The organism is Gemmatimonadota bacterium (assembly GCA_009838845.1).
GTDB lineage: Bacteria > Latescibacterota > UBA2968 > UBA2968 > UBA2968 > VXRD01.
The window spans coordinates 1-57,671 of the sequence record VXRD01000140.1; the positions used below are offsets into that span (position 1 = coordinate 1).

General features: G+C 51.4%; 44 protein-coding genes and 1 tRNA gene (1 of these 45 running past the window's edge). 15 read left to right on the forward strand and 30 right to left on the reverse strand.

Annotated features, from left to right (window positions below; all coding sequences use genetic code 11):
• The 4 genes from F4Y39_19640 to F4Y39_19655 all read right to left on the reverse strand — a co-directional run.
• Window positions 1–2,234, reverse strand: a 2,234-nt coding sequence (locus F4Y39_19640) for a hypothetical protein (GenBank protein ID MYC15944.1), incomplete at its 3' end; no start/stop codon positions are given.
• Between the two features lie 29 nt (window positions 2,235–2,263).
• Window positions 2,264–3,400 (reverse strand): DUF433 domain-containing protein, encoded by a 1,137-nt coding sequence (locus F4Y39_19645; GenBank protein ID MYC15945.1) that lies wholly within the window; start codon window positions 3,398–3,400, stop codon window positions 2,264–2,266.
• 34 nt (window positions 3,401–3,434) lie between these two features.
• A complete protein-coding gene (gene metH / locus F4Y39_19650; protein ID MYC15946.1) occupies window positions 3,435–7,091 on the reverse strand; it encodes a methionine synthase in 3,657 nt (1,218 codons plus the stop codon).
• Window positions 7,092–7,214: 123 nt separating this feature from the next.
• On the reverse strand, window positions 7,215–7,946 hold the full coding sequence (locus F4Y39_19655) for a sulfite exporter TauE/SafE family protein (GenBank protein MYC15947.1): 732 nt from the start codon (window positions 7,944–7,946) through the stop codon (window positions 7,215–7,217).
• Between the two features lie 45 nt (window positions 7,947–7,991).
• On the opposite strand from F4Y39_19655, the gene F4Y39_19660 reads away from it, so the two are divergent.
• Window positions 7,992–9,236: an MFS transporter gene (locus F4Y39_19660; protein MYC15948.1), complete on the forward strand. Its 1,245-nt coding sequence runs from the start codon at window positions 7,992–7,994 to the stop codon at window positions 9,234–9,236.
• A gap of 78 nt (window positions 9,237–9,314) precedes the next feature.
• On the opposite strand, the gene F4Y39_19665 is transcribed toward F4Y39_19660, so the two are convergent.
• The 4 genes from F4Y39_19665 to mutL all read right to left on the reverse strand — a co-directional run bounded on the left by F4Y39_19665 (window position 9,315) and on the right by mutL (window position 13,004).
• Entirely contained in the window at window positions 9,315–10,061 is a 747-nt protein-coding gene (locus F4Y39_19665; GenBank protein ID MYC15949.1) for a hypothetical protein, read from the reverse strand.
• A gap of 109 nt (window positions 10,062–10,170) precedes the next feature.
• Window positions 10,171–10,246 (reverse strand) — tRNA-Gly (locus tag F4Y39_19670).
• Window positions 10,247–10,287: 41 nt separating this feature from the next.
• Window positions 10,288–11,208: a tRNA (adenosine(37)-N6)-dimethylallyltransferase MiaA gene (miaA, locus tag F4Y39_19675; protein MYC15950.1), complete on the reverse strand. Its 921-nt coding sequence runs from the start codon at window positions 11,206–11,208 to the stop codon at window positions 10,288–10,290.
• Between the two features lie 2 nt (window positions 11,209–11,210).
• Window positions 11,211–13,004: a DNA mismatch repair endonuclease MutL gene (gene mutL / locus F4Y39_19680; GenBank protein MYC15951.1), complete on the reverse strand. Its 1,794-nt coding sequence runs from the start codon at window positions 13,002–13,004 to the stop codon at window positions 11,211–11,213.
• A 300-nt stretch (window positions 13,005–13,304) separates the two neighbouring features.
• Between mutL and hpt the strand changes: the two genes are divergently transcribed.
• On the forward strand, window positions 13,305–13,838 hold the full coding sequence (gene hpt / locus F4Y39_19685; protein MYC15952.1) for a hypoxanthine phosphoribosyltransferase: 534 nt from the start codon (window positions 13,305–13,307) through the stop codon (window positions 13,836–13,838).
• A gap of 111 nt (window positions 13,839–13,949) precedes the next feature.
• On the opposite strand, the gene F4Y39_19690 is transcribed toward hpt, so the two are convergent.
• From F4Y39_19690 to F4Y39_19730, 9 genes are all read right to left on the reverse strand, one after another.
• Window positions 13,950–14,630 carry a uracil-DNA glycosylase gene (locus F4Y39_19690; protein ID MYC15953.1) on the reverse strand — a complete coding sequence of 227 codons (681 nt, stop codon included), beginning with the start codon at window positions 14,628–14,630 and terminating at the stop codon, window positions 13,950–13,952.
• A 92-nt stretch (window positions 14,631–14,722) separates the two neighbouring features.
• Entirely contained in the window at window positions 14,723–15,088 is a 366-nt protein-coding gene (locus F4Y39_19695; GenBank protein ID MYC15954.1) for a glutaredoxin, read from the reverse strand.
• A gap of 133 nt (window positions 15,089–15,221) precedes the next feature.
• Entirely contained in the window at window positions 15,222–16,169 is a 948-nt protein-coding gene (locus F4Y39_19700) for a hypothetical protein (protein MYC15955.1), read from the reverse strand.
• Window positions 16,170–16,280: 111 nt separating this feature from the next.
• A complete protein-coding gene (locus F4Y39_19705; GenBank protein MYC15956.1) occupies window positions 16,281–16,868 on the reverse strand; it encodes a hypothetical protein in 588 nt (195 codons plus the stop codon).
• A 47-nt stretch (window positions 16,869–16,915) separates the two neighbouring features.
• Window positions 16,916–19,210 (reverse strand): xanthine dehydrogenase family protein molybdopterin-binding subunit, encoded by a 2,295-nt coding sequence (locus tag F4Y39_19710; protein ID MYC15957.1) that lies wholly within the window; start codon window positions 19,208–19,210, stop codon window positions 16,916–16,918.
• Between the two features lie 15 nt (window positions 19,211–19,225).
• On the reverse strand, window positions 19,226–19,702 hold the full coding sequence (locus tag F4Y39_19715) for a (2Fe-2S)-binding protein (GenBank protein ID MYC15958.1): 477 nt from the start codon (window positions 19,700–19,702) through the stop codon (window positions 19,226–19,228).
• A gap of 4 nt (window positions 19,703–19,706) precedes the next feature.
• Window positions 19,707–20,582, reverse strand: coding sequence for a xanthine dehydrogenase family protein subunit M (locus tag F4Y39_19720; protein ID MYC15959.1), 876 nt, complete (start codon window positions 20,580–20,582; stop codon window positions 19,707–19,709).
• Between the two features lie 292 nt (window positions 20,583–20,874).
• A complete protein-coding gene (locus F4Y39_19725; GenBank protein MYC15960.1) occupies window positions 20,875–21,960 on the reverse strand; it encodes a class I SAM-dependent methyltransferase in 1,086 nt (361 codons plus the stop codon).
• A 39-nt stretch (window positions 21,961–21,999) separates the two neighbouring features.
• Window positions 22,000–22,440 (reverse strand): rhodanese-like domain-containing protein, encoded by a 441-nt coding sequence (locus F4Y39_19730; protein ID MYC15961.1) that lies wholly within the window; start codon window positions 22,438–22,440, stop codon window positions 22,000–22,002.
• A 184-nt stretch (window positions 22,441–22,624) separates the two neighbouring features.
• Here F4Y39_19730 and F4Y39_19735 point away from each other — a divergent pair, with 184 nt between their 5' ends.
• A complete protein-coding gene (locus F4Y39_19735; protein ID MYC15962.1) occupies window positions 22,625–23,647 on the forward strand; it encodes a Gfo/Idh/MocA family oxidoreductase in 1,023 nt (340 codons plus the stop codon).
• A gap of 69 nt (window positions 23,648–23,716) precedes the next feature.
• The gene (locus F4Y39_19740) at window positions 23,717–25,120 is read left to right on the forward strand and encodes a sulfatase (GenBank protein ID MYC15963.1); all 1,404 of its coding nucleotides are present in this window, start codon (window positions 23,717–23,719) and stop codon (window positions 25,118–25,120) included.
• Between the two features lie 14 nt (window positions 25,121–25,134).
• Here the strand turns inward: F4Y39_19740 and F4Y39_19745 are convergent, their stop codons facing one another.
• Together F4Y39_19745 and F4Y39_19750 are read right to left on the reverse strand one after the other, a co-directional pair.
• Window positions 25,135–27,093: a hypothetical protein gene (locus tag F4Y39_19745; protein ID MYC15964.1), complete on the reverse strand. Its 1,959-nt coding sequence runs from the start codon at window positions 27,091–27,093 to the stop codon at window positions 25,135–25,137.
• Window positions 27,094–27,106: 13 nt separating this feature from the next.
• Window positions 27,107–28,255 (reverse strand): phosphonoacetaldehyde reductase, encoded by a 1,149-nt coding sequence (locus F4Y39_19750; GenBank protein MYC15965.1) that lies wholly within the window; start codon window positions 28,253–28,255, stop codon window positions 27,107–27,109.
• Between the two features lie 31 nt (window positions 28,256–28,286).
• Between F4Y39_19750 and F4Y39_19755 the strand changes: the two genes are divergently transcribed.
• On the forward strand, window positions 28,287–29,117 hold the full coding sequence (locus tag F4Y39_19755) for a phosphonoacetaldehyde hydrolase (GenBank protein ID MYC15966.1): 831 nt from the start codon (window positions 28,287–28,289) through the stop codon (window positions 29,115–29,117).
• A gap of 53 nt (window positions 29,118–29,170) precedes the next feature.
• On the opposite strand, the gene F4Y39_19760 is transcribed toward F4Y39_19755, so the two are convergent.
• From F4Y39_19760 to F4Y39_19790, 7 genes are all read right to left on the reverse strand, one after another.
• A complete protein-coding gene (locus F4Y39_19760) occupies window positions 29,171–31,681 on the reverse strand; it encodes a hypothetical protein (protein ID MYC15967.1) in 2,511 nt (836 codons plus the stop codon).
• A gap of 2 nt (window positions 31,682–31,683) precedes the next feature.
• Window positions 31,684–32,064 (reverse strand): hypothetical protein, encoded by a 381-nt coding sequence (locus F4Y39_19765; GenBank protein ID MYC15968.1) that lies wholly within the window; start codon window positions 32,062–32,064, stop codon window positions 31,684–31,686.
• A 3-nt stretch (window positions 32,065–32,067) separates the two neighbouring features.
• Entirely contained in the window at window positions 32,068–32,694 is a 627-nt protein-coding gene (locus F4Y39_19770) for a cytochrome b/b6 domain-containing protein (GenBank protein MYC15969.1), read from the reverse strand.
• 151 nt (window positions 32,695–32,845) lie between these two features.
• Window positions 32,846–33,835, reverse strand: coding sequence for a xanthine dehydrogenase family protein subunit M (locus tag F4Y39_19775; protein MYC15970.1), 990 nt, complete (start codon window positions 33,833–33,835; stop codon window positions 32,846–32,848).
• Window positions 33,836–33,850: 15 nt separating this feature from the next.
• Window positions 33,851–36,247, reverse strand: a complete 2,397-nt coding sequence (locus tag F4Y39_19780; protein MYC15971.1) for a xanthine dehydrogenase family protein molybdopterin-binding subunit — start codon at window positions 36,245–36,247, stop codon at window positions 33,851–33,853.
• Window positions 36,248–36,829: a (2Fe-2S)-binding protein gene (locus tag F4Y39_19785; protein MYC15972.1), complete on the reverse strand. Its 582-nt coding sequence runs from the start codon at window positions 36,827–36,829 to the stop codon at window positions 36,248–36,250.
• A gap of 138 nt (window positions 36,830–36,967) precedes the next feature.
• Window positions 36,968–37,834, reverse strand: a complete 867-nt coding sequence (locus F4Y39_19790; protein ID MYC15973.1) for a phytanoyl-CoA dioxygenase family protein — start codon at window positions 37,832–37,834, stop codon at window positions 36,968–36,970.
• Window positions 37,835–38,027: 193 nt separating this feature from the next.
• Here F4Y39_19790 and F4Y39_19795 point away from each other — a divergent pair, with 193 nt between their 5' ends.
• Together F4Y39_19795 and F4Y39_19800 are read left to right on the forward strand one after the other, a co-directional pair.
• The gene (locus tag F4Y39_19795; GenBank protein MYC15974.1) at window positions 38,028–39,548 is read left to right on the forward strand and encodes a sodium:solute symporter family protein; all 1,521 of its coding nucleotides are present in this window, start codon (window positions 38,028–38,030) and stop codon (window positions 39,546–39,548) included.
• 28 nt (window positions 39,549–39,576) lie between these two features.
• Window positions 39,577–41,550, forward strand: coding sequence for a hypothetical protein (locus tag F4Y39_19800; protein MYC15975.1), 1,974 nt, complete (start codon window positions 39,577–39,579; stop codon window positions 41,548–41,550).
• Window positions 41,551–41,578: 28 nt separating this feature from the next.
• Here the strand turns inward: F4Y39_19800 and F4Y39_19805 are convergent, their stop codons facing one another.
• Window positions 41,579–42,955 carry a sulfatase gene (locus F4Y39_19805; GenBank protein ID MYC15976.1) on the reverse strand — a complete coding sequence of 459 codons (1,377 nt, stop codon included), beginning with the start codon at window positions 42,953–42,955 and terminating at the stop codon, window positions 41,579–41,581.
• 209 nt (window positions 42,956–43,164) lie between these two features.
• Here F4Y39_19805 and F4Y39_19810 point away from each other — a divergent pair, with 209 nt between their 5' ends.
• From F4Y39_19810 to F4Y39_19820, 3 genes are read left to right on the forward strand one after another with little or no spacing between them, the layout of a single operon-like run.
• On the forward strand, window positions 43,165–44,175 hold the full coding sequence (locus tag F4Y39_19810; protein ID MYC15977.1) for a Gfo/Idh/MocA family oxidoreductase: 1,011 nt from the start codon (window positions 43,165–43,167) through the stop codon (window positions 44,173–44,175).
• A 3-nt stretch (window positions 44,176–44,178) separates the two neighbouring features.
• The gene (locus F4Y39_19815) at window positions 44,179–44,682 is read left to right on the forward strand and encodes a GNAT family N-acetyltransferase (GenBank protein ID MYC15978.1); all 504 of its coding nucleotides are present in this window, start codon (window positions 44,179–44,181) and stop codon (window positions 44,680–44,682) included.
• A 28-nt stretch (window positions 44,683–44,710) separates the two neighbouring features.
• Complete coding sequence (locus F4Y39_19820) at window positions 44,711–45,703, forward strand: Gfo/Idh/MocA family oxidoreductase (GenBank protein ID MYC15979.1); 993 nt, start codon at window positions 44,711–44,713, stop codon at window positions 45,701–45,703.
• Between the two features lie 20 nt (window positions 45,704–45,723).
• On the opposite strand, the gene F4Y39_19825 is transcribed toward F4Y39_19820, so the two are convergent.
• On the reverse strand, window positions 45,724–47,184 hold the full coding sequence (locus F4Y39_19825) for a hypothetical protein (protein MYC15980.1): 1,461 nt from the start codon (window positions 47,182–47,184) through the stop codon (window positions 45,724–45,726).
• 98 nt (window positions 47,185–47,282) lie between these two features.
• On the opposite strand from F4Y39_19825, the gene F4Y39_19830 reads away from it, so the two are divergent.
• The 5 genes from F4Y39_19830 to F4Y39_19850 all read left to right on the forward strand — a co-directional run bounded on the left by F4Y39_19830 (window position 47,283) and on the right by F4Y39_19850 (window position 54,472).
• A complete protein-coding gene (locus tag F4Y39_19830) occupies window positions 47,283–48,014 on the forward strand; it encodes a cupin domain-containing protein (GenBank protein MYC15981.1) in 732 nt (243 codons plus the stop codon).
• Between the two features lie 163 nt (window positions 48,015–48,177).
• Window positions 48,178–49,479: a MotA/TolQ/ExbB proton channel family protein gene (locus F4Y39_19835; GenBank protein ID MYC15982.1), complete on the forward strand. Its 1,302-nt coding sequence runs from the start codon at window positions 48,178–48,180 to the stop codon at window positions 49,477–49,479.
• A 1-nt stretch (window position 49,480) separates the two neighbouring features.
• On the forward strand, window positions 49,481–50,011 hold the full coding sequence (locus F4Y39_19840; protein ID MYC15983.1) for a hypothetical protein: 531 nt from the start codon (window positions 49,481–49,483) through the stop codon (window positions 50,009–50,011).
• Between the two features lie 8 nt (window positions 50,012–50,019).
• The gene (locus F4Y39_19845) at window positions 50,020–51,387 is read left to right on the forward strand and encodes a hypothetical protein (GenBank protein ID MYC15984.1); all 1,368 of its coding nucleotides are present in this window, start codon (window positions 50,020–50,022) and stop codon (window positions 51,385–51,387) included.
• A gap of 1,147 nt (window positions 51,388–52,534) precedes the next feature.
• Window positions 52,535–54,472: a PEGA domain-containing protein gene (locus tag F4Y39_19850; protein ID MYC15985.1), complete on the forward strand. Its 1,938-nt coding sequence runs from the start codon at window positions 52,535–52,537 to the stop codon at window positions 54,470–54,472.
• Between the two features lie 88 nt (window positions 54,473–54,560).
• On the opposite strand, the gene F4Y39_19855 is transcribed toward F4Y39_19850, so the two are convergent.
• Both F4Y39_19855 and F4Y39_19860 read right to left on the reverse strand, forming a co-directional pair.
• Window positions 54,561–56,984, reverse strand: a complete 2,424-nt coding sequence (locus F4Y39_19855) for a carbohydrate binding family 9 domain-containing protein (protein MYC15986.1) — start codon at window positions 56,982–56,984, stop codon at window positions 54,561–54,563.
• A gap of 53 nt (window positions 56,985–57,037) precedes the next feature.
• Window positions 57,038–57,671 carry the end of a penicillin acylase family protein gene (locus F4Y39_19860; protein MYC15987.1) on the reverse strand. The gene runs 1,730 nt beyond the window's last position, so 634 of the gene's 2,364 nt are visible here — the last part of the coding sequence; its start codon lies beyond the right edge, outside the window; its stop codon occupies window positions 57,038–57,040.

Here is a 57,671-nt window from a genome sequence, read left to right on the forward strand (position 1 = left end):
AGTGGGGCTCCTTTCTGATTACTGATAAGGTACCCACCAAAACGGGTCAAGTCCACACCAATGTATCGGACTTTCGGCTCCCAGGATACGCCGACCCAGCGCAGCAAAGCCTTCCACTGGTCCTTCTTGGTTCCTTTCCTGATTTGGTTGGGCCATCGGTGGAAAGGAAGCACGAGCCCCCGATCCCTCACGCTGGCAAAGAACCGGTCAAACACTGGTGGCCCTCCCCAATCTTCTCCTGCGTAGCAGTCGGCGGCGGGTAGCCATCCTTTGTCAGTTGGCAGACACAACGCCTTGGCCATCTTAGCCCGTTGTTTTTCCCTTTGAGTGCCATTCGGGTTTTCGAGCAACGGTGGCACCTCCGCGAATTTGCGGCTTGGTGACCAAGATAGAACCTGAAGCAATGCTCGCCATCCGTTGGTCTTCCATTCCCCGCTGTACCATTTGGAGACAAACGGCAGCAAAACATCATAGAGGTATTCCCCTCGTTGCTGCAAAATCCATCCTGATATCAGATCTCTCCAGATTTCGAGGGTCTCACCATTGTCTCCTTTCTTTGCCTTTGTCTCATATCGTTCTATGACTTTTCGCATTCGTGGATGTAATGAGTCGGCTGGCAGCCAGTCGGGCCAATCCTCGGGACGGACAAGTATCATTGGGAGGTTGCCGTTGAGTGTTCGTGCAACTTCTTTCCCAGTCCACCAGCAAGGTACGGCTCGCAAGCCTTCAAGCAGATATTCACGGTCCTCATGGTTTCGCGAATATCCCGAAGGGATACGCTTCAGTCCACCTTTAACCAAAACCCCCCAACTCTCAAAACACTCTTTGGGCGACTCATTGCGACAATAGCTGAGTAGCCGGATATAATCCTCTTTTTTGATATACTTGGCACCAAAACGCTTGAGGATATCTGCCAAGTCTTGAAGTTCAGGCACAAGTAGGCATGCCTTCCGCACTTCGTTAGTATCGTCCCGTAGAACGTGACCAAGCCTGTCGTTCCAAAGCTGCACTTCCCCAGGTCTGACCCGATCGCCACCGATGACCGGAACGAATGGTGTCTGGCATAGCGTATCCCAAATGTCTTTCTGGAGATGTCGCAAGGGTGAATTACCATCTTCGTAGACGATTTCTCCAAACGATTCCAAGGCCGTCCGTGCAGGAACATGCTTGAGCACATCTTGAAATAACTTACAAAACTCCCGACGGATAGCGTCGTCGTGTTGGCCTTTCCTAACGTGCTTTCGGTTATGCTCAAGATCGAATGAAGCATGGATCAGAGCAAGCACTCCGCTAGCTTCCTCAGTAGGATAAAAAACATGGAAAGGGACGTCTGCGCCGTGAGGAACGGCGTCTCCTTGTTCCGTAAGAGGGAAACAAACGGCGACCGTTAGTTGTTTGTCTTGGTCGCTCGGTGCCGAGTTGCTACGAATCCATCGGCGCCACGAAGTCGAAGTAGATCTGGTCGGACCGCGGGTAGAGAGTATGACATCACTGATCGACAATCCAAGTTCCCCCTGCGTAATCTCATGAACTGTTTCCCTATCTTCAGTACAAATACGGACACAAGATAATTCTTGGGCGAGAAGCAGGAATAGGGGGTCGAGACCACACAGTCGGTCAATGATGACCCCAGCCGTTGCTTTGTCACGAAACGGAAGACGAACGACAGTTGTATAGCCCGAAGATAAAAGCTCTTTGATTCGTTTGTTTGGTTCGCATTCATGGGGAATGCGGAAAGTCAAGGTAGGCGGATTATTGTATAGTTTTTTCTTTTTTAAAAGCTTTCGAGTTTTTGTTGACGAAAATAAAAAATGAAAGGGGCCTGAATGAATCTCCGGTTCATCGGTAATCTCAAGCACAGCCTTGAAGCCCAATCCCTTCGATCCGATGAGTACGTCGCTCAACCTACCCTCCCCCATCGCGTCGTCTGCATTCTGCAAAAGCTCCCAGACGAATCGGCCTCCATAATCATGGACGGTTTCATGCTCAATGTTGGAGTCAGAAGTTACCCGATTTGGATCCTTGTAGTGATCCAATTCGTTGCAACGAATAGCCCGAATAAGCTGTTTGTCACACGCGTCGAAGTGATCTGTGACTCTATCCAATTGTTTGTCGCTGAGATGGGAGGCGCAGACGCTGATCACGCCTTTGCGGGAAAAGGGGCGTCCACCATTTGCCACCAAGAGAGCATTATCTGTGACCTCAAATAGTATTTCGTTACTACGGTCCATCATGATGAATTGGTTCTCCTGATTTGATATGATTAATTAGCACAACCCTTACTATGGGCCTTGTAGGCAATTACAGTGAGTTCTTTATTGGTAAGATCCAGCCCACTCATCGCACACAACAACCAGATTGCGTTATCTACAAATCCGACGTATTTGCCTGCGTTCACCGCAATTTTCTCTACAGAGGCCATAGTTTCGTACAGTTCCGACCTGGTAGGGGTAGTAGGCGGTTTGTTTTTGCTTCGGTCTGGCCAACGATTGAAATGCACAAGCCCAAAAGACCCCATCGCTCGTAGAATATGTCTATCGGGTTTCGCCACATCAAATCCCAGATTTTTCAATGCCTCCGCAGCCACAGGAACCCCGAATGACGGAAGTTTATACTTATTCGATAGGCCAATACACAAGGCGACCTGCTTCGGGTCATCATCACACTGGTACATAAGTGAGGTAAAATATCTCTCCGCTGCCCCATAGGTCTTGCTATATTCTGCAAGTTTCCGAGCAGTATGGGTAAGGTTGATGAGGTTTCTTTTTAGCCACGGAGAACCAGCTTTCCGTTCTTTAAACCAGGGTACGACATAACTGGCTATCTTGGTATCCGGCAACGCAGCGTATTCCTCAAGACTGAAACCACAGAATACATCCTTAAGTTCATGGCGAATCTTTTCGATCTTGGACCAATCAATACCACTGGACAGCACAGCCATCAATAACCCCTCGAAAACTTCGTCGTCATTCCAGGTCTTTCCAGCGATTCTCTCCTCAATAGCTGCTACTTGGTCGAAGTTTTCAATGTGCTCTTCCCATTTTGGAAGCGACGAATTGAGACGAGACTCAATGTGGCTCCAAATTATCGGAATCGTCTCAACGCGACACCGTGCATCCGCTAATTTCTGGTAAAATACAGGGTCTGATTTCCGAGCCGCTTTTCGCTTTGTCTCAAAATCTGTTTTCGCTTTCTCAAGATATGTCTCAACTTCTGGCTGGTGAGCAAGATAGAACGCAATAGCTCCATAGATCTGTTCAAGTGTCAGTGCGGGAAGCGATTGGGCAATGCTCTCGGGAGATTGTCCATCCAGAAAAGCATAAACGATGGTATCCAGAGAGACCCGAGTATTTACAATCCAATAGCCTTCATCGCGCCACTCAACATAAGCCTTGTTCATATTCTCGTCTTTCATCTGCGTACATCTGCGGATACTACTTATACCCCAAATTCGGTGCCAGCCAGCGCTCCATCTCCGCCATCTGCATTTCCTTGCGGCGTGCGTAGTCGGCCACTTGATCCGCGTTGATCTTGCCCACAGCAAAATAGCGCGCATCGGGATGTGCGAGATACCACCCACTGACCGAAGCCGCAGGGGTCATGGCAAAATTCTCAGTCAACCGAATATCCGTCTCTCGCTCAACCCCGAGCAAATCAAACAACGTCTGCTTCTCCGTGTGATCCGGGCAAGCGGGATAACCGGGCGCGGGACGAATACCGCGATACCTCTCCCGGATTAAATCCTCATTGCTCAACGCCTCGTCCAGACCGTAACCCCAATCTCTCCGCGTCTTTGCGTGCAAAAACTCGGCAAATGCTTCAGCCAGGCGATCCGCTATAGCCTGGAGCAAAATAGCATTGTAATCGTCCAATGCGTGCTTAAACGCCGCTGCTTTTGCGTCAACGCCCAATCCCGCAGTCACGGCAAACGCCCCGATATAATCTGTATATCCGGCTGGTGCGACAAAATCCGTCAGTGAAAAATACGGTCCTCCCGTGCGCTTTTTCTGCTGCTGGCGCAACATGTGCAACCGCGCCCGCTCGGTATCTCTGCGCTCATCTTCAAACACGACAATATCGTCGCCATCGGCATTTGCCGGAAAAAATCCGTACACAGCCTGTGCCTGGATCCATCCCTCATCGACAATCGCCTTGAGCATCGCCTGTGCGTCATCGAATAATTTGCGCGCCTCTGCGCCCTTGTTCGGATCATTCAATATCTTCGGATAACTGCCTCGCAACTCCCATGCGTGGAAGAACGGTCCCCAATCGATAAAATTGACCAATTGAGAAATCGGAAAATCGCACAAATCCTGCACACCTGTAAACTTGGGTTTGGGGAGATCAACCTGTGCCCAGTCAAACATCTGGCGACGCGATAGTGCATCCGAATACGAAATAAGCGGCCTTCGAGAAATGTCAAACTCGGCCAATGCCCGCTGCTGTGACTCGCGATTTGCCCGCACATACTCGTCCCGTTGCTCTGCGTTCAACAACGTACCCACCACACCCGTTGCGCGCGATGCATCCACAACATGTACGGTTGCATAATCGTAAACCGGCGCAATTTTCACCGCTGTATGCTTGCGGCTCGTGGTCGCTCCCCCAATTAAAAGGGGCACGTCAAATTCCTCGCGCTGCATCTCGCGCGCGACATGGACCATCTCATTGAGCGACGGTGTGATCAAACCGCTCAGCCCGATGATATCGACCTCTTCTTCCAGTGCAACTCTCAAAATGCGATCCGCGGGCACCATCACACCCAGATCGATCACCTCATAATTATTGCACCCCAAAACCACGCCCACAATATTCTTGCCAATATCGTGAACATCCCCTTTCACCGTCGCCATCAGAACCTTACCTCGCGCCCCGCCGCCCGCTTTCTCATCTTCCATCAAAGGCTCGAGATACGCCACCGCCTGCTTCATCACGCGCGCTGTTTTGACCACCTGGGGCAAAAACATTTTGCCTGCGCCAAACAAATCGCCCACCACATTCATCCCGTCCATCAATGGACCTTCGATCATCTCCAGCGGTTTGTACCTGCCAAGTGCCTCCTCTAAATCCTCTTCCAAATGCTCTGACTGCCCGTGCAAAAGCGCGTGCTTCAAGCGATCTTCAACCGAGCCCTGTCGCCATGCATCGTCTTTTTGACGGCTCTTGCCCTCTGAGCGCACAGACTCGGCGAAATCCACCAGCCTTTCCGTCGCATCTTTTCGCCGGTTGAACAACACATCTTCAATCAGCACGCGCAACTTCTCGGGGATTTCTTCATACACCATCAACTGCCCGGCATTGACAATGCCCATATCCAGACCAGCTTGAATGGCGTGATACAAAAAAGCCGCGTGAATCGCCTCTCGCACGTAATCATTGCCCCGGAATGAGAACGAAATATTGCTCACACCACCGCTCGTTTTCGCACCCGGGCACAGGTCTTTGATCTGTCTTACAGCCTCGATAAAATTGACTGCATAATCGTTGTGTTCTTCAATACCCGTTGCAACAGTCAAAATATTCGGATCAAAAATAATATCCGACGCATCCATCCCCACATCTTCGGTCAAAATGTGATATGCGCGCTGGCAAATCCGCACCTTATCTTCAATCGATGTCGCCTGCCCCTTCTCATCAAACGCCATCACCACAACCGCAGCACCGTAGCGCAACACAGTCTCCGCCTGTGACTTAAAAACCGCCTCGCCCTCTTTCAAACTGATGGAATTGACAATCGCCTTGCCCTGCACGCATTTCAACCCCGCCTCAATCACTTCAAAATCGGAACTGTCAATCACAATTGGCACGCGCGCAATATCGGGTTCGCCCGCGATCAGCTTTAAAAACGTCGCCATAGCATCTTTTGAATCAAGCAACCCCTCATCCATATTGACATCGATCATATTCGCGCCACCAGCCACCTGCTCCCGCGCAACTGCCAGTGCTGCTGCATAATCACCCGTTTTGATCAACCGCGCAAACCGCCGCGACCCCGTCACATTGGTGCGCTCGCCAATCATAATAAAATTGGAATCGGGATAAATGATCATCGGCTCCAAACCGCTAAACCGCGACACAGAAGGCCGCTCGGGAATTTTTCTCGGCGCCTTATCGGATACAGCCTCGGCAATCGCAGCAATATATTCGGGCGTGGTACCACAACATCCGCCCACAATATTGAGCCAACCCTGTGCGGCAAAATCGCCCAAAATACCCGCCATGTGGCCCGGAGAATCGTCGTATTCCCCAAACTCATTGGGCAAGCCCGCATTGGGATAACAACTCATAAATGCCGGTGCGAAATGAGATAAAGCCTCCACATAAGGCCGCATTTCCCGCGCACCGAGGGCGCAGTTAATCCCCACACTCAAGGGCTGTGCGTGTGCCACCGACAACCAGAATGCCTCTATTGTCTGTCCGGACAGCGTGCGCCCGCTTTGATCGGCCACCGTGCCAGAAATCATCACGGGCACTTTCACCCCGTGATCCAGAATATAACGCGACACGGCAAATAGCGCGGCTTTCGCTGTGAGCGTATCAAACACCGTCTCCACCAGGATTATATCCACACCGCCAGCCATCAAACCCTCAATCTGCGCGTAATACCCATTGACCACATCTTCAAATGTATGCGTGCGAAAAGCCGGATCATTCACATTGGGCGACAGCGAAAGCGTACAACTCGTTGGTCCCAGAGCACCCGCAACAAAACGCGGCTTATTCGGATTTTGCACTGTCACCTCGTCCGCTACTTTTCGCGCAACCTGTGCGGCCGCCACATTGAGATCGTAAACCCGGTCCTGAAGCCGATACTCCGCCATCGAAATCGGCGTGGCATTAAACGTATTCGTCTCGATAATATCCGCTCCGGCATCCAAAAAACGCCGGTGAATATCCGCGATCAAATGCGGCTGCGTCAGACACAAAAGATCGCTACACCCCTTCACATCAACGGGGTGATCGCCAAAGTCCTCGCCTCGAAACGCCCGCTCGTCCAGATCATAAGCCTGAATCATCGTAGCCATCGCCCCATCGAGCAGCAAAATGCGCTCTGACATCAAGTTGCGAATGGTTGTATCTGTATCACGCATATATCTTTTCTCTTATTCGGTTGAACAGGAAAAAGTCGAGGACAAAGATAAAATAAATAGCGTGCCTGACCAATCAACAGGCCGTTGAGTTTAATCAACTGACAGGCACGCACTTGCCCATCATCAAAAAAGCGCCGCGGCCAATCCGCCGGCCATTACCATTCCAATCGAAATCCAGCGAAACACCGCCACCTGGTGAACCCGTGCGCGGAGATAGGTCGCGGTCAAAAATCCCAAAATCAAACCCGGCGCACCCCAGAGGACGAATTGCAAACTCTCAAGCGTCAACACCCCTACGGCCCACAACACACAGAGACTCAACGTAGAAGTACACAAAAAACAGGTCAGAAGCGTTGCGCGCATCATCGCCTGCGGCCAGCGCTGTTTCAGCCCAAACAGAACGATAGGCGGTCCAGAAACACCGATACTGGAGGACAAAAAACCGCTGAACATACCCACCCCTCCACAGGTCAATGTATCATGTCGGAAAGGATTACCCGGTCGCAACTGCAAAACAACTGCCAATACCACCATCGCCAAACCAATAGCGCGCTTCATCACATCTGCATCTGTATCGCGTAACACAAACGCGCCCAAAGGCATACCCACAATCGCAGTACCCACAATCATCCCCAGTACCTTCCAATCCACATCTCGCCGCAGTTGAATAAATTGCCCGGTGCCCAAAGGCAAATAGGACATCAAAACCCCGGGCACAACCACCTGGGCGGGAAACCACAAAACCATCGCCGGTATAGAAAGCAGGTTAAACCCAAACCCTGTCAATCCCTGCAAGCTACCCGCAATCCAAAAAATACTGCTCGCATAGCATATTTCGCGTATCGGAAAATCCATTGTGTAATGGTTGCTTTTTGCTCTTTATTTTAGTTTTTTATTTCAATGAACGCCATTATCCGCAACCCCCTTATCCTCCCTGTCTTTTTCCCCACTTTTCTACTCAGACTGGGCAGTGGCTTGCTCGTCCCCATATTGCCACTCTACGCCAAATCGTTTGACATTTCCTACGGTCTCGTTGGTCTCGTGCTCGCTGCCGAAGGTATCGGCCACCTCGTTGGCGACCTGCCCGCTGCCATGGTACTCAACCGCATTGGTCGCAAATCCGCGATGCTATTAGGGGTTCTCACAGTTGCACTTTGCGGCGCAGGCCTCTTTTTTGCGCCCTCTATCTTTGTGGTCTTCCTGCTGCGCTTTGTGGGCGGGATAGGCGGCGCACTTTGGGACATCTCGCGGTATGCTTATTTGGCCGATGCCACAGCCGTCCATCAGAGGGGACGCGCCCTCTCTGTATTTGGTGGCATCAGCCGCATCGGCACCTTTTTAGGACCTGTCATTGGCGGCTATATTGCCTCTGTCGCCTCTGTAAGATATCCATTCCTCGTTTATGGCGGTATCTCACTCCTATCCGCAGTAGTCGCGGCAATCGCCGTCGAGGCCTCTCGCAAACGCGTATCGCCACCGCAACACGGCCTTGTGCGCCACTTCGCCAACATCTTTCGTACCAACAGCAAAAATCTGATCACCGCGGGTACAGGCCAGCTCTTTGCCCAAACCATTCGCAGTGGTCGCTACATCATCATACCGCTTTACGGCGCCGAAGTCCTCAATCTGGGATATGAACAAATCGGTCTCATCATGTCTATCTCGGGCTTTATAGACATGATGATGTTCTATCCCGCTGGGGTCATCATGGATCGCTTTGGACGCAAATTCGCCAATGTACCCAGCTTCGCGCTACAGGCCATTGGCATGGCACTTATCCCGCTCACAGAACCCTTTGCTGCCTACCTGAATCTGCCCTTTTTCTTCATTGGCCTCATCACAGGAGAATTTATCGCCCTCTTGTTCCCCGCCAGTCTGCTCGGATTTGGCAATGGTCTCAGTTCAGGAGCCATGATGACCCTGGGTGCCGACCTTGCACCCCGCGATGCCCTGAGCGAATTTTTGGGCCTCTGGCGCCTTATCGGAGATGGCGGGCGCATGTCTGGACCCGTATGCGTCGGTTATGTCGCCGACCTCCTCGGCCTATCACCCGCTGCTCTGGCTATTGCAGGCATTGGTCTTTCCGCAGCGGGCATCTTCCTCTTTCTCGTTCCCGAGACTTTGGATAGACGAATAGACGAATAGACGAATAGACGAATAGACGAATCCCACCTCGCCACCCAAAGTCGTTACGGGCTTCGATTCGCTGATTCGCTGATTCGTTCAGCCCCTCACCATAGCCTCCAGATGCGCCACAATCTCATCAATCGGTGCATAACAGGTCGAGCAGGGATAGAGAAACTCTCCTGTTGCCCGCAAATGCGCCCCATTTTTTATATGAAAGCGTCCTGTGCGGTCCATAAATTGCCCCCAATGCCCCATCGTATATCCCGCTTTTGGGCTCACTATCGCGCTCTCGCGCCAGCTTTTGGGAAAGAGATCTTGAAATGGTGGCACAGAATTGAGCCAACTGCCACACCTCACAATCTTCACATCGGAGCGGCGCTGCTGCGCATCCTTTAACAATTGCAGCAATGTGCCCATAAATGCATCTCGCATTTCGCTCAGAGGCGATTTGGGCTGATACACATTGCCGATGTGAATCGCGATATAATCGTCGCCATCGTCATACGTCCAGCATTCGTAAGGACGTCCCTTTATCGAAGGTCTGCTATAACCCTTTTTCACGCGGGGCCACAAATAGGCAAGCCCTTCTTCCTCCCATGCCTCGCCCTCACAACGATCAAAAATGGCCTTCAAACCCATCAGATAGGCATCCCAATCAGAGTCTTCATACCCCCGCGCCGGATGATGCTCGCCATCAAAAAAATCCGTATTGCGATACACATTGACCCGAGAAGTAACCGCATTTTCAAACCCAATTCCTTCCCGTTCCATTAGAAATCGCGCATACCACAAACTCAGCTTGAGAAAGTGGCTGGCATAGTGGATGCGAATTTCATTATCCATCAAAACTCCTTCGGACGCAGTAAATTGCACCGATTGGGTTTATTCAATACATAAAACAAAAAGAACGGACAACCCGCTTTGAGATTGCCCGTGATTTTCATTATTTTTTTGGAGCGGGAAACGGGACTCGAACCCGCGACATCAAGCTTGGGAAGCTTGCACTCTACCAACTGAGTTATTCCCGCTCCGCAAGGAATAGCAAATTTATAGGGGTTCATCTTTGGTGTCAACATGTTTCAAGGTTTTGCAAGATGACATCTGCCACATCACCATCACTACCATCTACCCATCTGAAGCGCTTATCCCTACGAAAAAAAGTCATCTGTCGTTTGGCATAGCGTCGCGTACCCTGTTGCAAATCGGCAAGTGCGCGATCAAGCGTCGTCTCACCATCGAGATATTGAAATATTTCCCGGTACCCAAACGCATTGAGCGCGTTTAGATCGGAATAGTAACCTCTATCACGGAGACTTTTTGCTTCTTTAATCAGGCCATTCTCGAACATAAGACACGCACGCGCATTGATCCGGTCATAGAGTACTTCGCGCTCCCAGTACAAACCCAAATAAGATGCCTTATGGCGGATTGGCGGTATTGGCGATACCTTCTGATATTCAGAAAGCGGTTTACCCGATGCTTCATAGACTTCCAGACCACGCAGAATGCGTTGTGTATCGGTTGCCTGAATTTTCGCAGCCCATTCCGGATCGACCTCGCACAGCCTTTTGTACAAGGCGGGAAGACAATCCCTTCCCTCTTCCTTCAATCGCGCGCGAACCTCTATCGGAATTTTTGGCATAGGTGAAAAGCCATCGAACAACGCGCGAATATACAACCCCGCTCCTCCTACCACAATGGGCATCTTGCCGCGACGCAGAATATCTCCAATTACCGCAGATGCATCTTCGGCAAATTGCCCCGCGCTATAGTCTTCGTCGGGATTGATAAAATCAATGAGGTGATGGCGCGTAGCGGCCCGTTCTTCGGTTGTCGGCTTTGCCGTCCCAATATCCATAAAACGATAAATCTGCCGCGCATCTGCCGATATAATCTCGCCATCTATCCTCTGCGCGAGTTCAATGCCCACAGACGTTTTGCCCGATGCCGTCGGTCCGGCAATCACCAGAATATCTGGAAATGAGGCCATGACTACCGCTTAAACCGATTGTCGATTTCATCCAGCCCGATCTTAACAAGTGTTGGCCTACCATAAGGGCTGACGAAAGGTTCCCGCGTTGCGAACAACTGATCTATAAGTGCGCGCATTTCTTCTGTCGATAAATCCTCACCTGTGCGAATTGACGTGTGCCATGCGTAAACCGATGCCAGCCGATGTTCCTCGGGTGCAATCTGCCGCGTTTGTAAGGAAGGCGAAACAGAAATTGCTTGCTCGGCTTCGGCCATATCGCGAATTATATCTCTCAAAAGTTGCCCGTCTTGCCACGTTCTCAGCCCCATGGGAATGGCATCGACAACAACCGTATGCCCCCCAAAATCGCGAATGCCAAATCCCATTTTTTCCAACAGGGGCATGGCCTCGCGCACAATAAGAATTTCTTTGACACTAAAATCGAGCGTAAGTGGAAACAGCAGCCGCTGACTCGTCGCGGGACGGGTATGCATATTGTCAATGGCGCGTTCGTACAAAATCCTCTGGTGGGCAACCTGCTGGTCAATCGCAATCAAACCATTTTTAATATGCGCCAAAATGTACTTGCTGTGCAATTGCCATACGGAAACCCGGGCAAAATCCTCTTCATCGAGATCATCGGTATTAATCCCGGTTCCCCGCTTTGCCTTGCCCGACGACATTCTCATCGTTAGCGGCAGTGCCATCTGAGGTTGTCCGCCAACTTTGGGCTGCCCGGGCTGATAGGTGATCTCAGGAGATTCTGCGATGCTCACAGGCGTATCTGCTACGGGCATAATAGCATCGTCCATTTCTGGGATCAGATCTGCGCCGCGCAGCGATTGCTGAACAGCTTGAGTAATCAGGCCGTAAATTGTCCGCTCATCGGCAAAGCGAACCTCGCGCTTTGAAGGGTGGACATTGACATCCACACGCGCCGGATCAATGTTCAGACAGAGGCAATACGATGGCGCAAGCCCCTTGGGCAAAAGCCCGCCATATCCTTCGTAAACTGCAAAAGCGATGGCTTTGTGCTGCACCCATCGGTTATTGACAATCAAAACCTGTTGGGCACCGGATTTTCGCGCGGACTCGGGCTTGCCCACAAAGCCTCGAACCTCTATGCCGCTCGCCTTGCTCTCAACACCGATGGCATCTGCGCCATATCGCACGCCAAATATCTGCTCTGCCCGCCGATCAAAGCGCGATCTCCCCAGTTTTAGCACCTGGCGCCCATTGTGCTTGAGGTCGAATCCGATCTCGGGATACGCCATGGCCATAGCCGTCACCGCGTTCACAATATGTCGAAATTCCGTATCGACACTTTTGAGAAATTTTCGCCTGGCGGGCACATTGAAAAATAAGCCGTGCAATGTAACAGCCGTACCCTGCCCGCGGCCAATCGCGGATACATCCTGCACGCGCCCGCCCACCACGGAGATTCGCGTTCCTTCAACCGCATCTACCAGGCGAGTTTCAAGAGTCATGCGCGAAACAGCGGCAATACTAGGCAATGCCTCGCCCCTGAATCCATGTGTGAGCAACCCTTTTAGATCGTCCAGACTCTGGATCTTACTCGTCGCGTGTCGTTCAAGTGCCAAAAGCGCGTCATCGCGCGACATCCCGCATCCATTATCACTGACCCGCAGGCTCTCTTTGCCGCCAGCAGCAATTTCAACGACAATGCGGTCCGATCCCGCATCCACTGAGTTCTCAATCAGTTCTTTTGCGACAGATGCTGGCCGCTCGACCACTTCCCCAGCAGCGATGCGGTTGGAGATCTCATCCGGGAGTATGCGAATTTGATTGGGCATATTGAGGATAGAAGTGAAAAAAAAGAAAACAAAAAACGCCTAACCCGCCGGGCGCCGAAATGTTTGTCGAAGTCCCGGTGTTAAAACAGCGGAAAACTTCCTGCGGGGCTACCCTCATGCAGATTCAAGGCGTTTTTTTGTGAAGCGCAAGCTTCGACGCAAATATAGCATTTTTACAAATCTGAATCAAGGGATTCCTTCAAATACTGCTTGATGGGTATGAGTTAGCCCCAATGGAGTTTGACTTAAAAAATAAATTCTTTAAGTTATACCATCTTCCATCACAAGGAGATTTTTCCAGTGCAGGATTTTGTCCTTCATCCCGATTCTATATTAATCGACCAAAAAACGATTCAGAACCGCGTTCGCGAACTCGGCGCCGAAATTTCCGCACAGTACCCAGACGGTGTCGTTCTCGTGGGCATTCTAACGGGTGCCCTCTACTTTTTAGTCGATCTTTCGCGTGCGATAAGCTGTCCCATTGAAATTGATCTCATTGCGATTTCGAGTTATGTCGGTACAAGTAGCTCGGGCACAGTGACATTCACAAAAGACCTCAGCCGTGAAATTGACGACCGTCATGTGCTCGTTGTCGAAGATATTGTCGATACCGGGCGCACGATCTCTGCACTTCTCACATTATTAAAAGACAGAAACCCGCGCAGCCTCGGTATCTGCACCCTCCTGGACAAACCAGACCGCAGAATCGTACCCGTCCCCATCCATCACTGCGGTTTCACCATTCCGGACCAATTTGTGGTGGGTTATGGCCTTGACTACAACCAGGCCTACCGCAACCTACCCTACATCGCTGTGCTGAATGAACCCAGGTGAGAAGTTAGAAGAGAGAAGTTAGCACAGGCGAAGCCTACAACGAGCGTAGCGAGTAACTCCACCCAACCCAGCCCCAAGACGGGTGCTTTTTCACGCTTCACACTTCCTCCTTCACACTTCAAACAGCAACGCACGTACGCGCTGAAACAACACATTGATCATATCTTCTGTCAGGACGCCTGTATTCATATTGTAGCGACTAAAATGGTAGGTCGCTACGAGGATTTTATCGTCCAACCGGTACACACCACCGTGCTGAAAACGATAGGCGTTTAGCCTCGTCACACGCCCTGCTGACCTCTCCAGCCTTATATAACTGTCAAACGCATCCCTGCCCATCGCCAGAACGATTTTTACGCGATGCAAGAACGTCATCTCCTGTGCCAGCCAGTCGAGACACGTGCGCTTCTCTTCGGACCTGGGCCGATTCTGAGGCGGAACACATTTGACGGCATTCGTGATATACACATTGTCCAGATGCAGGCCGTCATGGAGGTCAACCGCTGTTTCCCGGTTGGCAAAACCGTGCCGAAAGAGCGCGCGGTACAGCACATCCCCAGCGCCATCGCCTGTAAATGGCCTGCCCGTGCGATTGGCTCCGTGTGCGCCGGGAGCCAGACCAATAATGAGCAATTGTGCGTTGATATCTCCAAAGCCCGGAACGGGTTTTGCCCAGTAATCGCAATCGCCAATTTTGCGATTTTCCGCCAACTCAAATGTGCGGCAATAATCGACTAGGCGTTTGCACAGGGTGCATTCTGCAATCTCTTTTTCGAGGACGCGCGTCTGCATAGTAAATATAAAAGTGTTTGCAAATGGCTCTTATTCAAAAAAAAAGGCGACCCTTAGCGGATCGCCTCACTGTAAAAACCACCACCTTGTATTTATCGACCAAAGTGAGGGTTGGCAATAGTCGGTTGCTGTGCTGCACGCGCCATTGCTTCATGCTCTTCATCCGTACAGGAACGATCCGTTGGAACCGAGGGATCTGGGCCTCCGGGCTGGTACCCATTTTGGATTAACCAACCTTCTAACTCATCACCGCTGATATCGGCCAGCATCGTATCCCCAATCTGCACACAGGGCTGTAAGGGCTGCCCGCTCTTTATAACCATCTCGCGATAGTTGTCGGGATTGTTAATGATATCGCGGTCTTCGTACTCCAGCCCATATTTTGCCAGAACAGCGCGCACACCACCGCTCCAACCGCAAACTGGCTTTAAATAGGCGATGACTTTGGGATTAGCCATTGAAAAACCTCCTGAAAAATGATACTACGGGTCTGATCTTGTTCTCTACTAATGTACAAAAAATCGCATATATGGCAAGGATTCTTATTGTCTATTCGTTTTTAAGAGTCCGCTGGCCTTTACTTCCCATCAATCAAAATCCCACACTTGGGACCCGACCTGTATCTAATTTGCGGCTCTTTCCCCATTTAATCGTCCCGGTTGTTTTGTCTAAAATGCCAACATTATACCACAAATTGGCTTCATTGTAAGACTGGTGCATCTCTACGACAGTATTGTTTTTAATCGCTACGGTGGGCACTTTCCCCCTGCCGTAATTCACGCTTGTACCCCACACAATCGTCCGCGTTTTTTTTTTTACCGTTCCCACGCGATACCACAATTGCAAGTCATCATGCCCTTGATGAACTTCCACAACCGTATCGCCGTTGAGGTCACACATGGGCAATCGTCCATTGTCGTATTTGTGGCTTTCCCCCCAATCAATCGCTCGCGTAGTCGGGTTTACAATACCAACATGGTACCACAAATTCGCTCCTTCATGGGATTGATGCACTTCGACGATAGTATTCAATTCTCCTTTGGAAAATCCAATACTCGGAAATTGCCCCCGATCAAATTTTTTGCTTGCACCCCAGTTGATAACCCGGGTTGAACGATCCAAAATTCCAACGTGATACCACAACTCTGTTCCATCGTGAGACTGGTGCATCTCAACAACAATATTGCCCTGCATGGCGACAACCGGGCTTCTGCCCCTATCTTTGTAACTAATGCTACTTCCCCAGTTAATCGTCCGCGTTTTTTTCTCAATCGATCCAACGCGATACCACAGGGTCAAATCGCCCTGACCCTCGTGAACTTCTACAATCGTATCGCTGTTAAGGTCGCACATGGGCAATCGCCCATTGTCGTATTTGTGGTTCTCTCCCCAATCAATCGCTGTTGAGTTTACAATGCCAACGCGATACCACAAATTCGTTCCAATATGAGATTGATGCACTTCAACGACGAGATTACCTGTGGATTCACTGGCTTCAATTAGAGATGTGATGGCAAAAATAATAAGAATACTTTTCACTTCTTACTTCCCACTTCTTCCTTCTCGACGGCGCGCTTTAAGGCGTTTTTTTCGCCTCTGTCGCCTTCGGCGAAGCTCTTTTCTGCGTTCACTACCCGCCATAAAACCTTCCTATTCATTACCAAAGCGAAAACCAATTGTGAATTGCAATGCACTATCTTTTTCATCGTCGGCAATGATGAGTTTCATCTCGCCAAACCAGGCCAGCATCGGACTCAATTTGCGCTGATACCCCAATGGCAAATTCAAGCTGATTTTGGTATCGTTTTGGGGGCCATCTACCGACTCTTCTACCGCTGACTCAGATTCTATAGCATCAGATGCTATTTGGGGGCGAAAGAAGTGGGTTCCAAAACCACCACCGAAATAGGCTCGTCCGACTGGCGTTTGATGAAAAAAGTAAACGACATCCAGATTGACGGCATAAACGCGCAAATTCTCCTGTGCCGCGATATCCAGGCCTGGAAGCAGATGCAATTTGGGCAACATAACAGATCCCAGATCGAGATTGCCCCCGATCATCCATCGGTGAGAGTCAAACTGCCCACCCATGCCGTAAAAGGTATCAAACTGAGGTTCGCGCGTCAGACTCACCCCCGCTTTGACATGCAACCCCAGGGCATCGGACATTTGAGGAATACACAGCACCATCAAAGCTGCCAGTCCCCAGGCAGCGAATATTGAAATCACTCGATTCATGTTACCCCCTTTCCTTTGGATTGGATGTCTATTCAATTCCTCACAAATCAGCCTGTCCCATTTCCCCCATTTTTTGCCCACAATGCCTTGAGAACTTCGCCCGGTGACATGGGCAAAGTTGTCATTCTCACACCCACAGCATCGTAAATCGCATTTGCAACTGCCGCAGCAGGTGGAACAATTGGCACTTCTCCCACCCCCCGCACACCATAGGGGTGGCCGGGATTTGGCACTTCGACGATATGGGTTTCAATCATGGGCAAATCGAGACATGTGGGCATCCGATAATCGAGCAAACTCGCATTGGTCAAAAGTCCATCTCCATTATAGGCGTATTCTTCGTTGAGTGCCCAGCCAATGCCCTGTGCTGTGCCTCCTTGCATTTGTCCCTCGACATAACCGGGGTAAACAGCTTTGCCAGCATCTTGAATCATAGAGACGCGCAAAATCTCCACTTTGCCCGTTTCGGTATCGACCTCAATATCGACAATCATTACCGCAAAAGCCCCGCCCACGCCGGACGGATTTACGGTTGCCCTGCCCATAACGGGACCACCGGTTTCGTCAAGCATTCCTGCCAACTCTTTGAACGATATGGTCTTAGAAGAATCAGATGAAGAAAATGTGCCATCGTCAAAAACCACATCATCCGTAGAGATCTCCCACAATTTTGCCGCGCGCTCAATCAATTGCTCCTTGATATCCAGGGCGCACTGATAAGCCGCCCACCCTGTAGCAAATGTCGTGCGACTTCCCCCGGTCACATCTGTATCGCCGATAGAATCCGTATCAACGACCTGTGGCTTGACGTCTTCGGCCCGAATGCCGAGCACTTCGGCCAATTGCATCGCAATAGACGTTCGGGTTCCGCCAATATCCGTAGAACCCTCGACCAGACTGACCGTACCATCGGAATTTACACTGGCAGCGGCACTCGACTTCAACCCCACGTTGAACCAGAAACCCGAAGCAATCCCGCGCCCGCGATTTTTGCCGTTGACTTGCGTCGCGTAGTGCTCTGAAGAAAGGGCTGTTTTGACACACTCCTCGTTACCGATTCTCGGATAAACCGGCCCATCTGCGCGTCGCGTGCCTTCTCTGGCAGAATTTTTAAGCCTAAACTCAAGTGGATCAACATCCAATTGCTCGCAAATCTCGTCGATAATCGTTTCTGAAGCAAAAGCGGCATTGGTCGCACCGGGCGCCCTGTAGGCCATAGTCTGCGGTTTATTGACCAGCACCTCGTAACCGTCAATCAGCACATTGGGAATATTGTAGGGCGCGAAAATGCACATGGCACCTGGCGCTGCCCAACTACCGGGGAAACCACCCGACTCATACGCCATATACGCATATGCGGCGACAATCTTACCCGCTTTATCAACCCCCATTTTGCACTTGATAAAAGAGCCAGCGGTCGGGCCAGTTGCCTGCAAAACTTCCGTGCGACTCATGACCATCTTGACGGGGCGTCCCGTCTTTCTCGACAGAACCGCGGCCAGAGGTTCGAGATAAATCCGAATTTTGCCCCCAAATCCACCGCCAATTTCCATGGGCACGACTTTGACTTGTGAAACCGGCACATCCAATATCTGTGCAGTCTGTTCGCGCACGGTAAATGCGCCCTGCGTGCTGCACCACACTATGATCTGATCATCAGCACCCCACAAGGCCGTGGCATTTTGGGGTTCGATATACCCCTGGTGAACCGTCGCAGTATCAAATTCTCGCTCGATGACGAGTTCTGCCTCTGCAAATCCCTTCTCCACGTCGCCCAATTCGTGGCGAAAATGGGTACAAACATTGCTCTTTTGACCCGTATCTTCGCCCAGCGACTGCGTGGTCTGGTCTTCCAGAAGCAAAGGCGCGTCCTCTTTCATGGCTTCGTGGACAGTCAAAACGGGTTGCAACACCTCGTATTCGACATCGATCAAATCAACTGCTTCCTGTGCCGTATGAATATCTGTTGCCGCAACCGCAGCGACTGCATGGCCGTGATACAATACCTTGCCGTCGGCCAGCACATTTGCGCGCAGATGCTGAAGATTGGCAGCACCTTCACCGAGGTCTTCAATTTTGTCTTCTTGCAAAGGCAGGTCTTCAACGGTAATCACGGCTTTTACACCTGCAAGCGCTTCTGCCTTGCTCGTATTTATCGATTTGATCCGCGCATGCGCATGGGGGCTACGCACAACTGCCCCATGTAACATGCCTGCCATATCGATATCTGCACCGTATTTTGCCCGACCAACGACTTTATCGACGCCATCGTGCCGTATCGGACGGGTGCCAATAACTTTGTAATCCGTAATGCCCAGATAATCTTCTGTTTTTGTCGCCATTATGGGATCACCTCCCTATTCGGCCATTTCAGACGCGGCGTCTTGCACCGCGCGAACGATTTTGTCATACCCCGTGCAACGGCACAGATTCCCCGCTAAGTACAACCGAATGCGTTCTTCTGAAGGATCAGACTCTTGATCGAGCAATGCCTTGGCAGCCACAATAAAGCCCGGCGTGCAAATGCCGCACTGAAGAGCTGCGTGTTCGAGGAATTTCTGCTGAAGAGGGTGTAAGCCATCGGCACTTGCAACGCCTTCAATCGTCGTGAGTACCTGCCCTTCGGCTTCGACAGCCATCATCAGGCAGGAATCGATAACCTCTCCATTGACCAGTATGCTACACGCGCCGCAGTTGCCATTGCTGCAACCCTCTTTCGTGCCCGTAAGATCGAGTTGATCCCGCAAAACTTCGAGAATTGTCTGCCGAGGTTCGCACAAAAACTCGGCCGATTCTCCGTTGATTGTCGTTGTAACGTGAACTTTTCCTGGCATGCGATTAAGACTCCTTTGCTCTCTGAATGGCTCCCTGAATGGCGCGGCGCGTCAAAACGCCGGACAGGTGAATCCGCTGTTCGATAGTTCCCCGCATATCGCTAATAGGCCTGGCTGCTGCGCGCGATGCCGCACACGCCGCTTCTATAGCGTCTTCGTCATCTACTGCTTTCCCCACGAGTGCTGCGCCCGCATCGGCAACGAGCAAGGGAGTGGGGGCAACAGCTCCAATTGACACCCGCGCCTCTTGAATAGTCGCTTTATCGCTGTCCAAAACCACAGAGGCCGCAGCATTGGCGACTGCGATATCCATTTCATTGCGCGGAATAAATCGCAGGAAAAACGCCCCCGAATTGGCAGCCGGAGTTGGCACCTGAATAGAAATGAGAAACTCGCCGGATTGAAGAACACTTTGCCCTGGACCAGTAAAAAAATCCTCTGCTGCAACTTCTCGCGTGCCATTTGGTCCCGCAATACGACATGTGCCGCCCAGGACAATGACAGCAGGTGGGGTGTCCGCTGCGGGCGAGGCATTGCAGAAATTGCCCCCAACAGATCCGCGATTTTGAATCTGAATGGAACCGATGAGCGAAGTACAATCCACAAGCGCGGGATAACGGCTTGCGACAACATCGTAACCGTAAATTTTGGAACACGATGTTGCAGCGCCAATAGACAAACCGCTGTCCTCATCAAAACTCAACGCCGTTGCTTCGGGAATCTGCTTGAGATCGATCATCAAATCGATCTTGCGCCCCTCCTTCAACTGCGCGATCAAGTCCGTGCCACCCGCCAGAATGCCGACATTGCCATTTCCCGCGCCGAGCAGAGAAATAGCCTCATCTACAGACTGAGGTGCTTCATAATCAAATGCGTTCAAAATTTTCCTCCTCTTTATTAAAACCGACAGATTTTATCTGCGTTCATTACCCATTCATCTGCGGATGCTTTTGAATTTTTCTGAGAAGTTAAGAATACAACCGGAGTTCCGGGCTGTCAAGCCTTTTGCAGGGAGAGAATTAACGCTCTGAAAATGGATGTGTCAACCACAAAAAAGCGGGCTTCCGCGAGACGCCCAATCTGGTGGGAGGGGACCAGACTGAACGCTTGCGGAAGCCCAGGACCAACTATCAGACCTTATACTTCATTGCGATAAACGCCTGTGTGATACATTAGTTCCCGATATAGCCCTTAAGAACGACATACCCATCTTTTTGAGCCACGACCTCCCCCTGCCCAAAAACCCTGCGAATGTGTTTCAAATACGCTGCTGGACGCATCACAACAAGCATCAAACGCCCCCCAGGCCTCAATGCCCGAAAAGCACCTTCTATAAGGGGATGTGCCGCAGTATTGCCATCGTGAAAGGGTGGATTTGAAATAATAAGATCGAATTTCTCGCGCCGGTCAATAATGCGAGCATCTTCCACACGAGCCACTGCATTGCAAATCTGGTTGCGTTTCAAATTTTCCTCCGCGCAGGAAACAGCTCGAATATTCGAATCGATGAGCGTTGCATTGCCCTTTACAGATAGACGCGCAGCAACCATGCCGAGTGCGCCCCAGCCACACCCCCAGTCCAGCACGTGGTCTGCAGGACGAACTTTCATGCAGTCGATCAGCAATCTCGTCCCGTCATCGAGTCCATCCCGTGAAAAAACGCCCGCACGGGTTTCAACGCGATATGGACTGCCTGGCAAATCGCGCAATTCAAATGTCATTCGATTGTCAATCGGTGCCTGGCAAGGATTACTGCGCTCCTTTTTCGCGCTGTAAACTTCCACTCTGCCCACGCGCCCTGCGCGTCTGCTATTGCCAAAAACCGCCTGCAAATACGCGGCATAACTTCTAATACCTCGATTTCGCTGACCCGCCAGATAAAGCGCGCCACCCATTTCAAGCGCCTGAAAGCCCTGATCAATCCATTCAAATACCTGACCTTTGGCAGACCTTTGGACGGGTTTGTAAAATACGACACGCGCGTCGGAAATCACCTGTGCCGGCATTGCACTGAGCACCCCGTTTATCCCAAGTGCTTCTGCCTTTTGCACGGCGCGAATATCCTCCCCCACAAAAGTCACCCGAGCGCCTGTTTCCCGCAAGCATTCGAGACAGTCTTCCTCCCAACCGAGATCCAGCACCCGGCTACCGACCTGTACATCTGCCACGTCAACAAATGCTTCTCTGACTTGTGTGTCTTTTGTTTTAATCACTTGTAAATCACTCTGCCACAATATAAAAAGGGAATTATATTCCATCCCCCATCAAATGAAAAAAACGAGCTACACCCCTTTGCTCTACGACTCTGCCCGCGCCTTAATACCCGCATAAGAATTGGAATTATTGACATCGGTTTCGACAGGCAAATTGGAATCGCGCCATCCCACCACTACGAGAACGCCATTTTCGACTTTTCCACCAAAGCCACCCTGAACATTGGCGAGATTCGAATACCCCAACCGCGCCATCAAATCCGCGGCCATCTGGGAACGCATTCCGCTCTGACAGCCACAAAAAATGGGCTGTTCTTTATCGGGTAGTGTTTTTTGCACAACATTCAGAAAATCGGGATTTGGCACCATGCTCCCCGGGCCGGGAACTGCAATGGGGATATTGATAGCGCCTTCGGGATGCCCCTGGGCAAATTCCATTTCCGTGCGCACATCGAGATAAACCGAATTTTCCGCTTCATCCATCGCGGCTTTTGCTTCTCCTGGTTCAAGCTGTTTAACTGCCATATTAAACTCCAATATTGAGGTGATTACTTCTGGAATATATTGCTTACAAAATAAACAAAATCATGGGTGGGGCAAGTCCTGAATCTCGTTTGGGCATTTACTGCGTTTCAGTTCTTTACTCTTGTCGCTGGATATATTACTTTGGGTTTCAATAATCAAAATAGTTTACAGGAGGACCATAGAGATGGCCAAAGAAAACACACTGAGGGTCGCTGTTGCGGGTTGCCACCGCATGCTGTTGCGCGATTTGACCCATCACAATTTTGCCGCGGCTTTTCGAGCCATTTCGGAAACTGAGATCGTCGGTGTATTCGATTACGGCGCAGAAACGCGAGCGGAATTTGTCACCTGCTGGCAGGACGTTTGGGGCGATATCCCAACCTTTGGTAACTATGAACACATGCTCAAAGAAATCAAACCAGATATACTCTGCATTGCCACGCGCCAGACCATGCACGCCGATCAGATCGAAGGCGCTGCCGCAGCAGGGGTTCGGGGTATTCTCTGTGACAAGCCTTTGGCTACAACCCTTACGGAAATGGATCGCATTATATCTGCGTGTGCGGACATCCCTCTCTGCTTTGGCCTTGACCGGCGCTGGTCTCTCCCCTATCGCCACCTTCGCCGGGACATGAGCGATCTGATCGGAACCATCACGAGTCTCGTCGCTTATGGCCTGCCCAACACCATCAATCACGGTTGTCATTGGTACGACGCCTTGCTAGGTCTATTGGGCGATCCCGAACCCTTATGGGTCAGCGGTCTGATTGACCACGGCGATTCGGACGATGAACGCCGCAAACTCGACCCGCCTGCACGTGCTCAAATTGGTATGGACAATGGCGTTGTCGCCTACATTACAATGGATGGCGGCAAAGGCCCCAGTTTTCAAATCACAGGAAAAAAAGGGCATCTATCCATCCTCTCTGACGCAACGCACGCCCATCTCTGCCGAGAAGATACTTACCAGTCCCTCAGTCTTCCCACAGACAAAGACCCGTGGCCGACGGGACCTGCGATGGTGCGCGATCTCGTGCAAGCTATTAAAACGGGTGGTCGCACGGCCTGTGACATCAATCATGTGCGCAGAGCCACAGAGATCGGATTTGCCATCCACCATTCCTCAAAGCAAGGGGGTGCGAAAATCGCCCTGTCAGATGTGGATCGATCCCTACGAGTGGAATCATACCCCTGGGGAAATGAATAGCTATAAAATACTCTTGGATAAATATAGTTTTAATACACTTACACACTGCTCTTCCCAAAGGAGATCCCAATGTCAGACCCTATGAACATCGTCGTCATCGTAGCCGATACATTTCGCACATCATTCCTGGGTGCTTATGGAAACGACTGGATCCACACGCCAAACCTCGACCAATTTGCCGAAGAGGGCGTGCGCTTCACCAATGCCCATCCCGAGTGCCTGCCCACCATCCCGACGCGGCGAACCCTTCACACCGGACGCCGAGCCTTTCCCTTCAAAGACTATAGTCCCGTTCCCTGGGACAATGTCTATCTCGCCGGATGGCAACCCATGTCGGGTGATGAGGGTACAATCGCCGAAGCCCTCGTGCAGGCTGGTTATCACACCGGTTTCTTTGCCGATGTCCCCCATTACTTTGTTCCTGGAATGAATTTTACGCGGGGCTTCCGCCAATGGCAATTCATTCGCGGCCAGGCAGAGGACCGCTATCGCGCCATAGCCGCAGCAGACCCGGCATTGATCGAATGCTATAAACTCAGGGAAGGACAGCCTCAGAATCTGATCCGCGCCCATCTGGTCAATGTGCAACCCCAGCGTCCCGAAGAAACATGGCCCGCAGCGCGGACGTTTCGCGCTGCCATTGAGTTCCTCGAGCAAAACGCTTCAAACACGCCTTTTTACCTCTATGTCGATAGCTTTACCCCTCATGAAACATGGGAAGCACCACTCCACTACTACGACCTGTATGGTAGCCGCGAAGACAGAGTACCCATATGTCTCAATGTGCCTTATGGTCCCCTGAGCACCAATCCCGACTACGAAGATCGACTCGCTTCTATTCGCGCCAATTATGCCGGACTCGTCACAATGGTGGATACCTGGTTTGGACGATTGGTCGATACAATTGACAGAGTGGGCTTGCGGGACAATACCATGGTCCTTTTTCTCAGCGACCACGGCACAAATTTTGCCGACAACGCCGAGGGCATAATCGGCAAACCCGCAGACTACATGTATCCGGGCACCATGTGCATCCCGATGATCTTGCGACACCCGCAAAACAAAGCCGCCGGAACCATCTCCGACGCCTTTGTCTATACCCTCGATATACCCGCAACAGTGCTCGACATTTCCGACGTCTCACCGATTGGACAAATCGCCGGACAGAGCCTGCTACCCATCGTTGAATCCCCGGGAACCTTCAGCGAGCGAGACTATCTAACATGCCGATACGGCAATTCCGTCTGGTACAAAGACAATACCACCTGGTTTTTTTCTCAGGCGGACTTTTCTGGGCCTCGCGTCTTCGACCTGGAATCAGACCCGGACTGCACTCAGAACATCGCCGAAAGAGCAGTAGATAGAATCAAACGAGCAAAACGCCGCATTCTCGAAGACGCTGGCGGCGAGATCCCCATCTACCAGCGCAAAGAATCCACCGATGCTCTCGGCCGCCCAGAATTTACTGTATGAGGGTTCTATAAATGTTACCAATCTGAAAACGGAATATTGTGTCCCTGTCCGGGAAACCAGATCATATCGATGACAAACGATGTACCCGCCCCCATAAAATGCCCGAGAATCAGGCCGATAAAAAAGGGGCGCGCTGTCCGATACGCCTGGGCGCCGCCAATTCTGAGAATAATAGCTTTGGCAAACCACGCCAGGAAAATTGGGAGAACGACATATCGCACGGGACCCACTGGACCAGCGGCAAATCCAATAGGGTGAAAAGGAAAACCGGGAAAGCGATAGCGCACAAACATCAGGAGCAAGGTAAATACCGCCCCTCCGAACAAAAAACCGATCAACTCCCAATTTCTTCCCCACGGATCCTTCGACTTCTTGACCAAGTCATCCCATGGCCAGCGCGCCAGTTCACCGGTAAAAATCCCGCCGTAATTGGCGGCACCATTTACATATCCCATATAGATCGTGTACAAAAACGTAGCAAACACGCCCACGCTCATCGCCAGAATCAGAACCCAGAGCAAGCGTCGCCTATTCGTCTGGATGGTATCGAATAACTTGGTCGAATGCCCCAGCGCGGGCATAATCGTCGTCTTGATATCGCTACACCACGAATGAGAAATAGCAATAGAAACGAGCGTGCGCGATGCCAGGGAATTAATACCGAGAATGACCGATGAAAAAATTTGCGGACACATCGCGGCGCGAAGCGAAATCAACCCAGCCTCTGCAATCAGGCGGGTTTGTCCCAAATACATCACCAGCACGCCAAAAAGGAACAGCGGGATAAACTTCAACTCCATCCCCGTCTTATAATGCCACACAGCAAGATAAAGCGCGCTCCCTATCAATCCAAACGCGGCAGTGCGATAAGACATAATCTCGCCCGAGTCATCTACTTCTGGATCATTGTAAAACGCCTTGCGAAATACATTTTTCAGATGTTCCCGCCCCATCCAGAATCCAACGAGAACAATCACAATGATTGCACCGTGCGATTGCGCCCCGATCGAAAGCGGATTCGTAGAGTATTCATCAAAAATAGCCTCCTTATAACCCAATCGGTTAAAAAGGCCCATTTCCATCGTAGTAAAAAAGTTAAAAAACCACAGACTGAACAGAATATCCAGCTTGATAAAATAGGCAAATCCCGCCACAACCGGGTACATACGCATCGAAATAGGTGGAAATACCCGGTCGAATACCACATTGGGATAACGCCAGGGGATCTGTGGGAACGAAGGGTTAAAATGATTGATCACATTCCACAGCACCCAGAAAAACGTCAATCCAAATCCAATCCAGAAAAGCGGTAGATTTAGAATCGGAATACGAAAAAAGCCCTTCTCTTTCGGCTCTTCCAGCACCGCCAGAGGAACCTCCATCAAAGGATATTCAATGCGCTCGTTCTCCACCCATTGCTTTCGCAAAATTACCATCAAACACAAAGCGCACCCATAGTAGGCGACAATTACCGTCATCCACCAGAAAACCGGCACCAGCCATATCGTCCATGGAATAGACGCTCCGCGCGGCAGCCCTTCAAAAAACCACCGCAAACCCTCGCCACCCGGGACCACGGTCCACTCGGGCAAGAGTGTCTCGTAATACACCGCCCACTGGTTTTCCGGCGAAGACAGATAATGGGGCACCGTAAAATTGGCGACCATCTTGCCAATAAAATACGTGGGCATCGTGGCCCCGATCAATGGCATCACAAAAATGACAATCAATTCACCCCGGCTCAACTTCAAGAATCGGTTTGCAAACAACACCAGCACCATCAAAGGCACCACAGCCGCCATTGACAGGTGATTTTGATCCAGACGGGTCGCGTGCAAAATAAATCGTGCATAAGACCCTGCATTCGTCGCCAGCACCGTCAATACAATACCAATTGACAGCGACCATACCGAAATCGGTGACCGGGTCTGACGATCGCGTGTTGTCTCGACCTCTCTTAAAGCCTCTGCCATAATACCTCTTGATTTAATGGACTTCACGAAGTATCTGTCTTAGCGCAAACTGCGATAAGGCGCGGGGATTGTTTTTTAGACGTTCCGTATTGACATTCTGCGCAAGTGTTTCCAGGTCTGCATCAGCATCCACACCGACCTGTCGCAGACGGGTTGGACAACCAATGGCGCTGATGAGATCGTCAATGTATTTTCTCGCTTCTTCAGAGCTCGCAACCCCTATCAGCCTATTGATCTCTCTGATATCTTTCTGAACTTGAGCAACACCTTTGGGATGCCAACAATCACCACTGACTACCCTATTGTTGTATATTAAGACTGCACCCAACGTCAGAGCCACAGCCAAACCGTGAGGCACGCCAAATTGAGATGTGAGCGTATAGGAAATCGCGTGAGGTGCTGTGGTCTTGCTGATATTGATCGCTTTACCAGATAGATGGGCAGCGCGGCACATATTAGCACGTACATCGGGTGTGGGACGGTGAACAGCAGCCTCGAGATTATCGAGCACCAGTTCCAGAGCTTCACTTGCAAAAACACGCGATTGCGCGGTTGCATTCACACTCCACAAAGATTCAACAGCCTGTGACAGTGCGTCCAGGCCAGTATGTGCGGTAATAGAAGGTGGCAAATTGGCCGTTAGACTGGGATCGATAATTGCGTAGTCGGGCAACACATTGGCGTGTGCAACGGAATATTTTTGTTCCCCGACATAAACCACAGCAAAATGCGTGGCTTCACTCCCCGTACCCGCTGTGGTGGGAATGGCGATTAATGGCGCGACTTTATCCCGAATCGGTATATTCCCTGTAAGAAGCTCGCGGTATTGATCCCGATGTGTACCGCAAATGCCAATGAGCTTGGCCATATCAATTGCAGATCCGCCACCTATGGCAATCATTATATCACCTGGATGTGTGTGCCAGAATTTGACTCCGCGCACCACATCGGCGTATTTAGGATTAGGTGCAAAATCATCAAAGATGGCATGGCCGCGCCCCTGTAATGCGGATTCTATATACATTTTTGCGCCGGATTTATCGTAGGCTGTGCGATCAGCCACAACAAAAACAGACCGCGCGGCTCTATCATCTAACAAAGACTGCACAGTCTCAATAGCCCCGGGTGCCATGTAGATAATCTGTTTCACGAGACGATTCATTTTTTTACCAATAAATCAGAAAGGACAGAAAATGGATTTTTATTTTCGACGTACATATCGCGGTGCGCTAAAAGCCATTTTGTTAGATTGGGCGGGAACCACAATGGATTACGGATGTTACGCGCCTGCTGTGGTCTTTCGCCAGGTGTACGAACGCATGCGAGTACCTATCAGCATGGCCGAGGCGCGTGCGCCAATGGGGGCGCATAAAAAAGTCCACATTCGCAAAATATCTCAAATCGCATCTGTACACCAGCGCTGGGAAGATACCTACAATCGACCACCTCAGGAATCGGATATCGATGCGATGTTTGAAGCATTTGTACCCTTGCAACTGAATTGTCTGGCTGAATACGCCGACTTGATTCCCGGTACACTGGAAGCAGTTGCCGAATTTCGCAAGCGCGGATTAAAAATAGGATCGACCACCGGATATACAGGCGAAATGATGGCACTATTGCAGGAAGAAGCCAAAAAACGTGGTTATGAACCCGATGCAACCGTATGCGCAACCGACGTTCCCGAAGGCCGCCCAGCACCGTGGATGTGTGTGCAAAATGCCATGCAACTGGGCGTGTATCCCTTTGCAGCCTGTGTCAAAGTCGATGACACGATCCCCGGCATCGAAGAAGGTCTCAATGCCGGCATGTGGACTATTGGACTTGCAAAAACAGGAAATGAAATCGGTCTAAACGAAGAAGAAATCAACCAACTTGATCCCGAAGTACTGCAAACACAGCTCGAGACCGTATATCAGCGCATGCATCAGTCCGGCGCACACTATGTCGTCGATGGCATCTGGGATGTACCAACTGTATTAGACGACATCCAGAGCAGGCTCACGCGCGGCGAGTGCCCCTGATAGGCAGTACTTAAAAAAGGCCGTGAGTCAGGTTACGACCTTTATGTGCTCTGTTACGCCGTTACGGTTGAGCGCAGGGTGAGGATCTCTTCTCCCTGCGTATTCACGTCAAACCCGTACCGCTTTTTCTCGACTCCAATCTCGAACCCATTCTCATCCTGTACCACCTGCACATTTGCCTGGCGCTCTGCAAAAGCAAAAATCAGAATGTCTCCGAGGGTTGATATCCGCACCCGCGTGTTCGCATCCCGCGCTCTCGGGACAAAACTCACCAAACTTCCCGCCGCCAGCCCAGAAGGCGCGAAAGGCACCTCCTCCTTCTCGAAACAGGCATCCTCTCCATACAGGAGCAACGCATTGATCGATCGCCCGCCCGCACCGAAGCGCGTCTGTTTCGTCCAGACCCGTCTCAAATCTACCGGATTCAACTTCCAGCCCAGCGCGCCGCTTCCGGTCTCCGGTCCCAGGTCCGTCTCAAAATCCAACAGCAACCGCCTGCACCCCGGGCATTTCAGATCTACCCTATCAAGATCGCATTTCACCCCTGTCCCAGGCATCTGCACTGCGCCCCCAAACGCCAGCACCGTATTCGACTTGATATAAAACGTCCTCGGTTCCGCACGCGACTGCAGATTCTGCGAATCCAGTCCCAATTCACCGAAAATCGCGCGGTCATCGCACCTGTTCCGGCATCCATCCACCTCGATCTCAATAAATGGATTGTCTCCCGGCCGATTGAACCCGCCCCATCGAATAACCGCATCATGCCACCTGTTGGGTTCAATTTTCACAGATGAGACAACCTCTACCGACGTATTTCGCTGGCTCTGCACAACAAATGTCAGCGCGTCCCCGTCCATTATTGCCAGTGAATAATTGTTTACCCGGCTTCCCAGGACTCTTCCCACGCCTATTCCCGTATTAAACAAAACCTCTGGTCCTTCTTTTCTACTCTCGCCGTTTAACCGGAAACGCATTCGCAATTCACCAGCCCTGGGATTAAAATAAGGCTCTCTCTCGTACTGCAAGTAATCGCGGCCGTTCAATCGCACGAACCCCTCCCCCCCATCTCGCATCACTCTTACACCGCGTCTCCGGCGTCTCAATGCCGTCACAAGGATTGGAAAAGTCCCTTTCAACAGCCAGTATTCATGATCCGTTCGAATGGATCGCACGCGCAACCGTTCGAACCGCGCTGCTGTATCCAGCCGCCGCAGAAACGCCACGATCTCGTTTTGCCCACCCGTGAAAGGAAGGCTGCCGCAGGCCACCGGCTGGGCCTCCTCCGCGGAAATCGTCTTCAAAATCGGATATCCGCCCCATTGCACATGTAAATTCATAAACCCATGTGCGCTCCCGCCTTTGTATCCCGACACGCAACAGACCACAGCATCCCTGTCCCATCCGCTGCGCAGCAATCCGGCTTCTCCGTAGTGCATTCGGGTAAATTTCTTTGAAAGCGGCAATACAATCTTGCGACTCGACGGCCGGAACTCAGGATCATAATAACAATAAGCGTACGGAGCGTATGCGATCATACACTCCGCCGTTGTACCCTTCACGCCCATCCCAAACCGGTAGAGCCGTCCCAGCCTCGGATCGCCAAGTGCTACGTCCCGCATCTCGGCATCTCCAGCTTCCTGCGCCAGCCGAAGCAGGGTCACCGAACACGCGTTTAGCTGGCTGCCCGAAATCACATTTGAATTTTCTGGATAATACAGCCTGTCTTCGATCACCTGCGGCGGTGCCAGATGATACCGAAACCACGTCAAAGGCTGCTCCAATCGCTTCGGAAACGTCTTATACAGATCTTCCCCCGTCACATTGCGCAGCGCATCGGCAAAGTGAAGCATCCACAAATTTTCCCACGGCCAGAACGCAGGTCCGTCGCCCGGTGCGCCGTCTCGCCCGCAGCCATAGGGCATCACCCCGCTGCGAAACCGATCGATCACGGCCGATACCCAGGCTTCCGCATCGGGATGTTTTCCCAACAAATACAAAGCCGCCACACCAAAATGCCCGTTGTCAACCACGGCGTGGTGTCGTCCATCCGATGAGTATCGGTTCCGCTCTACATCCGGCCACCAGCGTTTCATCATCTGAACCAGACACGCGGTCGCCTGTTTTTTTTCCACATCGGGCAACGCCTTGTCGAGCAGATCCAGCGCCAGTGCAAACGCCTGCATATACCGGTTGGCCGTATAAAAATGCTCTTCTACCCGGTCACTGTGTTCCCATTCCCCCGCCGCGCGCAACCAATCTCTCGCCCGTTTTAACCAGCGCGGATCTCCCGTCAGCCGCCAGGCGAATGCATAATGCTCTATCAGTGCGGTTGCGTGCATCCCCGTATAGAACGTCAGGTATAGCTGGTGGTATGGGTGCGGGCTGTGGGGCCGTTCGGGAATTCGTTTCCACGGCCGCTGAAAATAAAAAATCTCGCAATCTGCGAGAATATTCTTAAGGATTCGTTTTCGCGCCTCATCCTTCGGCGGCTCGAATCTGTAATCTGGATCATCGGCGGGATGATATAGCCGGGGATGATCCTCACGTAAAATCTGAACCATAATTATTTCAAAGCCTCATCAATCAAAAACAGATCGGTCAGCAGCGCGCGCAAATGGATAGAGGCATTTAAGTTGTCGATCAACTGGGAACTGATGGCGGTCTTGCCCAGCACGAGGTTAATGCCCGCCTGTGCTCTTTTCGCATCGGCATTCATCTCATCCAAAAAATTCCGATAATCCACAAGCTCTCTTTCTTCTGCAATACGCACTGCGGATTCTCCCAGATTATCGAGCGCGTTATTCATCTCTTTTAGCGCGTGTCGGATCTGAGAATCTGGCCCGTCATCTCCTTCTATACCTTGTGCGGCATAAGCCAGCATCAATTCATAGCCCGACTCTATCGCTTCAATATGTTGCGCCCACTCTGAGAAAACATCTGCCATGCGTTATGCGCCTTTTCTTTTTGCATCCCACTTCTCTGGATCGTGATGTGCGCGATATTCCTCGTCTGTAATCCATCCTTTAATCATTGATCGCGTATAAAAAAGTTTCTCTGGGCGTATGGCAAAATAAACATGCATCATAATCAGCGGAATAAAACACAGACCCGAAAAATCGTGCAAAACATAAATAATACCCCAGCTTTCGCCTGAAAAAACATAAGGATCGCGCGTCCAGAAAGGCGAATCAATTTTAAGCAACATCAAAATACCCGTCACACAGGCAACCAGACTCATAATCGCCACAATATGGTGATAAATCTTTTGCATCAGCCAGTATTTGCCGGGCGATACTTTCAAAGCCTTGATCGAACCCGACAGCGAGGAAAGAACGTCTGCAAATTCTCCTCGCGCGATCCACATAGACCGCCAGTCTTGCCGGGTCAGGGCGTAAATAATGTGAAACAAAACAGAAGCAGTAAAAATCACCCCAGAAACCCAGTGCAGCGTTACCCACGCAAACTTGATCCCCAAAATCGGCAAAAAACCAGTTAGCACCAGAGCGATCATACACGCAGCCATCAACCAGTGATTGATCCGGGTAGCGAGGGCATGTCTCAGCAGGACATTCATTGACCGTTTTCTTTCACAAAAAAGTGCATATAACCCACATGCAAAACAATAAACACAACGCCAGCACCTGCAAAATACCCGATCAGGTCCCACGAAAGACCTTCTAAAACCCGCTGGCCCCAGGCATCGCTGGTATATCGAAAAATATCCATCAGCTCTCTCGTATCGCCCGCTTGACCAGATTTTCCATCAGGGGAATCTTAAACCCATTGTAATTCAGTGGCGTGGCGCCCCGGGTTGCCGCACTCGCCGCGAGATCGGCAGACGCACCATTTTGGAGACTGCCCTTGACCACCTCTTCCACAACTGTCAAGCGCAGTGGCACACACGCAACACCGCCGCATACCATGCGGATATCGACAATCGCATCGTTCTCTACCTTCATCGCAGAGGCAATATTGACCAGCGCGAAATCCCAGGTGTTCCTTTCGGCTACCTTTTCAAAATAAAAACGCGCATCTGCCCAGGTATTGGGAATCACAATCGACTTGAGCAAATCACCCGGTTGCAAAATCGTCATGCGCATAATATCCACATCTGGACCAATGAAAAAATCCTCTGCCTGCACCTCTTTTTCCCCATCACCATTTACAACCACCATACGCGCATCGAGAGCAACAAGTGCGGGAGCAGTATCTGAAGGCGACACGGCAATACAACGATCCGCCCCAAAAAGACAATGTTCGCGGTCAATTCCCTCGGGCGTATCCGCATAACAGGTATTTCCGCCCGCGCGATAACAATCCAGACCATACCGATAATACCAGCACCGCGTATCCTGGCAGACATTGCCCCCAATCGTTCCCGCATTGCGAATTTGCGGACTGGCGACATGTCGCGCAGCATCGGCCAACACACCGTATTTCTCTTTAATCAGCGCACTTGTCTCAATCTCCGTCAGCGTGGTCAACGCGCCAATCTCAATCCCATCGGCTGTTTCCCGTATCCCATGCAAATCATCAATACCGTTAATATCGATAACTGCTCTGGGCTTCTTGGCGCGGTCCTTAAACCAGTCAAAACTATCCTGACCGCCTGCCAGAACCCAACCATCATCGCCATAGCGATCCATTAAATTCAGCGCGTGATCTATTGCAGTGGGCTGATACAATTCAAAATTAGCCATCATATCTTTGAGCATATCATTTCCCCCTTCTCATACCGTATTCACCTGCAGCGCCTTATACGACTGTTCGCGTCCTGCGGCTGCATTGACAATATGATCGGTCGTCACTGGCATCCGATTAAAATAATGCCCGCCCAGCGCATCTGAAATCGCGCACAAAAGCGCGGCAGCGGCACAACCCTGCACAGGCTCACCTATCCCCTTAGCACCAACTGGATTTTGAGGATCGGCGATATCGACCACCTCGGTTTTCATTTCAGACGGAACATCGAGATAAGATGGCGGCTTGCACTGATAGAGCCCCATATTTGCTGGAAGGCCGTTTTGCGGATCATATACGTACCGCTCCAGCGCAGCCAGGCCAAAACCCATAACTGCGCCGCCTTTGATCTGCGTCTCCAATCCCTGTGGATGTAGCACCGTACCGCACTCTGCAACCCCCACGTAATCCAAAATCTCGTACTTGCCGGTCTCCAGATCCAATTCAATTTCGATAAGTCCAACGGCCATCGCAGGGACAACGCCTTCGTGTTTCAGATTGTCTTTGGCAACACCGATCAAGCCCGTGCCCGCAAGCCCAGCCACTGAGGCTTTTGTCATGGCATGGATATCCTCTGGAGCTTCATGGCCGTCGTATTTGCCTCCCAGTTCAATTGCGCGTTTTGCAGCATCTGCAAATCCCATGCTTTTGGATTTATCCGTCTTATGCACAACGCGCTCATCGGCCAGATCGTAATCGCCGGGAGAGCCACCCAGGTCCTTTGCTGCAATCTCCAGCAATTTGTTCTTCGCATCCATAGCCGCAACATAATTCGTGCGCGTCATCGTAAACGAGGTATTGCTCCCCCACTGCGCGTGGTTCCACGGCAAATGACGGCGGCTATCGCCCCGCTCAATCACGCAATTTTCCCATTTACACGTCAGCACTTCGGCGGCTGCGAGAGACGTTGCAGTGTGCGAAAACGTGCCGAGATTGCCAACGCCCGAATGAATGTGTAACTTGCCCTCTGGTGTCAAGCGCACCAGGCCATCAAACTTACTCGAACCCGCCGAGTGATAAGCCTGCCCAACTCCCACGCCTATAACCTTAGACCCATTTCTTTGGCGGCTTTTTTGCTTTTTTTCTGCCCAATCAAAAGCCTTGCCGCCTTTGTCGAGTGCCTCGCGCATATAAACGCTCGTAACAGGTCCTTGCCTGCGCCCGTATTTCGAATCGTTATCGGGTGCATTAATACGCCGAATCGCCAGTTGATCAATGCCCAATTCCTCGGCGGCCTTGTCGAGCAAAGGCTCGACCACACAGGCGATCTGATTTTGTCCGGGACCGCGCTGTGCCCCCCTGATTGGTGTATTGGTATATACGGGAATCCCTCGAAAGCGCATGGCTTCGGGCGTATAAACCAGCGAAACCGCATCGCCAGCAGCAGTCCAATCACCACCGCCGCGATAGGCACCATTTTCCTGAATCACGTACATATCCAGCGCACTGATCCGCCCATCGCTGCGAAAACCAATTTTAATTCGCCCCTGAAAACCGTGACGCGCAGATCCGATAAAGTACTCTTCCGCGCGACTAATACGCATCATTACGGGGCGTCCGACTTTTTTGGACATAAGCGGCGGAATAGCCATCACAGGATACGCCGTGCCTTTGGAACCAAAACCCCCACCGCAGTATTCCGCGATATAAACCAGATTTTCAGAATTCATATCCAGGAGACGAGCCAGATCGCGTGTGGGACGGCTCTGGCTTTGTGTTGCGCCATATACGAAACACTTGCCGTTTTCCCATAAAGCCATGCACGACCGAGGTTCCATTGAATGATGCGGATTATTTGCCGTGACAAAGCTCTCATCTATGATCAAATTTGCATTTTCAAATCCCTGGTCAACCTCGCCATAAGACCACTCAGTTGCGGGTTTGCCCGTTGGACACACATCTTTATCGACAAAATCTCCAGCAGTCCATTTGATTGTCTCGCTTCCCGAACGCCGGTTGCGAATATTGCCGTCTTCGCGGGCATCTGTACCGCCGGGATAGAGACTCTCCAGAGGATCGAGCGTAAAGGGCAGGGGTTCATAATCAATCGCAATTTTGTCAATTGCATCCTGTGCAGTCTGCTCGTCGAGCGCGGCAACTGCCAAAATCGGATCCCCTACATAATGGGGATTATTGGTCAATATGGGATTGTTCGGCGCGTTTTGCTCGGGCACGTCATCAGCCGTTAAAATACCCAGGACACCCTGCATCTTCGTCGCTTCAGACACATTGATGTTGCGAACGCGCGCATGGGGCATCGTGCTCAAAAGCAAGCGACAAAACACCATGCCTTCGGCGCGAAAATCCTCGGCGTATTTTGCCTTACCCGTAACCTTTGCCGCCACATCTGGCGGCGTAAAATCCTTGCCAATCAATTGATATGCCATTTAAGAAGCCTCCTTTGCCGCACGCATTACTGAGTTTAGATAATTGTCGTAAGCACCACAGCGACAAAGGTTTCCAGACATGGCAACCTGGGCTTCTTCTCGCGTTGGATCCGGATTGATCTTCAGCAGTGCCACCGCAGACATCACCTGCCCCGGCGTGCAAAATCCACACTGAGGGCCCAGTTCTTCTATAAATGCTCGCTGAACCGGATGCAACGCGCCATCTTCGCCTTCAAGGCCCTCGACGGTCACAACCGAACGGCCTCGAACGCGGTGGGTTAAAGTCGAACACGAATACATCGCCACATCATTGACCAGCACTGTACACGCACCGCATTCACCCCGGTCGCACCCCAGCTTTGTGCCCGTAAGCCCCAGTTTGTACCGCAAAGTCATCGCCAGTGTTTCCTGCGGCAAAACATCAACGCGGCGCACGCGACCATTTACATTGAGAGAAATGAGCCGCTCAACTGCACCCGGCGCGCTACCCATGTCGCCCGCGCAGCCTCCAAACACATATCCCATCGCAGAAATAGACGCGCCGGTAGCAATAATCCCTTTAATAAAGTCGCGCCTCGACATCCCCGCCCGCCCCATTGCCGCATCATCAAGGAACACGGTCTCGCGAGATAAATTTGTATTCATAGAACCTCCTCATGCTTTTTTCTGCCTTTGAATCTGCATTGAACATTTATAGAGAGAAAAAAACGGTCTGTCAACTCAGTTTTTAGCACTCGCTTTTTCCTCCGCCTCAATTAGCGCGGCCATATCTATGCGCCCCGCATTGTGTGGGGGTTGCATAATAGCCTGCTGAAGCGGTGTCAACTCATCCATAAACGGCGCATATTTCGCGGGATCATTGCCACTCGGCGGGTTGACATACCCCCCTGCGGCATAGCGATACAGCAGAGTTCGTCGCTCGTGATCCGCAGTCCACGGCATCGCGCCATGTGTCAATGCCTCGGTAAAAATCACCGCAGAACCCGCCTTCATGGGAATATGCTTAAAACAACCCAGGTCCCGCTCCATTCGGCGCACATCCGTCGGACATTCAAAATTTGCCTTATGACTGCCGGGAATACACACAAACCCACCGTCGCCGGGATTGACATCGGCGAGTTGATAACACACAGCAATCAGATTATTCCACATCTTTCCGTCCTTGCAGAAATACATATGTCCGCCTAAAAAACCGCCCCCACCGTGGAGCAAATGCCCTTCTGCTCCTCTGGTCATGCTAATCCCATTGGCATTGCCATAGCGAAATCCATTGCCGATCATATCGAGCATATAGTGCATCGTTGGCAAATGAGATAACAAATCGCGGAAGGGTTGACACCACGGCTTTGGCCATCTCAAAATACTTCCGATATCCCCTCGTCCATGCGCGCCTTCCAGTGCGATAGAAACCTCGCCGCCATGTCTGCCCACACCGCCCGACAACCTCAGTTCCCCCTTGCGAATCCGTATTCTATCCCGATTGTGATCAATCGCCTCGTTGAGTGCCGCGACTTGCTCGGCAGACAAAATATCCTCCACGACCAGATACCCATTCACATCAAAAAAATACTTCTCATAAACGTCCATAACAACCTCCTTAAACGAATAGACGAATCAACGAATCAACGAACCCCGCCCGTCCTCCCAAAATCAGTGTGTAATTTCCTGAATGGGTCTGGCAACGACCCGTTGTACCCCGCCCACGCTCTTTATTGTATTAAAACCATAAATTTTAAGTTGAAAACTTCTGACCTTCGCCCTATTTTGCTCCGTCATTAAAATGCTTTACACTGGGGGATTCATGTTTGGTCTGCACATCTACGACGTGCTCACACTCGGCGTTTATCTCGTAGGCATCACCACCATCGGTCTCATTTCATCTCGTGGAGTCAAAGGCACACTCGATTATTTTATGGGCGGGCGCAAGTTTGGCAAAGCCGTGCTCATCATGCATGCCTTTGGCACCGGAACCCATACCGATGCAGCTGTCAATGTCGTCGGTGCCTCTTACAAAATGGGGATGCGCGGGATATGGTATGCGTGGCTGCCCCTGTTTTGCACCCCCTTTTACTGGATCATGATGCCTCTTTTCAGGCGCATGCGTTATATCACCACAGGCGACTTTTTCGACGAGCGTTTTGGCAAAGGACTCGGCCCGGCATATACGGCCTTTGGTGTCCTCTTCTACGTGCTCGCCATGGGCATTATGCTCGAAGGCACGGGAAAAATGGCAAGCGGGATTACCGGCGGCGTGCTCAGCACGGAAACCTGCATCATTGTCATGACAATCCTATTTGTATCCTATGGCCTGTTAGGCGGCCTGCAAGCGGCTGTAATCACAGACTTTATACAGGGCCTGTTCGTCATCGTCCTGTCTTTTTTGCTCTGCCCGTTTCTGCTCGATCAGGTCGGTGGTTTTGCCGGGCTGCATCAAACACTGCCACAGGATGTCTTTGGACTCACAGCGCCCGATGATCCACCGCCCGGCTATGACCGCATCTCCATCGCATTTGTCATCATACTCACTATCAATACCCTCTTCAACATCCCCGGACAACCCCACTGCATGGAAATGGGTGGCTCTGGCAAAACAGAATGGGAAGGCCGTGTAGGATTTACCTACGGCAACATGATCAAACGCTTTTGTACCATTGCGTGGGCATTCATCGGCGTGGGCGCCATGATCATATATCCCAATATAGACGATCCCGAACTCGTCTTTGGCATGGCAACACGCGACCTGCTGCCTGTTGGTCTCGTCGGTGTCATGCTCGCATCCATGCTCGCAGCTGTTATGTCTTCTTGCGACTCGTTTATGGTCGCCGGATCGGCACTCTTTGTCGAAAATATTTACAAGCCCTATTTTGCGCAAAAAAAAGAAGACCACCACTATCTCAATGCAGGGCGGATTATGGGCATCCTCATGGTCATCGCGGGCATAGTGGTAACGGAAATTTTTAGTAGCGTAGTCGAATTGTGGCGTTTTCTCTCGGCACTCCCCGCCTTCTGGGGCATCGCAGTCTGGGGCGGCATCTTATGGCGCAGATGCAACGGCTACGGCGCGTGGGCTGGCCTGATCAGTTCTGCCCTCGTGTGGTGGATAACCCGCAACTATTTCCATCTGGAGTTCATGGAACAAGTGATCTGGTACCTCAGCACAGGCGTTTTACTCACCATTGTCGTAAGCCTATATACACCCCAACAGCCCAAAGCACTGCTCGACAAATTCTACACCACTTTGCACACCCCCGTAGGACAGGAAGACAAACTCAGAGCACTGGGTTACGAAGTTCGGGACTAACAAATCCATTCCGATTTTACAAATGGCCATGCAAACAGACATATCCAAGGAAACCCATCCCGATGCACAGGATCGAGGGATCACGGTACGCGCAGTCATGCTCGGTATCTTGACCATTGCCCTCATGACGATCTACATCACGCATTTTGCGTGGAACATGATAAAAAACTACATGCCCGTATCGGCTCTGATCCCCTTTGTCGCTTGGGTCGGCCTCAACGCCATACTCAAACTCGTTGCGCCAAAACGCGCCTTATCGCGCACGGAAATGTTGACCATCTTCTTCATGGTCTGGCTCGTGGGCAACCTGCCCACGACGGGTTGGGCAGGCTATCTCCTGGGCAACATCTCTGCTCCGGTACACCTCGCATCGCCAGAAAACCGCGTGGGCGATGTCATAGCCCCCCTGCTGCCCGACTGGCTCTTTATGCAAAAATCGCCCGTGGTTATAGGGCAACTTTATGGAGGATTAGAACCCAACACAGCTATTCCCTGGCAACCGTGGATCCGCCCTCTCTTCTGGTGGACTGCCGCCTGTTTATCCGTGGTCATGGCAGGCTTTTTCTGCAGCGTCTTATTCTTCAAACAGTGGCACGAAAAAGAGCGTCTCACCTTTCCTATGGCCACCTTCCCCACCGAAATGTTGCGAGAAGAACCCGGCTATCGCCTGCCCGTCGTCTTTCACGCCCCCCTATTTTGGGTGGGGTTTGGCATTTCGACCTTTGTGATCTGCTGGAATATCGCGGGTTATTTTGTCCACACCCTGCCGCATATTCCCATCTACGACCTCGCTGGACAAATGGCGATAAACATCGGCTATCACTATCCAAGATATTTTTTACGCATGCAGCCCCTGATAATGGGTCTGGCCTATTTGTGTCCGCTCGACTTGCTCTTCAGCTTCTGGTTTTACAATGTCCTAAATATTATCAAAGAGGGGCTGATGAACCAAACTGGCATCACAGTGGGACTACAGGGACAGCAAGCGACACCGGCAGAAATACTCAGCTTCGAATCCCACGGCGCACTCGTTTTTCTCGTCGCCTGGTCATTATGGGTATCGCGCAAACACCTCAAAAACACCCTCGAATGTGCGCTGATGAGCAACAGAGCCGCAGACGATGGAACACCAGTCACCTATCGAACTGCCTGGCTCGGCCTCGCTGCTTCGGTCATATTCCTCGCGGGCTGGTGTCTGGCCGCAGGCATGGAACTGTGGGCAACCATAGTGCAACTCATCTTGATGTTCATCGCGCTATTCGGCGTTGCCAAATACGCCGCAGCAACCGGATTCACCTTTTTATCCCCCGGAAGTACCGGCGGACTGGGTGCCGATAAGGGAGGCAATGTGTGGATGCAGATGGGTGGCACGGCCAACATGTCGCCCGGCACACTCACGACAATCTGGATGATCAACCGCAATGGCTTTGCCGGCATGCCCATTCGCCTCACCGCCACCATGTCTGTCCCCCACTACTTTCGCATGCTGGGTAACCACCTCAAGCGGCACCCCATGGTCTGGGCCATTATCCCCATCGCCTACATCACGGGCTGTATCACAACTGCTACCGATTCGCTGTATCGCAGCTACATGGACGGCGGAATGAACGGACCACTCTATTTGGGCGACTGGAACCATCTCGTGCGCCTGGTCCCTTATGTAGAAGGCTCGACAATACTCTACTTCGACATCGAAAAGCTGGGCGTGTGGCTCTGGGGATTTGCGATAGCCGGTTTTTTGACTTACATACGCACGCGCTTTTCGTGGTGGCCTTTTAATCCCGTAGCCATCGCCTTTCCCACGCGGCGCTATGGTTTTAGCCTGCTTGTTGTGTGGGCGACCAAAGCACTCATCATGCGCTTTGGCGGCGTTGCGCTCTACCGCAAATCCCTGCCTTTCTGGTATGGCCTCATGATCGGCTACTTATTGGGCGTTGGCATCTCTACAGGCGTTGATGCCATCTGGTTTCCCGACGCAGGCCATATTGTGCATGGGTGGTGAGGAGCGATCAGCTTGTATTCTTCTTTATCTATTCGTCCATCATTGCCTCGATCCTCGCCCGATAGCTCTCATTCTCTTCAGGCCATTCCACAATCTCTGCATCTGGCGCATTAGTCTCGGGCAACCACTGCACCAGAAGTTCTTTGACCTCGCGCAGTCCCGGACTGTGCGCCAGATTTTCCCATTCCATCTCGTCATGTCTGTGATCGTAAAGCTCTTCTGACCCATCTGCATAGCGGATATATCGCCATCGCTCAGACCGTATGGCATGATTGCCACGCCCGTGTGTGGTGATTGCGGGAAAGGGCCAGTTGCGATTGGGATTTTCCATCAGAGGCACCAGACTTCGGCCTTCCAACCCTGTACGATCAGACAAGCCGCACAACGCAATCAGCGTGGGATAAATATCGATCAATCCCACTGGCTTTGAACAGGTGCCGGGCGAATAACCTGGGGCTGAAATAAGCAAGGGCACGCGCGAGGCTTCTTCCCACAATGTGCTCTTTTTCCAGTGGCTTTTTTCGCCCAAATGCCACCCGTGATCTGCCCACAAAACAATTGCTGTATTCTCTGCATAAGCACTTGCATCCAGTGCATCTATCAATCGTCCAATTTGCGTATCCACAAAACTGATACACGCCAGGTAACACCGAATCGCTTCTTTCCATTGGCCTGCTTCTACGATACGCGCATGCGGTTTTTGATTTGCCCATCGCTGCGCGATTTCGGGAACATCGTCCAGATCATTCTCCACTGTCTCTGGTAGATGGAGATCATTCAGGTCATAAGCCTCTATATATTTCCTCGGGACATGCCACATCAGATGTGGCAGCTTAAACCCACACGTCAAAAAGAAGGGTTCTTCGTGTCTCGCCTGCAATTGCTCAACACAATAACTCACAGCTTTGTAATCCTGCATATCTTCATCGGCAACATCCATCGGACCCCAGTCCAGATTGCCCATACCCGCCATGCCATTTACGGGATGATGATCGGGTCCCGCGCCGGAATGTGACTGATTAAACAAACTCGGCACATAAGAATCCCACGACATTGGATCGGGAAATTTGCCGTGATACACCTTGCCACTACCCGTTGTAAAATAGCCATTTTGCCGAAAGTGCTGTGGCAAAGTCACGCAATTTCTTCCCGCTTCCGAAAATCTGAGCGGCTGTCGATTGTTATAAACCCCCGTAGTGGATGGCCGCAAACCACTCATCAAACTCGCCCGAGATGGATTGCAAATCGGCGCTTGACAATACGCGCGTTCAAATACTGTACATCGCTCGGCCAGCCGATTAAAATGAGGGGTCACAGCATTTGGAGCGCGATCTAAAAATCCCACATAGTGATTTAAATCATCAAACGAAATGAACAACACATTTGGTTGATCTTCTTGTACCATATTCTCACCTCTCAATAATTTGGACACTTTTTCAGAATAGCCACAGAAAGCACAAACTTTCAGACGCTCAAATTATTCGCGTCTTCTTGTACCATATTTTCATTTCTCGCATATAGGTTTGACATACCGCCTAATTTTTAAGTTTGCCTTTTACCTTTTACCTTTTACCTTTTTTGCGCCTTGTTGGACAAACTACAGGAGGTCCTCCGATGAACGCGATTGCCGTGATAGGAACGGGCTATATCGGTGGCGAACACATCAAAGCCATCTCAGTGCATTCCAATGCACATTTGCGAACAATATGTACAACGCCGCGCAGCGAACAAATCGCAAGAGATCTGCAAGCGACATACGGCGCAGATAAAATATCGACAGAGTACGATAGCGTCCTATCTGACGCCGAAATCGACATCATTTATCTCTGCACGCCCAACTCTCAACACGTAGATCAAGCCGTCGCCGCGCTCGATGCGGGCAAGCACGTCTTCGTGGAAAAACCCCTCGCGGTTACAGTTGAAGACTGTCAAAAAATCGTCGATGCAGCCAAACGATCCGGGCGACAAGTTATGGTTGGTCACGGCGCGCGATTTAGCAACATATTTGAAACCATTTACCACCTCGTTCACAACGGTACGCTGGGAGAAGCCTGTTTTGTGGAAGGCGACTACATCCACGACCTCAAACCCTTCTTGCCTCTGCCCGGTCACGACTGGTGGATGGATACAGAAAAAGAAGGCCAACTGCCCATTATCGGTGGGGCCTGCCATCCCCTGGACCTCATGCGATGGCTCGCTGGAGAAATCGTTGAAGTCAGCGCGTATGGCATAAACAAAAATATTCCCGACGCACCCTGGTACGACACGGTTATCTCAAACTTAAAATTTGAATCCGGTGCCCTGGGCAAATGCCTGGTCTCTTGCGGCGCAGAAATTCCCTATAACCTCAACTTTAGCTACCACGGCACAAGAGGCTCTATTCACAACAACAAACTCTTCATCGGCGGTATGCCCCACGTCGAAGAATGGTCTGAACTCCCAATTGAAATTCGCGCAGAAGACCATACGTGCCTCCAGGAACTCGACCACTTTCTATCCTGCATTGAGCGAGGCGTAAAACCGCTTATCGACGAGATTGACGGTGCGAGGTCAGTCGCCGTATGCTGCGCCATCATTGAATCCATTGAAAACAATCGCCCGGCAACCGTATTCCTGGATTTTTAAACTATGAATAATCGCACAAGCAGCATCCGCATGCACCGCTCTCTCAGCCATCCACTTCCCGAATACACTGAGCCTGAAGGCTTCACAATTCGTGTGCTTCAGCCCGGAGAAGAAGAAGAATGGATTCGCATGAAAAATGAAGCTTTTGGCGATGAAGGCGGAAAACCCTGGACCATCGACAATTTTCACTCCACATTCACTCGCGAACCGTGTTGCGACTACAATCGCATCTTTGTCGGCCTCAAAGGCGATTATATGGTAGCAACTGCCAGCGCGTGGGAAGCCCATTACGGAGGAAAAACAGTTGGCCTTATCCACTGGGTTGGTACCGACCCCAAATACCGAGGACATGGACTCGGTTATGCCATCTCACTTCTCGCCCTCAAAGAACTCGTTGCCCGCGGATATGCCGACGCCTATCTCAACACAGCCCTCTGGCGTGAACCCGCTGTGCGCCTCTACAAACGCCTGGGCTTTCGCATCACCCCAAAAACCGAAGACACCTGATCCACCCATCCAGTAAACGGAGAACGCGATGAAAACTCCTATTCGCATTTTGCTCGTCGGTTGCGGGCGCATGGCTTTAGGCCATGCCAGCGGTTTGGAATCCCTGGGAGAACTCGGCGTCATTATCGCCGGTGTTGATCCATCCGAAGACGCACGCAATAATCTAAAAACCCAATATGGTGTGTCAACTACCTTTGACAACCTCGACGACGCGCTTGCAAACGTGGAAGCAGATGCTGCAATTATTGCCGTGCCCAACTTCCTGCACCGCGATTACACCATTGCCTGTCTGGAAAAGGGGTTGCACACCCTCATCGAAAAACCCATGGCGCTTACCCTCGCAGATGTCGATGACATGATCGCTACAGCCGAAGCCAAAGGCAAATTGCTCATGTCTGGACAGAGCCAGCGTTTTTCAACAGCGATTCGCCAGGTCAAAAAGCTACTCGAAGAAAAAGCTGTGGGAAAAATTCGCCACGTCATCCACCGCAGACTCGGATCGGGTCGCGGCGGCGACGAAAATAGCTGGTTTGCGCGTCAGGAATTGTCGGGCGGCATTCTACCCGGCATTGGCGTCCACTCGCTCGATGTACTCTTATGGTGGATAGACGAAAAAGCCGTATCCGTCTCGGCAATCGTGCAAAATATCGATCCACACCCCGATATCGACATTGAAGACGAAGTCTCCCTCATCGCCACAACAGAAAGCAATGCCATCCTCAACTGCGCCCTCTCATTTCACCATCGTGCAGGCACGGAATGGACCGTAATGGGCGATGAAGGCGTCATTCACCTCAACGGCACCAGCGGACCTTTATTGCTCAATGGCAAAGAACAGCACATACCCGAAACCGTTCACCTCGCTGGCGAACCCACCATTCACCTCGAATTTCTCACAGCCATCCGCGACAATCGCCCCCTCGCGCAAGCATCAGCGCAAGATGTACGCAAAACAATGGCACTCATCTTTGCCTCAATGGAATCGGGTAAAACTGGAAAAACTGTATCTGTTTCCAGATAGCGCTCTGGTCTCCAAATGGCCTATTGCCTCATCGCCCGCCATCTCGCTGTGCCGTATTCGCGCTGATTCAACGGCCCGGGAGCAGACTGTCCCGAACTGCCCATTTCAACTTCGCCGCGCATTTCGTCCCCCAACACCGTTCCCACAAACCGATAAGACAGATGGGTTCCCTCAAACCGATGCTGGCTCGTAAATGCGATTTCATCTCCATTCACCGAGCCATTTAGCGCATTTTTTAGCCAGCGCGTCTGGTGAGTACCCGTTAAAACGCCAGCAATTTGCTCGATATCCACGCGATGACGCGCTGTTTTTCTCACCAGCGCGATTTCAATTTCCCATGCACCCGACACATCAACAGGTTCTCGCACCTTTTCTTTTTTGAGCAAAGGCGCGTGGGATAATGCATCGCGAATGTGTATGCCAACAATATCTGCTTCCCCAGGTTGTAGCGAAAATGGTAAAATAAAAATAGACGTATCCGTTGCCCCTCGATCATCCAGCATAATGCGTGGATCACCGCACAAAAGTTGTTCGCGCAATTCAAGACCGGTCAGGCCAATGCGATCACCATCCCAACGGATTTCCACCCTGGGAACATCCGACTGATCAGACGCTAGAATTTCAGCTTCTACACCCGATACACGCGTCACATGCCGCACAATCGTCTCGAGATCGGCAATCCAGCCCTCGAATTCCCGCCTGGGATCGCGTCCCACCAGCAGATATTCTACGGCCGCTAAAATGCCCATAACCTCCTCTTTGCCGATCTTCATCGCACGCCCAAGCGTGTGATGCGGTGCTGCGTGCACCCAGGCGGCCTCGACGAGGTCGCGATCGCCCAATAACAAGCCCGTAGGCTGAGGTCCGCGCAGGTATTTGCCACCGCTATAAGCGACCAAATTTGCTCCGCGACTGGTATATGGTTCAGGAGATTGGAAATGCTCCGACGCTGCATCGACCAGCACAGGGACACCTCTCGGACGCGCCATGTCAACAATCGCTTCAAGCGTCATATCCGCCTCCCAGGTCCCCAGCAAGGCGACCATAGCCACCTGTTCCCGATCGAGCACCACATCCATTTCCCTGAGATTATCCACCTCCACGATTGTCACGCCCACCGAACGAATGGCGTGATCATAGGTAAATCGACTTGCTCTGGGCATGACGACCTCGCGCTTCATCCCACTCGTATCGGGCAACCGAAACATCAACTCGGGATCGCCACCCGTCACACATGCTGCTGTTGCATGACACAGGCATGCCGCCGCGCCAGAGGCCACCATTCCCCACTCCGCTCCCGTGAGCATGGCCAATCGCTTACCCACTCCCGCCATGAGTTCATCCATATTGACAAAAAAGCGCGAAGCAGCCATCATCGCTTCGCGCACCTGCGGCAACATCAGCGTCCCTCCGTGAATTGTTCGCGTCCCACAGCAATTGATAAACGAGCGCACACCAATCAGTGAATAGGGATCCTGCATCGTCAATCTCCTCCTGTGCAAATTTTTAAATTGCAGTATAAGACAATCGTATTAACTTAGATAATCCGAAAATTCTTTCACACTTACAAGAGGCAAACATGGCATACATCAAAAACTGGCGAGACCAGCAACCCGAGGTGGCGCACCTGAGCGCGATTCGCTGGCCGGGGTTAAGACAGAGAAATGCGGAACCCAAACACGGTGAAGACGACTCACCTCAGTTACACAATATTCAGGGCATCGTCAAACACGGACTTCAAGGACGCAAAACCTCCGACCACCACAAACACGCACAAATGGAACAGGCGTATTATATCATCAGCGGCAGCGGCGAGGTCCTCGTGGGAGAAGACCGCTTTGCCGTACGTCCCGGCGACGCCGTGTATTTGCCCGCGGATATTTACCATCAGATGTTCAACGACATGAACGACGAATGGCTCGAGCACCTCGTCCTTAGCAAAAATATCGACACCGAACCCGGGGGCGAATGTGTGATTCGCAACTGGGAAGACGTTTTACCCGTAAGCGATGGCGCAGGCGCGATTCGCTGGCATCAACTCGGCCCTGCAGGCGAAGAAAACACAGGATGCTTAAAATCCATTGCCTTCATCGACCGCGAAGCCGTACAACCCGGTCAGCAGAGCATTGCGCGATGTTACGACGGTATAGAACTCGGCTTCTGGATCCTCGAAAACAGGGGCATCCTCGTCACATCTGATGGTGAACAGCACATCACTGAAGGCGATGTGGTTCACTTACCCCCTGGCATGTCCTATCACATCAAAAATCCCCACAGCGAATGGTTTAGCTATATGATTATTGCCGGATGAAAAGAAATGATGAGTAAAAAAAAGCCCCATCCAAGATCGTGCAAGCGATTTTAGACGGGGCTTCTTTCAGTTGTCAGAAACGAATCAATGTCACCCCATATGATTAAAAGTTTTGGTGGATAATTTCGGAATAAAGCCTTAAATTTTACAAATCAGTTCTAATATGATATACGTGGAGATTCCTTATTACATGTCCAAATACCGAGAATACATGGCACAGATTCTAAATCATCCCATTCTAAAAAAAAGTCCCATTGCCCAGGTAGCACTCTATCTCGCTACCCTTTTTGTTGGCCTCTATATCTGCACAAAAGCGGCGATCTGGCTCGATGGAGCTATCACCGGACTGCAAGGTGGGCAAGTCCTTCAGGGAGGAACTTTTTGGAAGGCACTTACCGTCACATTCCAACAACCCGACAATCCAAAGCAAAAAATTGCAGTCACGGATATCCGCTTTAAGAATGTAGATCGTTTTTTACCCATCGCCGTAATCGTACACACACAGGGAAGTGACGTAACCTATCATACCGGTACGCAACGCGAATGGATCGCAATACCCGACGTGCCCGTCGATAGCCTCGTCATTCGTACGCGCAACGCCAGCCACAGTGCGGTGATTGACGATTTGAGCTTTCAGTACAACAACCGGAGCTATGCGATGGACTTTGACCATACAGCCGATGGTCCTATTGCGCCCAATACGCAGATGCTCGAATACAAGTTTGAGGACATCCAAATCGCATTTGCAGCCGACAATGCCGTACCCACGGTTGTTCGCGGCGGTGATTTGGCCGAATCCATCGGACGCTATATCTCCAACATCAGCGGTCCACTTTCTACGGTTTTGATCTTGCTCTTGATTGCCCTGCCCTTCTATATGGTTGTGCGCTATGCTCAGGTTTTATCTCACGACTTATCACCCGACCGCTTCTTCACCAATTCCGATGCGCAAATCGTTCAGAAGCAGGGTATTAACCTGCTATGGGGCGGTCAATACAACGCCGATTACGCCCTATCTGAAAACACAGAACTCTATGCTATCCTTACATCTGTCGAATCTGAAATCGCATCTGACCAGGCCCGATTGGTCGAGCGATGCACCGACAAAATCTATCTTCTCTTTGATGAAATTGAAGATCGCCTATCCGAAGGATTTGGCATGTTGGGACTTTTATCGCTCTCCATGGGCCTTTTGGGCACAGTGATTGGCATGATAGACGCCTTCAAAATTTTAGAAGACACCATGAAAGTCGGCGAAGGCCCAGCTCAAACCCAGCTCAAAATGGCGCATTATATCAACTTTGCCCTCGTCACCACAGCTATTGGATTTCTCGGACGCATTCTATCCATGATCCTCATACGCAAAACCAAAGCCCGCAGCCTGCAACATCGGGCGCGCATGCTCAACCTTGTTCAGCACTTTTATCAGATAGATACAGGCGAGAGAAAAGAAATAGGAGATTGACGTGAGACATCGCAACAGGCGACCTTTGGCAGCACTTTTAGACACGGGCGAAGGGTTTATTGATGTCTTGTTTTTGCTGCTTACATTTTTTATCATTCAGAACGTGTGGCAAACCCATCTCGCCAATTTGCACAACCGCTTTGTCCACGCACAAAAACTCAATTTTATCAAAGCACCCGACGAAAAAGGCTCTGCCCCCCATCCCACGGATGAACGATTTTTACAGATCATCATCGGTAAATCCTATGTGCAATTTGACAAAGGCGGCGTTGCCACCGAAGAACACATGGTCTTTCAAGACCGCGCAGACAACGACCAGATTGGTATTGAACGCGCTGTATTTTTGTCCGTAAAAAAAGCTTTACTCGCACTACAGGCACAACATGGATTTGCGCCCAATGACATTTTGGTGCGCCTCTATTTTGAACGCGATGCAACCGTGACTTATACCGTTGGCGTGTACGACGCCCTCAACAACAGTGGATTTAAGACTGTGCAATGGGGGCTTGAAAGTCAAAAAAGAAAGTTGTAAAATAGAATATGTCTCCCCGTGAAAAAAAAATGATCCAGAGCGCTGCTGAAAGCATGCGACGAGATCATCCCAAATTCTTTGGCGTGTTATCTGCCATAATGCGCGCTCGCAACTTATCTGAGGCACGCCGAGCATGTAATTATCCCTCGTCCGAAGACTTTACAAGCGTCTATCACCGGGCCATCGAATATCTCTTCAAACAGTTGCGTGACCTGGGGTATGTCCCCCCATCGGAAACCGAGAGCTTTGAGGAAAGCATAGGGCAGAGTGCGCCATCGAGCCATTTCAAATTGCCCTCACGCGAAATCATCAATCGCTTCTACAAAGGCCATATCTTCCACGAAGCATGCGCGCTTGTGGCCATACAGAATCACCTGGGGCTTTCCAAACTCTGGGCGCACTTCCCCAAGCGCCGGCATGAAATAGAAATCGCCATCGCCCTTGTTCCGGTCCGGGCGATAGTCCCTCAACCACAGTCCATTCGCTTGTCCCATACCCCTATTCAACGCACACAACAACGCTTTTTGTCCGCATTGGCCGGTGCGTTTGCACTGGGCATCGTCTTGCTATTAGCACTCAGTCCTCCTCAGGGAGGGCGGGCATTCAAAGCCATTGTCACAAATTTTGAAGATATGCTCGTAAGTGCGCAGGGCATCTTTGACATGAGCAAAAACGCACGAGAAGACGTCAACGTAACAAAACCAGATCCAGAACCCCGGGTGCAGGCTGCCCCAAAGCCAGCGCCTCGTCCTAAAATCGCGCTGCCGGACAAACCGAAATTGGCACTCGCATCTTTGCCCGATATTCCGCGTCAACTCGATAAGCCGCTCGGCATGTCGCTCGATGGATTGAAAACACCACCTCGCGTCTCGACACCCAACATGGACAGAGGTGCAAACCCATCGTCGTTTTTTGGTTCGCGGCCAGAAGTCCACGTCGCTCGCGCTACTATGAGTATGCCCGCCCCTGCCACATTGCCATCAACTGGCGCGAGCGCAGGCAAAGATCAGCCCGAGCAACAAGCAGAATCTACCGATCTCAAAGGCTACCGACCTGCTGGACGCATTGGTTTTTCCAACTTTCATACATCGGGTGGTCTCTCGGCAGAACTCGTGCGGCTGACCCGTATCCAGCGCGCACTTTCTCGACTGAAAATACCTCAAAACAGAATCTATGAAAATGCCCAACTCGCATTGGCTCCAGACAAAGCCAGAATACAATTTGCCGACGGTGTTGCATTTATCCTCACATTTCGGCTGGGCCAACTCGACGACATTCAGATTTTTGCACGCTCGGGCATAGACAAAGCCCTTCACATAGAAACCGAAGCGCGCCGGGGCATCCGCTTTCTCAACCGCGCCCTGAGCAATTCGTGAGGTCGCTTATGAAAAAAATCTTCCTTATCTTCTTCGCTTTTTTGATTTTGCCAGCCCTTTCTTTTGCGCAGGGGAAGGATGACAGCCTCGCCTATCAGTCTTTTGAGCAGGGCCGCAGTGCTTACGCACTTGGGCGATATATTGAAGCCGTCGCACATTTTGAGCGTGCGTGCAACCAGGCTCTCATCTTTACCAGTGCCTATTATATCTGGCTGGGCACGGCAGGCGAGCGTGCCTACGACACGGGTCAGGACGCGCCCAACCGATTGGACCTGCTCAGAAAAAGTGCCGACGCCTACCGCACGGCGCTCGACCGCGAGCAAGACCCCGATATTCGCTACGAATTGGGACGTCTCACCGTCAAATACGCGATGGCGCGTGCCAACTTCGTGCTTGAGCGCGAAAGCAACCGCCAACCTCTGCCGCTGGATTTGCCCCCGCCAGTATTGCGAGACAGCACCTGGATACCCACGCGCTTTCAACCCGCAACAATTGACTCCCTGCACCGAATATGGCATCTCGCAGAGGGTGGTCTGCGCGACATTTGGATGGCGATTCTCGGCAGAACGCAAAAGGAAATTGTCTATGCTGCGCCGCAACGCAGCACCATGAGTGACACCCTTCAGGCTTATTTAAGCGTCTATATCGAAAACAGCCTGAACCTGATCGAGACCGCCGGACAGGCCAATTTTGAAGGCATAGAACCCGATTTTTACATCCCCAAAATTGCCGCCGCATCTTCTCGCGGCGTTTTGGGCGATAACCCCGACTGGTTCAATCAAGTGCTCGCTGCCGCGCGCTTTGATGGCGGTTATAACATGCGCTGTGCCATCTACCGCCTCAAGGGATTGCGCCACAGCAAAGAAGAAGAAGCCAACCGCGCAATCCACGCCATGCAACGCGCCCTGGTCTATGCGAGATCCGATACCTCTCGCGCCGCCCTCTATCTCGACATGGCCTTCACCGCGTACCGAGACGACTTGCCCAGAGCCGTTGAATATGCCAAATACGCATACGCGCACAACCAATACGAACCGAGAGTGTGCGATACCTATGGCGGGCTTTCGCTCAGTTTGGCGAGTGTAAAACTCAAAGAAGGCGCGTACCGCGAGGCGATTTCAACCATTTATCCCGTGACATCCTTTGGATGGCAAGACCGCGGCGAAGCCCTGATCACCCTGGCGATTGCCTATTTCAACTCCGACCTACAAAATGTGGGAGCGAGAGCATACCAGGCCGCGGAAATGGCCTATCGCATTGCGCCAGAACGCTACTGGAAAGAATTTCATCGCATCGCCAAAAGTCAGGGCAACTATGTGCAAGCGCGTCAACTCGAAGAAAAGCACAGCAGCGCGTTGCTCAGCAAAAAACAGGACACCTCCCCATGAACACCCTGAGATTCATTTTTTTTTGCATCCTGCTGACCACACCGCTCCACATCCAGGCTCAAGAAACAGAGCCTGTGCCGAGGATGCTTTTCAAGACGAAAATCCACATTCGCTCAGAACCCACAGGTGCTCAGGTCTTCATCAATGGGCAGGAAGCGGGTTATACGCCATTTGTCACAGAAAAGCTACTGGACATTGGCGATAAAATTCAGGCGTATGCACACGGCTACCAGCCCTGGACGCGCACATTTACGACAACCGTTTTGGCAGATACGGTGCATATCGCGCTCATACGTCAGAAAGCGCATTTGGAGATCCGATCTGATCAACTCGCGGCCTTAGGCGCAGAAATCCACCTTCGGTTTGCAGATCAAGACACGACCATCACCGGGTTTATCAACATCGGACGCGGCAATGTGGCTTATGAGTCGGACCTTTTTGTGGGCAAATACCGCCTCGAAATCAGTAAACCCGGCTTTAACCTCATCGAACAAGACCTCTTTCTGCCCCCGCGTGGCAAACTCATAGAAATTAGGCTTACCCGCAATCCGCTGCCACTCACGGAATTGTCCATCCCCGGTCTCGTGGATATCGCAGACCAATACCTCGCCGAAAGCGCGCAACTCCTCGAGGCTGCCCTGGCCATTGGCGAAACAGTCCCCGCGGTTGAAACCAATGCGTCTATCCGCCTCAGCGACTCGCGCCTGACGCCTTTTATCGAAGACCTGAAATACTATAGCCACCAGACGCGCGAATTAGAACTCACGCTGAGTCGCCTGGGACAAAGCGAAATCGGCGTGCTGCGCGCCCTCGCGCAAATTGATGTGTACCATGGTATTGTGCTCGGCAAATACCGCCGCTTCTCAGAAGCGCACGCGCTCTTCCGAGAAGCCCGAGAGCGTTCTCCTTTTCCCATTGAACAAGAACCCAATCCCCTTCCAGGGGAAAACGAGTCCAGTCTGGGCGATCTCACGCGCTTTGCCGAACAATGGCACACGCGTCTCGGTCGATTAGATGTCAACGTAAATGCGGCCTGGCTCGCCATTCGCAACATGCACCCCAACACCCTGCGCTTTGAACAGGTGCGCTTCACGCGAGAAGCACCCGTGCCCCCCGCCACATCACCGCACGAACAAGCCATGTACGATAGCCTCACTACCCTTGCCGAACACATCTTAAACGAGAATATCGCCAATCGGGAGCAAGAGTTTTCTCTCACCCTTCCCAAAGGCCATTACATGCTCAAAGATACGCAAAACATGGCCATTCCCATTTCATTCCGAGTTTCCGATGCCCCCACTTTTCTACCCATCTCACCGCGCGTCAGCCTGTGGTTGCCCACCGCCAAAACCGCGTCGGATACGGTTCGCTTGCAAACCGTCGTCGGGGACGAACTCGGCCCGATTGTTCAACCCGACCAAATTACTTTTGGCCGAGAATACGCACTTCTGGTCAAAATGGGCGATTACAAACGCCACCGCGAAAACATCATCCTCTATCCTGCAAGCGGCATCAAACCCGTCTGGCCCGGCGTCACCGCCATTGCAGCGACCCCAGGTACGGAATGCCTGTATTACAAAACAGGAAATGAAAAATTGGAAACATCTATCCTCGGCAACATCCAAGGCAAACGCAGCGGACTGCTCAAATACTTGCTCCTCCCCATCGTAGGGATAGGCGTTGCCCTCGCGCTGTGAGAATGCAACCAGGCCAAAAAACAAAAAAGCACCCGTTTTTTATTCGGGTGCTTTTTGTTAATTTTAAATTTCTGTGATAATGCCTATCTCACAACCCAATCAAATACGACACCTTGAGCAACACGGCTCGGCTGGTCTGGTGTAAGTCGTCATCGGTTCCAAACCCGTGATCATAGACAAAGAAAATATCGCTGCCCGGACGGAAACGGTAGTTGAGCAAAAAGTTTGCGCCCACGGATTCGCTGTCACTATTCCACTGCGCGAAAATTTTAAAAAAGAAATCGGTTGTAAACGAGTAAATCAACCGCGTACTCAATGCCTGAATATTGAGATTGGCCTGTGGCAAGCGAATCCAATTGCCATCGTAAATCAGCTCAATACCCAATCTGCCATTGGGCCGATAGGCGTTCTCTGCCGTCACCCGATACAGGTGTCCTGTATAATAAGTCCCCACCAGAAAATCAAAGTCCAACTGCAATTTGCGATAATTTGCCGTATCCGGTCCCAGCCTGAACGATGTAAAAGTATATTCTTCTGGCGGAATGGCGACATCGGGGCGCTTGCTCGATGGTCTAAAAGTCCGCGTAACGACATCGCGGGTCCTCTCCACACGCACCAAAAAGCGATCAGCCGTCTGAAGGGCGAGCACACCGTCAAGTCTGAACCGCTGGAACGGCACTTCACCTTCGTCGTCTTCAATCACCTGGATATCGGGTGTGAACCGCAAATTGCGGATATTGGCTACTTTGGGACGCGGCAAATAGGATAGATTGACATTGTAGCGCCGAAATCCCCGAATGCCACGCCGGCGATTGACAAACCCGGTCTCTGGCTCAAAATTGTCCTCCACATCCAGAACAGTTGCTGAACCCGCGTATTTGGTCCCGCTATACGAGAAGCGAAGATACCGAGCGTCATCCACATCCTCTTGCTCCGTATCCCAGGTACGCGCGTAAAACGCCTGCACATTGACCGCGGTTGAAGGCGAAAAACTGAAATCCAGCCCCCCTGCGCGATTGTAGTCGCCCCACCCGCCTTCGGACACTTCGCTTTGTTTATTCACCCAGATAAATCCCACATTGGACCGCGCGAGTACATCTCGTTTGATCCGAAGTACGGAAAAATTCCTGCGCGGTAGCGTCTGTGTGTCCAACTTTTCAGAATCCGTCAGAACATTTAACGCACCAATACTCGTGCGCCCGGCTTTGCCAGCCAACTTGCCACCTGCGAGAATCGGCACGGGCTGCCCCCTATCCAGACCAATTTTCCTGCTGTAAAACAGCAGCGTTGGCGGGCGCCTATCTCCCCCTCGAGTTGACGCGGCCTCGCCAAAATCAAACAACTGTGCCCCCTCCAGGAAAAACTCGCGCTTTTCGGGAAAAAACTGGGAAAACTGCGTCAAATTGACCTGCTCTTGATCGGCTTCGACCTGGGCAAAATCCGTATTATAAGACACATCCAGCGCGAGATTGGACGTCAGGCCATAACGCACATCTGCACCCGCTTCAAACGTGCGATTTTCACCCTCATCGCCTGCAAAATTGCGCGAAGTTCCCGGCAACACATACGGCTTGACCTGAAAAAGCCGCTTTCTCTCAACTGCCTTTAAGCCTCGCAACACACCCATATCGGTCATCTGATATCGCCGCCGGGGCGAGGGCGTGTGCCGTCCGACAATAAACGCGGTCTCTTCGTTCTTGTGCCCGATATAACGACCCATGTTAATCCCCCATTCCATCTCATCAGACGGGTTGAAACGGAGTTGATCAAACGGAATCGCTATTTCGGCAGTCCAGCCTATCTCGTGGCGCACACACCGCGCCTCCCAGATACAATCCCAATCTTCATTCGTCGTTCGCCCTTCATTTGACAAAAGCATATCTGCCCGCGCGCCGAGCGCATTGATAATAAAGAAAACCCCATTCTGTTTGTCATTAAACGGATCGAGCAACAACTGGATATTATCATCACCAGAAAGCTGAGAATCTCGGCGCATATTATTGGTAACAATGAGGCCGGGATTTTTGTCGTAACATTCAAAACCGAAATAAATTTTTTCATTATCGTAAATAATTTTCACAACTGTCCGCTCAGTCACCGGCATCCAGTATTTCGGATCGCGTTGAACAAATCCCTCCGCGGCCTGTGCCTGTCGCCAAACCGCATCGTCCAACCGTCCGTCAATGCGCGGTGCAGCAGAAACCCGCATCGCATGTACTACCCTGCGCGGCGATCCTGCAAGCGTACCATCATCCACCTGAGTCCGATCCCCGGATTTTACCGGCGAACCATTTTCCTCAACCACGCGTGCAACCACCACATTGGACAACACCTTGATCACCTGCAAAACCGCACCATCATCGCCTGCAACCCGCAATTTGCCATCCAGATCAGCCGAAAGCCCTTTTACATAGACGAGATCACCCACTACCTGTTGCACAGTACCCTGTGCATATATATGATCGGGAATTGCAATTGTTATCAGTGCGAAAAATAATATCCGAAAACGCATAAGCACCTCCTGATCCAATGTCCAAAAACAAACTCTCGAAATACGGGGGATTTCTAATCGTCCCGTGAGGATTCTGGTCCTGTATTCGTAGAATCGGGCGCAATCGCACCTGTTTGCAACTGCTTATGCCATAGAGCCCTCAGCGATTGATGCTCGGCTTCTTCGGGATCATAAGGAACTGTTGTAAGATCCGTCAGTACAGATTGCAAATCGCCAGTTGTAAAAATCGTTTTCTTAAATGTATTGCGATGTTGCAAATCGGCCTGATCGTCATAATGGGGAGACTCGGGATCTTCGCTATTGCCATAAGCGAGTGCGCTCCACGACTGCACTGGCTGCACCAGCGAAACCACCATCCCAAAAGCCGATCCTCCTTCGATAAGCATCGTCCCATCTGCTTCTATTCGGGTCAGTGTCTGATGTAATGCCTCTGTGCCAAAAGGTGCACCGCTCATCGGAAAAATGCGATCTCCCCGCTTCAAGTAATGCACCTGCCCCCAGGGCACATCCAATCGTCCATAAGTCGCGGTCATATATGCGACCGCCTGCTGTAATGCCTCCAATGCGACCTTTTCCCGAACAAAAATATCTCGCTTTTGTGGAACCTGTGCGAACGACGAATCGAATCGGGCCTTCCAGATCGAAAACAAAAGCGTGCCAACGCTCTCTAAACTCGCCCGATTATCC

Excerpts from the sequence above, each read along its gene's own strand:
- F4Y39_19785 (MYC15972.1), bottom strand. The coding sequence starts at position 36,829 with ATGTCGAGGCGCGACTTTATTAAAGGGATTATTGCTACCGGCGCGTCT.
- F4Y39_19825 (MYC15980.1), bottom strand. The coding sequence starts at position 47,184 with ATGCAGGATCCCTATTCACTGATTGGTGTGCGCTCGTTTATCAATTGC.
- F4Y39_19715 (MYC15958.1), bottom strand. The coding sequence starts at position 19,702 with ATGCCAGGAAAAGTTCACGTTACAACGACAATCAACGGAGAATCGGCC.
- F4Y39_19745 (MYC15964.1), bottom strand. The coding sequence starts at position 27,093 with ATGGCAGAGGCTTTAAGAGAGGTCGAGACAACACGCGATCGTCAGACC.
- F4Y39_19730 (MYC15961.1), bottom strand. The coding sequence starts at position 22,440 with ATGGCAGTTAAACAGCTTGAACCAGGAGAAGCAAAAGCCGCGATGGAT.
- F4Y39_19655 (MYC15947.1), bottom strand. The coding sequence starts at position 7,946 with ATGGATTTTCCGATACGCGAAATATGCTATGCGAGCAGTATTTTTTGG.
- F4Y39_19820 (MYC15979.1), top strand. The coding sequence starts at position 44,711 with ATGAAAACTCCTATTCGCATTTTGCTCGTCGGTTGCGGGCGCATGGCT.
- F4Y39_19855 (MYC15986.1), bottom strand. The coding sequence starts at position 56,984 with ATGCGTTTTCGGATATTATTTTTCGCACTGATAACAATTGCAATTCCC.
- F4Y39_19760 (MYC15967.1), bottom strand. The coding sequence starts at position 31,681 with ATGGTTCAGATTTTACGTGAGGATCATCCCCGGCTATATCATCCCGCC.
- F4Y39_19845 (MYC15984.1), top strand. The coding sequence starts at position 50,020 with ATGTCTCCCCGTGAAAAAAAAATGATCCAGAGCGCTGCTGAAAGCATG.
- F4Y39_19830 (MYC15981.1), top strand. The coding sequence starts at position 47,283 with ATGGCATACATCAAAAACTGGCGAGACCAGCAACCCGAGGTGGCGCAC.
- F4Y39_19775 (MYC15970.1), bottom strand. The coding sequence starts at position 33,835 with ATGCTCAAAGATATGATGGCTAATTTTGAATTGTATCAGCCCACTGCA.
- F4Y39_19695 (MYC15954.1), bottom strand. The coding sequence starts at position 15,088 with ATGGCTAATCCCAAAGTCATCGCCTATTTAAAGCCAGTTTGCGGTTGG.
- F4Y39_19810 (MYC15977.1), top strand. The coding sequence starts at position 43,165 with ATGAACGCGATTGCCGTGATAGGAACGGGCTATATCGGTGGCGAACAC.
- F4Y39_19725 (MYC15960.1), bottom strand. The coding sequence starts at position 21,960 with ATGGAATATAATTCCCTTTTTATATTGTGGCAGAGTGATTTACAAGTG.
- metH (MYC15946.1), bottom strand. The coding sequence starts at position 7,091 with ATGCGTGATACAGATACAACCATTCGCAACTTGATGTCAGAGCGCATT.
- F4Y39_19805 (MYC15976.1), bottom strand. The coding sequence starts at position 42,955 with ATGGTACAAGAAGATCAACCAAATGTGTTGTTCATTTCGTTTGATGAT.
- F4Y39_19765 (MYC15968.1), bottom strand. The coding sequence starts at position 32,064 with ATGGCAGATGTTTTCTCAGAGTGGGCGCAACATATTGAAGCGATAGAG.
- F4Y39_19735 (MYC15962.1), top strand. The coding sequence starts at position 22,625 with ATGGCCAAAGAAAACACACTGAGGGTCGCTGTTGCGGGTTGCCACCGC.
- F4Y39_19850 (MYC15985.1), top strand. The coding sequence starts at position 52,535 with ATGGCAAGACCGCGGCGAAGCCCTGATCACCCTGGCGATTGCCTATTT.
- F4Y39_19790 (MYC15973.1), bottom strand. The coding sequence starts at position 37,834 with ATGGACGTTTATGAGAAGTATTTTTTTGATGTGAATGGGTATCTGGTC.
- miaA (MYC15950.1), bottom strand. The coding sequence starts at position 11,208 with ATGGCCTCATTTCCAGATATTCTGGTGATTGCCGGACCGACGGCATCG.
- F4Y39_19705 (MYC15956.1), bottom strand. The coding sequence starts at position 16,868 with ATGAATCGAGTGATTTCAATATTCGCTGCCTGGGGACTGGCAGCTTTG.
- F4Y39_19690 (MYC15953.1), bottom strand. The coding sequence starts at position 14,630 with ATGCAGACGCGCGTCCTCGAAAAAGAGATTGCAGAATGCACCCTGTGC.
- F4Y39_19740 (MYC15963.1), top strand. The coding sequence starts at position 23,717 with ATGTCAGACCCTATGAACATCGTCGTCATCGTAGCCGATACATTTCGC.
- F4Y39_19710 (MYC15957.1), bottom strand. The coding sequence starts at position 19,210 with ATGGCGACAAAAACAGAAGATTATCTGGGCATTACGGATTACAAAGTT.
- F4Y39_19795 (MYC15974.1), top strand. The coding sequence starts at position 38,028 with ATGCTTTACACTGGGGGATTCATGTTTGGTCTGCACATCTACGACGTG.
- F4Y39_19770 (MYC15969.1), bottom strand. The coding sequence starts at position 32,694 with ATGAATGTCCTGCTGAGACATGCCCTCGCTACCCGGATCAATCACTGG.
- F4Y39_19800 (MYC15975.1), top strand. The coding sequence starts at position 39,577 with ATGCAAACAGACATATCCAAGGAAACCCATCCCGATGCACAGGATCGA.
- F4Y39_19835 (MYC15982.1), top strand. The coding sequence starts at position 48,178 with ATGATATACGTGGAGATTCCTTATTACATGTCCAAATACCGAGAATAC.
- F4Y39_19665 (MYC15949.1), bottom strand. The coding sequence starts at position 10,061 with ATGGATAATGAAATTCGCATCCACTATGCCAGCCACTTTCTCAAGCTG.
- F4Y39_19780 (MYC15971.1), bottom strand. The coding sequence starts at position 36,247 with ATGGCATATCAATTGATTGGCAAGGATTTTACGCCGCCAGATGTGGCG.
- F4Y39_19755 (MYC15966.1), top strand. The coding sequence starts at position 28,287 with ATGGATTTTTATTTTCGACGTACATATCGCGGTGCGCTAAAAGCCATT.
- mutL (MYC15951.1), bottom strand. The coding sequence starts at position 13,004 with ATGCCCAATCAAATTCGCATACTCCCGGATGAGATCTCCAACCGCATC.
- F4Y39_19660 (MYC15948.1), top strand. The coding sequence starts at position 7,992 with ATGAACGCCATTATCCGCAACCCCCTTATCCTCCCTGTCTTTTTCCCC.
- F4Y39_19815 (MYC15978.1), top strand. The coding sequence starts at position 44,179 with ATGAATAATCGCACAAGCAGCATCCGCATGCACCGCTCTCTCAGCCAT.
- F4Y39_19750 (MYC15965.1), bottom strand. The coding sequence starts at position 28,255 with ATGAATCGTCTCGTGAAACAGATTATCTACATGGCACCCGGGGCTATT.
- F4Y39_19645 (MYC15945.1), bottom strand. The coding sequence starts at position 3,400 with ATGAACAAGGCTTATGTTGAGTGGCGCGATGAAGGCTATTGGATTGTA.